The sequence below is a fragment of the Streptococcus sp. Marseille-Q6488 genome, assembly GCF_946902925.1.
Classification (GTDB): Bacteria; Bacillota; Bacilli; order Lactobacillales; family Streptococcaceae; genus Streptococcus.
Genome location: NZ_CAMPPZ010000018.1, coordinates 1 through 57,671 on the forward strand (window position 1 = coordinate 1; position 57,671 = coordinate 57,671).

General features: G+C 40.5%; 50 protein-coding genes, 3 tRNA genes, 1 other RNA gene and 2 pseudogenes (1 of these 56 running past the window's edge). 7 read left to right on the forward strand and 49 right to left on the reverse strand.

The annotated features are described in order from the left end of the window. Positions 1-94: 94 nt before the first annotated feature. From OVN23_RS08435 to OVN23_RS08470, 8 genes are all read right to left on the reverse strand, one after another. Positions 95-658, reverse strand: coding sequence for a restriction endonuclease subunit S (locus tag OVN23_RS08435; protein WP_173214260.1), 564 nt, complete (start codon positions 656-658; stop codon positions 95-97). Next, on the reverse strand, positions 655-1,197 hold the full coding sequence (locus OVN23_RS08440) for a restriction endonuclease subunit S (RefSeq protein WP_164225977.1): 543 nt from the start codon (positions 1,195-1,197) through the stop codon (positions 655-657). The genes OVN23_RS08435 and OVN23_RS08440 overlap by 4 nt, the downstream gene beginning before the upstream one ends. A gap of 12 nt (positions 1,198-1,209) precedes the next feature. Next, on the reverse strand, positions 1,210-2,703 hold the full coding sequence (locus OVN23_RS08445) for a type I restriction-modification system subunit M (protein ID WP_050079220.1): 1,494 nt from the start codon (positions 2,701-2,703) through the stop codon (positions 1,210-1,212). 354 nt (positions 2,704-3,057) lie between these two features. Continuing rightward, a complete protein-coding gene (locus OVN23_RS08450; RefSeq protein ID WP_173229192.1) occupies positions 3,058-4,224 on the reverse strand; it encodes an ATP-grasp domain-containing protein in 1,167 nt (388 codons plus the stop codon). Between the two features lie 12 nt (positions 4,225-4,236). Next, entirely contained in the window at positions 4,237-4,977 is a 741-nt protein-coding gene (locus OVN23_RS08455; protein ID WP_049522315.1) for an esterase family protein, read from the reverse strand. Positions 4,978-4,995: 18 nt separating this feature from the next. Continuing rightward, on the reverse strand, positions 4,996-5,820 hold the full coding sequence (locus OVN23_RS08460; protein WP_173229194.1) for an alpha/beta hydrolase: 825 nt from the start codon (positions 5,818-5,820) through the stop codon (positions 4,996-4,998). A gap of 136 nt (positions 5,821-5,956) precedes the next feature. Beyond that, positions 5,957-7,171 carry a tRNA uracil 4-sulfurtransferase ThiI gene (thiI, locus tag OVN23_RS08465; RefSeq protein ID WP_173229196.1) on the reverse strand — a complete coding sequence of 405 codons (1,215 nt, stop codon included), beginning with the start codon at positions 7,169-7,171 and terminating at the stop codon, positions 5,957-5,959. A gap of 8 nt (positions 7,172-7,179) precedes the next feature. Continuing rightward, a complete protein-coding gene (locus OVN23_RS08470) occupies positions 7,180-8,322 on the reverse strand; it encodes a cysteine desulfurase family protein (protein WP_267240968.1) in 1,143 nt (380 codons plus the stop codon). Between the two features lie 138 nt (positions 8,323-8,460). Here OVN23_RS08470 and OVN23_RS08475 point away from each other — a divergent pair, with 138 nt between their 5' ends. Next, the gene (locus OVN23_RS08475) at positions 8,461-8,892 is read left to right on the forward strand and encodes a DUF6556 family protein (protein ID WP_267240969.1); all 432 of its coding nucleotides are present in this window, start codon (positions 8,461-8,463) and stop codon (positions 8,890-8,892) included. A gap of 43 nt (positions 8,893-8,935) precedes the next feature. Here OVN23_RS08475 and OVN23_RS08480 read toward each other — a convergent pair whose 3' ends face one another. From OVN23_RS08480 to OVN23_RS08495, 4 genes are all read right to left on the reverse strand, one after another. Beyond that, positions 8,936-11,239 (reverse strand): DNA translocase FtsK, encoded by a 2,304-nt coding sequence (locus OVN23_RS08480; protein ID WP_319946290.1) that lies wholly within the window; start codon positions 11,237-11,239, stop codon positions 8,936-8,938. 88 nt (positions 11,240-11,327) lie between these two features. After that, positions 11,328-13,280 carry a fructose-specific PTS transporter subunit EIIC gene (locus OVN23_RS08485; protein WP_267240970.1) on the reverse strand — a complete coding sequence of 651 codons (1,953 nt, stop codon included), beginning with the start codon at positions 13,278-13,280 and terminating at the stop codon, positions 11,328-11,330. Then, entirely contained in the window at positions 13,277-14,188 is a 912-nt protein-coding gene (pfkB, locus tag OVN23_RS08490) for a 1-phosphofructokinase (RefSeq protein ID WP_267240971.1), read from the reverse strand. The genes OVN23_RS08485 and pfkB overlap by 4 nt, the downstream gene beginning before the upstream one ends. After that, positions 14,185-14,925: a DeoR/GlpR family DNA-binding transcription regulator gene (locus tag OVN23_RS08495; RefSeq protein ID WP_267240972.1), complete on the reverse strand. Its 741-nt coding sequence runs from the start codon at positions 14,923-14,925 to the stop codon at positions 14,185-14,187. Before OVN23_RS08495 ends, pfkB begins: the two co-directional genes overlap by 4 nt. 161 nt (positions 14,926-15,086) lie before the next feature. Here OVN23_RS08495 and OVN23_RS08500 point away from each other — a divergent pair. Then, positions 15,087-15,174: transfer RNA gene (locus OVN23_RS08500), tRNA-Ser, on the forward strand. A 78-nt stretch (positions 15,175-15,252) separates the two neighbouring features. Here the strand turns inward: OVN23_RS08500 and OVN23_RS08505 are convergent. The 3 genes from OVN23_RS08505 to cozE form a co-directional block, all read right to left on the reverse strand. After that, complete coding sequence (locus OVN23_RS08505; RefSeq protein ID WP_000094595.1) at positions 15,253-16,587, reverse strand: Nramp family divalent metal transporter; 1,335 nt, start codon at positions 16,585-16,587, stop codon at positions 15,253-15,255. A 420-nt stretch (positions 16,588-17,007) separates the two neighbouring features. Next, positions 17,008-17,355, reverse strand: a transfer-messenger RNA (tmRNA) gene (ssrA, locus tag OVN23_RS08510). 540 nt (positions 17,356-17,895) lie between these two features. Continuing rightward, positions 17,896-19,005 carry a cell elongation protein CozE gene (gene cozE, locus OVN23_RS08515; protein WP_050079225.1) on the reverse strand — a complete coding sequence of 370 codons (1,110 nt, stop codon included), beginning with the start codon at positions 19,003-19,005 and terminating at the stop codon, positions 17,896-17,898. A gap of 102 nt (positions 19,006-19,107) precedes the next feature. Here cozE and pbp3 point away from each other — a divergent pair, with 102 nt between their 5' ends. Next, entirely contained in the window at positions 19,108-20,349 is a 1,242-nt protein-coding gene (gene pbp3 / locus OVN23_RS08520; RefSeq protein ID WP_267240973.1) for a D-alanyl-D-alanine carboxypeptidase PBP3, read from the forward strand. 84 nt (positions 20,350-20,433) lie between these two features. Here the strand turns inward: pbp3 and sufB are convergent, their stop codons facing one another. From sufB to parE, 21 genes are all read right to left on the reverse strand, one after another. Further along, positions 20,434-21,846, reverse strand: a complete 1,413-nt coding sequence (sufB, locus tag OVN23_RS08525; protein ID WP_000797050.1) for a Fe-S cluster assembly protein SufB — start codon at positions 21,844-21,846, stop codon at positions 20,434-20,436. Between the two features lie 57 nt (positions 21,847-21,903). Further along, the gene (gene sufU / locus OVN23_RS08530; protein WP_173214244.1) at positions 21,904-22,344 is read right to left on the reverse strand and encodes a Fe-S cluster assembly sulfur transfer protein SufU; all 441 of its coding nucleotides are present in this window, start codon (positions 22,342-22,344) and stop codon (positions 21,904-21,906) included. Continuing rightward, positions 22,331-23,557: a cysteine desulfurase gene (locus OVN23_RS08535; protein WP_173214242.1), complete on the reverse strand. Its 1,227-nt coding sequence runs from the start codon at positions 23,555-23,557 to the stop codon at positions 22,331-22,333. The genes sufU and OVN23_RS08535 overlap by 14 nt, the downstream gene beginning before the upstream one ends. Before the next feature lie 10 nt (positions 23,558-23,567). After that, positions 23,568-24,830: a Fe-S cluster assembly protein SufD gene (sufD, locus tag OVN23_RS08540; RefSeq protein ID WP_000159658.1), complete on the reverse strand. Its 1,263-nt coding sequence runs from the start codon at positions 24,828-24,830 to the stop codon at positions 23,568-23,570. Between the two features lie 27 nt (positions 24,831-24,857). Next, a complete protein-coding gene (gene sufC / locus OVN23_RS08545) occupies positions 24,858-25,628 on the reverse strand; it encodes a Fe-S cluster assembly ATPase SufC (RefSeq protein ID WP_000114489.1) in 771 nt (256 codons plus the stop codon). A 149-nt stretch (positions 25,629-25,777) separates the two neighbouring features. Then, positions 25,778-25,972 carry a DUF3272 domain-containing protein gene (locus tag OVN23_RS08550; protein ID WP_001041547.1) on the reverse strand — a complete coding sequence of 65 codons (195 nt, stop codon included), beginning with the start codon at positions 25,970-25,972 and terminating at the stop codon, positions 25,778-25,780. A gap of 27 nt (positions 25,973-25,999) precedes the next feature. After that, positions 26,000-27,655: a DNA polymerase III subunit gamma/tau gene (dnaX, locus tag OVN23_RS08555; protein ID WP_000283774.1), complete on the reverse strand. Its 1,656-nt coding sequence runs from the start codon at positions 27,653-27,655 to the stop codon at positions 26,000-26,002. Then, entirely contained in the window at positions 27,655-28,152 is a 498-nt protein-coding gene (locus OVN23_RS08560) for a GAF domain-containing protein (protein ID WP_000920161.1), read from the reverse strand. Before OVN23_RS08560 ends, dnaX begins: the two co-directional genes overlap by 1 nt. 85 nt (positions 28,153-28,237) lie before the next feature. After that, positions 28,238-29,440, reverse strand: coding sequence for a 30S ribosomal protein S1 (gene rpsA, locus OVN23_RS08565; RefSeq protein ID WP_001001633.1), 1,203 nt, complete (start codon positions 29,438-29,440; stop codon positions 28,238-28,240). A gap of 161 nt (positions 29,441-29,601) precedes the next feature. Then, a tRNA-Gln gene (locus OVN23_RS08570) sits at positions 29,602-29,673 on the reverse strand. A 9-nt stretch (positions 29,674-29,682) separates the two neighbouring features. After that, positions 29,683-29,763: transfer RNA gene (locus OVN23_RS08575), tRNA-Tyr, on the reverse strand. A gap of 49 nt (positions 29,764-29,812) precedes the next feature. Beyond that, the gene (locus OVN23_RS08580; protein WP_000037115.1) at positions 29,813-30,043 is read right to left on the reverse strand and encodes a DUF2969 domain-containing protein; all 231 of its coding nucleotides are present in this window, start codon (positions 30,041-30,043) and stop codon (positions 29,813-29,815) included. Between the two features lie 167 nt (positions 30,044-30,210). Then, positions 30,211-30,855: a pyroglutamyl-peptidase I gene (pcp, locus tag OVN23_RS08585; RefSeq protein ID WP_000699369.1), complete on the reverse strand. Its 645-nt coding sequence runs from the start codon at positions 30,853-30,855 to the stop codon at positions 30,211-30,213. Positions 30,856-30,869: 14 nt separating this feature from the next. Then, entirely contained in the window at positions 30,870-31,793 is a 924-nt protein-coding gene (locus OVN23_RS08590) for a DUF979 domain-containing protein (RefSeq protein WP_000137263.1), read from the reverse strand. After that, positions 31,790-32,479 (reverse strand): DUF969 domain-containing protein, encoded by a 690-nt coding sequence (locus OVN23_RS08595; protein WP_000454773.1) that lies wholly within the window; start codon positions 32,477-32,479, stop codon positions 31,790-31,792. Before OVN23_RS08595 ends, OVN23_RS08590 begins: the two co-directional genes overlap by 4 nt. A 64-nt stretch (positions 32,480-32,543) precedes the next feature. Next, positions 32,544-34,511 carry a peptide ABC transporter substrate-binding protein gene (locus OVN23_RS08600; protein ID WP_000837384.1) on the reverse strand — a complete coding sequence of 656 codons (1,968 nt, stop codon included), beginning with the start codon at positions 34,509-34,511 and terminating at the stop codon, positions 32,544-32,546. A gap of 22 nt (positions 34,512-34,533) precedes the next feature. After that, positions 34,534-35,556, reverse strand: a complete 1,023-nt coding sequence (locus OVN23_RS08605; RefSeq protein WP_000219004.1) for a branched-chain amino acid aminotransferase — start codon at positions 35,554-35,556, stop codon at positions 34,534-34,536. A gap of 134 nt (positions 35,557-35,690) precedes the next feature. Continuing rightward, the gene (gene parC / locus OVN23_RS08610) at positions 35,691-38,162 is read right to left on the reverse strand and encodes a DNA topoisomerase IV subunit A (RefSeq protein ID WP_267240975.1); all 2,472 of its coding nucleotides are present in this window, start codon (positions 38,160-38,162) and stop codon (positions 35,691-35,693) included. Between the two features lie 52 nt (positions 38,163-38,214). Next, complete coding sequence (locus OVN23_RS08615; RefSeq protein WP_033677411.1) at positions 38,215-38,949, reverse strand: CPBP family intramembrane glutamic endopeptidase; 735 nt, start codon at positions 38,947-38,949, stop codon at positions 38,215-38,217. Then, a complete protein-coding gene (locus tag OVN23_RS08620) occupies positions 38,930-39,763 on the reverse strand; it encodes an aminoglycoside 6-adenylyltransferase (protein WP_267240976.1) in 834 nt (277 codons plus the stop codon). The genes OVN23_RS08615 and OVN23_RS08620 overlap by 20 nt, the downstream gene beginning before the upstream one ends. A 27-nt stretch (positions 39,764-39,790) precedes the next feature. Next, positions 39,791-41,734, reverse strand: coding sequence for a DNA topoisomerase IV subunit B (gene parE / locus OVN23_RS08625; protein WP_267240977.1), 1,944 nt, complete (start codon positions 41,732-41,734; stop codon positions 39,791-39,793). Positions 41,735-41,869: 135 nt separating this feature from the next. Here parE and plsY point away from each other — a divergent pair, with 135 nt between their 5' ends. Beyond that, the gene (gene plsY, locus OVN23_RS08630; RefSeq protein ID WP_267240978.1) at positions 41,870-42,511 is read left to right on the forward strand and encodes a glycerol-3-phosphate 1-O-acyltransferase PlsY; all 642 of its coding nucleotides are present in this window, start codon (positions 41,870-41,872) and stop codon (positions 42,509-42,511) included. 34 nt (positions 42,512-42,545) lie between these two features. Here plsY and OVN23_RS08635 read toward each other — a convergent pair whose 3' ends face one another. From OVN23_RS08635 to OVN23_RS08675, 9 genes are all read right to left on the reverse strand, one after another. Beyond that, a complete protein-coding gene (locus OVN23_RS08635) occupies positions 42,546-43,502 on the reverse strand; it encodes an ABC transporter permease (protein WP_000029124.1) in 957 nt (318 codons plus the stop codon). Positions 43,503-43,504: 2 nt separating this feature from the next. After that, the gene (locus tag OVN23_RS08640; RefSeq protein ID WP_023942990.1) at positions 43,505-44,563 is read right to left on the reverse strand and encodes an ABC transporter permease; all 1,059 of its coding nucleotides are present in this window, start codon (positions 44,561-44,563) and stop codon (positions 43,505-43,507) included. Continuing rightward, positions 44,556-46,091 carry an ABC transporter ATP-binding protein gene (locus OVN23_RS08645; RefSeq protein WP_173217581.1) on the reverse strand — a complete coding sequence of 512 codons (1,536 nt, stop codon included), beginning with the start codon at positions 46,089-46,091 and terminating at the stop codon, positions 44,556-44,558. Before OVN23_RS08645 ends, OVN23_RS08640 begins: the two co-directional genes overlap by 8 nt. Before the next feature lie 142 nt (positions 46,092-46,233). Then, complete coding sequence (locus OVN23_RS08650; protein ID WP_049524889.1) at positions 46,234-47,286, reverse strand: BMP family lipoprotein; 1,053 nt, start codon at positions 47,284-47,286, stop codon at positions 46,234-46,236. An 89-nt stretch (positions 47,287-47,375) separates the two neighbouring features. Then, positions 47,376-47,765 carry a cytidine deaminase gene (locus tag OVN23_RS08655; protein WP_000246098.1) on the reverse strand — a complete coding sequence of 130 codons (390 nt, stop codon included), beginning with the start codon at positions 47,763-47,765 and terminating at the stop codon, positions 47,376-47,378. Next, entirely contained in the window at positions 47,752-48,414 is a 663-nt protein-coding gene (gene deoC, locus OVN23_RS08660; RefSeq protein WP_054392738.1) for a deoxyribose-phosphate aldolase, read from the reverse strand. The genes OVN23_RS08655 and deoC overlap by 14 nt, the downstream gene beginning before the upstream one ends. A gap of 19 nt (positions 48,415-48,433) precedes the next feature. Beyond that, a complete protein-coding gene (locus tag OVN23_RS08665) occupies positions 48,434-49,711 on the reverse strand; it encodes a pyrimidine-nucleoside phosphorylase (protein WP_173217583.1) in 1,278 nt (425 codons plus the stop codon). After that, positions 49,708-50,298 (reverse strand): class I SAM-dependent methyltransferase, encoded by a 591-nt coding sequence (locus OVN23_RS08670; protein WP_319946291.1) that lies wholly within the window; start codon positions 50,296-50,298, stop codon positions 49,708-49,710. The genes OVN23_RS08665 and OVN23_RS08670 overlap by 4 nt, the downstream gene beginning before the upstream one ends. A gap of 215 nt (positions 50,299-50,513) precedes the next feature. Then, positions 50,514-50,918: a hypothetical protein gene (locus OVN23_RS08675; RefSeq protein ID WP_173217585.1), complete on the reverse strand. Its 405-nt coding sequence runs from the start codon at positions 50,916-50,918 to the stop codon at positions 50,514-50,516. Positions 50,919-51,118: 200 nt separating this feature from the next. Here OVN23_RS08675 and coaA point away from each other — a divergent pair, with 200 nt between their 5' ends. The 3 genes from coaA to OVN23_RS08690 all read left to right on the forward strand — a co-directional run bounded on the left by coaA (position 51,119) and on the right by OVN23_RS08690 (position 52,920). Continuing rightward, complete coding sequence (gene coaA / locus OVN23_RS08680) at positions 51,119-52,039, forward strand: type I pantothenate kinase (protein ID WP_173217587.1); 921 nt, start codon at positions 51,119-51,121, stop codon at positions 52,037-52,039. Positions 52,040-52,106: 67 nt separating this feature from the next. Then, entirely contained in the window at positions 52,107-52,343 is a 237-nt protein-coding gene (gene rpsT, locus OVN23_RS08685; RefSeq protein WP_001274000.1) for a 30S ribosomal protein S20, read from the forward strand. 52 nt (positions 52,344-52,395) lie between these two features. Beyond that, complete coding sequence (locus OVN23_RS08690; protein WP_173217589.1) at positions 52,396-52,920, forward strand: DNA topology modulation protein; 525 nt, start codon at positions 52,396-52,398, stop codon at positions 52,918-52,920. 26 nt (positions 52,921-52,946) lie between these two features. On the opposite strand, the gene deoD is transcribed toward OVN23_RS08690, so the two are convergent. The 4 genes and pseudogenes from deoD to OVN23_RS10360 form a co-directional block, all read right to left on the reverse strand. Next, on the reverse strand, positions 52,947-53,657 hold the full coding sequence (gene deoD / locus OVN23_RS08695) for a purine-nucleoside phosphorylase (protein ID WP_173217591.1): 711 nt from the start codon (positions 53,655-53,657) through the stop codon (positions 52,947-52,949). A 562-nt stretch (positions 53,658-54,219) separates the two neighbouring features. Continuing rightward, positions 54,220-55,430, reverse strand: a pseudogene (locus tag OVN23_RS08700) (chloride channel protein). Further along, a pseudogene (locus OVN23_RS08705) lies at positions 55,415-55,660 on the reverse strand (purine-nucleoside phosphorylase); the annotation flags it as partial. The pseudogenes OVN23_RS08700 and OVN23_RS08705, both read right to left, overlap by 16 nt. A 128-nt stretch (positions 55,661-55,788) precedes the next feature. Continuing rightward, positions 55,789-57,671, reverse strand: partial view of a thiol-activated cytolysin C-terminal domain-containing protein gene (locus OVN23_RS10360; RefSeq protein WP_319946292.1) — the 3' portion only. The gene runs 865 nt beyond the window's last position; only the last 1,883 of its 2,748 coding nucleotides appear in the window; the start codon falls outside the window, past its right edge — the gene reads right to left on this strand; it ends in the stop codon at positions 55,789-55,791.

Below are 57,671 nucleotides of genomic sequence, written 5' to 3' on the forward strand. Positions count from 1 at the left end.
CTAATTACTGCTGTCGCCTCTCCTTTGCCACTATCTTCATTACCCCATTCACCATTTATAGATTTTTCAAATATATTCTGTAAAAAAATGATTGTCATGCAACCACCTCCTCGGAATATCGGGATTTTACGAGATATTCAAACTCAATCAATTGTTCTTTTCTAGTATAAATAAGTTTATCAATTTTTTTTAGAACTTTAACTTGTTTCCTCTGTATATCATACGTTGGCAAAAAAATCTCAATATCAGATACTATACTTTTAGATATTTCCTTGAATGTTGCTCCTCGCCCCAAAATATTCAAATAATTTTTTCTTGCTTTAAAAAAATAATATAAATACTCATTATTGATTTTATTTGAGCAGATAAAATTTTTAAAACCTTGATTACAATACATCTCACATCCTGAAATTGCAACTTTACCAATCGGAGCACGAGATGATAACAAAACTGTTCCCGTAGGAAATGATTTCAAGCCCGTTTCTTCAATTCCTAACTTAGTAATTTTCCGTTGTGTGTCAAAAACGATAAAATCATCATCACTAATTTCTGCAGGAGTAATCCATTTGTATTCTCCATTCCAATAATTTGGATTACTACTCTTTGGAGTTGAACCTGTAACTATTTCACAAATTTCCCCTAATTTCACTTTCTTCATGCAACCACCTCCTCGGAATATCGGGATTTGACGAACAAGTTTAGTTCATCTAACTGCAATTTTCTTTTAGTAGTAAGCCTTTTAATCGTATTAAGAATACAAATAATGTTCTCTTGTTCTTCGATACCTAGCAATTCTAATTGTAAATCAAGTAATATATTCTTGTTTAAATGAGGAATTGTTGCACCTGTTGAATGATCTCGTAAATACTGCGATTTACTTTCCAAAAAGACTCCCAAGTAATCTGATATAATTTTTTCTTTGTATCGCTCATTCTTTTTTAAGACCGTAATTGTACTACCAACAGCTCCCGATAACCCATAGCCAACTGTTCCTGCATTAGCACCATCCCATGCTATCAGAATATCATCTGGAAGTGCTTCAGTCATATTTAAACTTTCAGTGAATTTTAAATTATTATTATTTCTTAAATCATCTATTTGAATATAACGTTGGCTTAGGGTTGTTTGTTCAGCAAGTACAGTGGCTTTCTTGCCTTTTTTTAGAGATAAGACTTCCCCCAACTTCACTTTTTGCATACAGCCACCTCCCTACTTGAGTAATTTTTCTAATTCAGCCAAGCCAGCTTGAATTTCTTTTTCTAAATCATTGATTTTCTTCAAGATGACCTCTGTTGGTTCATACTCAACTTTTTCATACTCAATCTCTTTATATTTATTGATAGACAAATCATAATCATTTTCCTTTATCTCATCAACTGGAACAAAGAAAGATTGATCCGTTCTCTGACGTTCTGCTTCTTTTTCAAGATGATGAAAGCGTTCGATAATATCTGGAATATCATTGTCGCTAATCGGTTGTCGCTTATCATCCAAACTTAAACCATCCGCTTTCATATCGTAAAACCAGACCTTGTCAGTACCACCATTGCCAGTTTTTGTAAAGATGAGAATGGCAGTTGAAACTCCAGCATAAGGCTTGAAAACACCACTAGGCATTGAGATTACAGCATCAAGCTTATGGTTCTCTACAATTTCCTGACGAATTCCTTTATGAGCTTTCGACGAACCAAAAAGGACACCATCAGGTACGATAACTGCTGCTCGTCCACCTGGTTTTAAAGTTCGCAAGAAAAGAGAAAGAAAGAGTAATTCTGTTTTTTTGGTTTTTACGGTTGCAAGAAGGTCATTAGAGGTTGAATTGTAGTCAAGTGAGCCTTTAAAAGGAGGATTTGCTAAAACCAAAGTATATTTATCGGCTTCTTCATTATCTTGAGACAGCGAGTCAAGGTAACTGATTTGTGGATTTTCTACTCCATGTAGCATCATGTTCATCGCCCCAAGTCTCAACATAGTCGTATCCGTATCATTTCCATGAAACATCTGATTATGAAAATGATTGATATTATCTGTATTGGTTTCCCATTCATCTTTCTTACGCTTTAAGTAACGGCTAGCAGATACTAAGAAGCCAGCAGAACCCATAGCGGGATCTGAGATGATATCTTTGATGGTCGGTTGCATCAACTCAACCATCATATCGATGATGTGACGAGGTGTACGGAACTGTCCATTTTTACCTGCGGTCGACAATTTTGATAACAGATATTCATAGATATCTCCGATATCAGTAATACTTTGTTTGTCATTATCAAAATCTACATCTAATCCCCTAGTTGGAAAAACATCTAAGATAGAAATTGCCTTTTGAAGCGTAGCAGGTTTATTTATTTGAAAAATAGCTTCTCGCATATATCGTGAAAAGGCTGTATCATCTGTATCCCCCTTGAGATTTTTAATAAACGGAAAAATCTCCTGAGTCATTAAACGATAAACTTCCTGAGCATCTCCTATATTTTTAAAAGTTGACCAACGGTATTCAGGTTTATCTTTTGGAAAAACTCCCTCATAAGGAATCCCTAAAAATTCAGCATCACTTTCACGTCCAAGCTCGACACTATCCAAATCTTTCATAAATAAGAGATAAGTCAACTGTTCAATATTTGTTAAAGGATTTGCATTTCCTTCTGTCCAAAGAATTTCCCACAGCTGATCGATTTTATTTTTTAATTCGCCTGTAATCATATCTTCCCTTTTCTTTAGTTTTTAAAACTTAGTAATATCATTATTTTATCAGATTTCAAACAAAGCTTCAATTAACTATATCTATGCGTCACCTGAATATTTTAATAGACTTGTTTAGTATCTTGAAAACTATATCGTATAGGTGTCGTCATGGATCCTTTTAGCTGATTTAAGGATACGAAAACACAATACTATGACTCAATTGAAATGTTAAAATTCAATTTCTGACCACCTAATCCTGCTTCAAATAGTTATCAAACAAGTTTTATGATAGCTATCTTGTTAGGATGCTCTTATTTTTTATCAGACAAAACAAAAGGATTAAGGGAGTGAATTTCCTTAATCCGATAGTTCTTATTCTTGACGTTTTCCGAAATCAGCAATCATCTGCTCCATTTCTTGTCGACTCGGAGTTGTCAGCATATAAAGGTAATCTCCTTGAAGTTCCGCAAAGGCTGCTGGCATGATTTTTTTAACCTTGAACCGCTGGCTATATTTGGCAAGCAAGTCCTCCTCAGAATAGACATAATGAGCATTTGCACGGCGAGATGTAGCCAAACAATACTGCGGCTCAAACTCTGACACTGGGAACTCTTCTCCTGCGACAATGGCTGCATATCCACGATAGAGATCCAAAGAGTGAGCAAAGTTATAAACATCAATAGTGAAACCACCTGCAGGACGGTTATTGTACTCAATGGCAATGTAGTCGTCCCCTTCACGGAAGAACTCAATATGGAAGAACCGTTCTTTCATACCAAATTCCTTGACAATCGCTTCACCATACTTGCGAAGTTTAGGATCCATGTCCTTAAGAACATAGTAGGAATTGTCCATCTTGTAAATCATGAGATCCAGCGGTGTATAGGCGTAGTCGAAGGTCGTTGAAAAGACAATCTTTCCATCCTTATCCACTAGACCATCAAAGGTGCAAATTTCGCTAGAGGTGACAAATTTTTCAAAGAAATAAACGGTCAAATGGTCCCATTCTTGCTTGAAGTGATTTATATCGTCTTCTGTCTCAAGTTTAAAGGTTGCGGCTGCTCCCACTCCATTATCAGGTTTGGCAATCATTGGAAGACCGATTTCTTTCACTGCTTGATCAACATCTGCTTCCGTCTTGATAACAGCTCCAGGGACCACAGGAACACCTGCTTTTTTGAAAAGTTTCTTCATTTCAGACTTAAATTTCGTCTTTTTGAGATCCTCTGGTTTGGCACCAAAAACATTGAATTGCTCTCTGAGTGCTGCGTCTAGCTCAAGCCAGTATTCATTGTGAGACTCGATGCGGTCAATTGGACCATGTTTATAAAAGAGAAAAGCAACTGCACGTTTGACTTCGTCTATGTTCTCAAGATTATCAACACGAAAATACTCGGTCAAGCTATTGCGCAAGGGCTCATCCAATTGCTCGTAAGGCTCTTGACCAATTCCCAAGACGGTTATGCCTTTATTGGCTAGTTCTATGGTAAACTGTTGAAAGTTTTGTGGATAGTAGGGAGAAATAACAAGGTAATTCATAGGTAACTCCTTTTATAAATAGAGATTGCCAAGGAAATAAGGCATTTGTTTGCGCCACCATTCCCAATCGTGGGCGACATCGTGTCCCCATTCAGCAAACCAGGCTGGAATTTGTTTCTGGTCAAAGGCTTCTTTGAGCTTGTAGAAAGACGGTAGACCGTCTTGTTCCCAGGCACCAAGACCCGTACAAAGCACAATCTCTGCCTGACGATAACGGTCAATAAACCAGCCGTCGTTCTGATTCCAGATATAATCTACTGGCGAGTTTTGGTAAATAGCATCATCGTTGTAGTAATCACCGACAAAGAAACGTGCATCGTAAACACCACTGAGAGCAATCACTTTTGTAAAGACATCTGGATGCTGGAGGAAGAAATTGACAGCATGGTAGGCGCCCATTGAGCAACCTGTCGTCATCATTCCATCAAACCAACCTGTCTTGTGCTTGATAAAAGGAATGGCCTCCTCAATCACATAACGTTCGTAGGCACGGTGCATCTCTGCTTGGTCGTGACCGTTTTTCCAAGTGGCCAACCAGCTCTCACTGTCTACACTGGATAGGGTAAAGAACTGAACACGGCCTTCCTCGATAAAAGAGGCACAGGCATCAATCATGCCAAAATCATAGTATTCATTGTGACTACCACCTGATGAAGCAAAGACCACAACTGGAATACCAGCATGTCCATAACGGTTGAGGTACATTTCACGGTTGAGATGGCCACTCCAGTGGCTAAGATGTTCAATATGCATATTTTCTCCTTTCTTACTTTACCAGTTTTCTGCAAAAAATCTCAGACAGTCTGGCAAATTCTCCGACCAAGGGATTTCACTATGGATGGCACCAGACTGAACTTTCAAAACAAGATTGCCCAAGTGTACTCCCCCTGCTATCAAATCATGGTAATAGCGAAGCGACGAGTCGATATAGGCTTGTTTGATATTACCAGCCATCAGGGTCTTGTCTGTATCATCCGCTTCTTCCGTTCCCACATAGATGAAGATGCGCTGGTCAGGCGATAGTTGCTGACGCTCGATGTAGCGATTAAAGGCTTCTTGGTGGAGCCAGTTTGCAGAAGAAAAGACCCCTAGACAACCAATTCGGTCTTGGTATTCCAAACCGATAAACTGGGTAATATTGCCTCCTAGTGAGGACCCAATCATAGCCGTATGCTGGCGGTCTGCTTTTGTACGATAGGTCTCATCGATAAAAGGCTTGACCACCTCCATGACAAACTCAGCATACTCCACACCCTTACCACCAAACTGCTGGCCTGGGATAGGAGATTCTTGGAACTTCCAAGCCGCATACTCATTCATCCGCCCCATACCATCATTGTCAATAGCAACGACAATCATGCGACTGATATCCGGATTTCGTTTGATGGCTGGGATAATCTTCCATGAGTGTCCAATGAAAGACTCTTTGCTATAAAAAACATTTTGCCCGTCATGAAAGTATACAACAGGATAGGAGCGGTCCGTGTCTTTCTCATAATCTTTAGGTAGAAGAACACGCACACGGCGCTCCTTACCTGTATAAGGAACCTTGAGTTTGTGTTCTTTCATTTTTAGATAAAAGTAGGATTGATTCATTGTCAGAAAACTCTCTATATTCAAAATTTTATTTTATTATATCACAATTATAGAAAAAAAGTTAGTTTTGCTTCCATTTTTGGAATTAAAAACTAACTTTTTCATTTAATTTTCTAAATTCTTTTGGATTTTCTGATTAGAGCAGATTGTCAATCAAGTCATCAACTTCATCTTTTTCAACCTGCGGTGTAATCTCAGTAATCATAATTCCAGCCACTGCTCGCTCAACTAAACCTTCAACATCCATACGTGCTTCATACTGCTCTGCATTCTTAATCTTAGGATTGGTCTTTGGACGATCTGGTGCAAAAATGGTACAACAGTCTTCAAACGGTTGGATTGAAATGTCAAAGGTATCGATTTCTTGGGCGATGTCAATGATTTCCAACTTATCCATGGTCACAACTGGACGGATGATGGGAGTGTTGGTCACAGCGTTAATAGCCTGCATGCTTTCCAAGGTCTGGCTAGCTACTTGACCAAGACTTTCCCCATTGATAATAACCAAACCATTTCGTACCTCACGAATACGGTCGGTAATCCGCATCATAAAGCGACGAGTCAAGGTCATGAGATAGGCTTCTGGCGCCTTGGCCTTGATTTCCTCTTGAATCTCTGTGAAAGGCACCTCGATAAACTGGATATTTCCCCCAAACTTGGTCAATTTACGAGTCAAGTCCTGCGCTTTCTTGAGGGCACCGGGACTAGTATATGGTGGACTAGCAAAGTGAACTGCCTCGATATCCACCCCACGTTTCAAAGCAAGATAACCTGCTACAGGTGAGTCAATCCCTCCCGACAACATGAGCATGCCTTTACCTGAAGTTCCAACTGGCAAACCACCAGCCCCACGAATGGTTTCATAAGAAAGATAGGCAGCTTCTTCACGGATCTCCACCTGAAGATTGATGTCAGGACTTTTCATTTGAGCTTGCACATTTGGAATGGCTTCAAAAACAGCTCCTCCAAGTGTTTGGTTGAGTTCACGACTATCCAACTCAAAGTTGTGGTCGCTACGCTTGCTAGAAATCTTAAAGGTCATGCCTTCCTTGTAGATATCCTGCATAATCTCTTGCACAGCAGACTTCAGAACTTCTACAGATTTTTCAACCTTATATACTGGAGAAAAATTTTGAATCCCGAAGACTTGCTTGAGTGATTCTGCTACGGCTGTATAATCTGCTCCATTGAGGTAAGCGTGGGCACGGTCACGATCTGCCGTTACCTTAACTTGAGGATAGATGGACAAAACGTCTGAAATATTATTGCGAAGTTTATTGATGAAACGCATACGGTTTTTGCCCTTGGTTGACAGCTCACCGTAGCGAATCATAATTTCTGAATACTGCATGAATGCTCCTATCTTACTTTTCTAGTTTGGTTGTAAATTAATTTTAACTTGGTCAAAAACTGCTCGATCTGACTCATATCATTTTCAAGGTCTAGGCTAAGACGCACAGCTGACTGGGCCTTATCTTTGTCCACTCCCATGGCAATCAGGGTTCCTGCAGGTTTCCCAGCCTTGGACGAACAAGCCGAGGTCGTTGAGATGAAAATATCATAGTCTTCAAAAGCGTGAACGATGACTTCACCACGAACACCCTTGATTCCAAAAGTCAGGATATGAGGGGCAAAGTCTTCCTCATCTGAAAAGACAAAAATATCCGGATAGTCCAGAAGTGCTTGACGAATCACTGCCTTCATCTGTCCAGTCTTGCTTGTAAAGAAATCTAGCTTCTCCATAGACAAACGAAGGGCCTTGGCTGTCGCTGCAATTCCTGCCACATTTTCAGTTGTCGAACGATAATCACGCTCCTGACCACCACCTGTTAAAAGAGGCGTAATCTTCTTGCCAGACTTGATATAGACAAAACCAACACCACGAACCCCGTGGAACTTGTGACTAGAGAAAGTCGCAAAATCCACTCGTTCTGTCAGATACTTTTCAGTCGGAATCTTGGCAAGCGCCTGAACCGCATCAACGTGGAAGGAAATAGTCGGCTTGTCTGCTAACAGTTCTGAAATAGCTTGAATAGGTTGAATCGAGCCAATTTCATTGTTCACAGCCATGATAGAAACAAGGGTCGTATCAGGTCGTATCAAATCTGCCAGCGCCTCAACATCCACAAATCCTTTCTCATCTACCGGAGCAAAATCCACTTCAAATTCTTGACTTTTCAACCAAAGAGCTGATTCCTTGACTGCCGGATGTTCAATGGCTGATACAATGATGTGCTTTCCAAACTGAGCCTTTTCAAAGGCCACACCCTTGATGACCCAGTTATCTCCTTCTGTCCCACCAGAAGTAAAGAAGATTTCATCGCTTTTCTTACCGATTAAATCTGCAATCTGTTGCCGAGAAGCATCTAAGATTCGTGTTGCCTGGTCTCCCAAACGATGGAGACTAGATGGATTTCCTAAAATTTTTGAAGCGACCTGCATATAGGTTTCAAGTGCTTCAGGATAGGGCTTGGTCGTCGCCGAATTATCAAAGTAAATCATGTTTTCTCACGCTTTCTAAAATAACTCCTTCTATTGTATCATGAAACGGAGCCTGCGACAAGAAAGGGCAATTCCTCTTTTTTTAAGATTTTTTTAAAGAAATGCGGTATAATAAATTTTAATTAAAGGAGAGAATGCATGTCTAATTATCGTAGAACTTCAAAACCAAAAACAGAACACATCAAAAAAGGCTTTACAGTCTTTCAAAAAATCGTTGCGACTATCGCTAGTATCCTTGGCTTAATTACCGCAAGTATCACTATCATGAACGCCTTGGATAATAACAAAAATACTAAAAAAGAACCTACGACAACCCAGACGACAACCATTGTCAAAGAAATTCAAAAAGAATCCCCTAAGGAAAACACTAGTCCCAATAAAGAAACTAACACCACTCAAGAAAAAACACAGCAAGAGGAAACACCAAAAGCCAGCGTCAAGGAAGAGAAAAAAGAAGAGCAGAAAGCAGCAACTCAGGATTCTTCTGCTCCTGCTCCAAGTAAACCTGCTACTGAAAATGAAAAACAGTCCAATAATACACCAACTTCGGAAAATAAAACTAATCAATAATCACTAAAATAGCTTCCCTCCAAACTTGGAAAGAAGCTATTTTTTATTGTTGCAATACTTTTCTTGGTTTGGTACCTTCAGCTGGACCGATGACACCTGCCATCTCAAGCTCTTCCATGAGGCGGGTCGCACGGTTAAATCCAACTGATAAACGACGCTGAATCATAGATGCGCTAGCTTTCTGGGTTTCGATCACCAAAGCCTTGGCTTCTTCAAAGAGCGGATCACCACCAGATTCACCATCTGAAAATTCTCCTTCATTTTCAGAAACCTCACCGGGATCAAAACTCTCATCGTAGTCCGCATCTGCTTGAGCCTTAATGAAGTTTACGATGCGCTCGACATCATCATCCGAGATAAAGGAGCCTTGGAGACGAACTGGATGATTTTCATCAATTGGTTTAAAAAGCATATCTCCACGTCCAAGCAGTTTTTCCGCTCCATTTTCATCCAAGATGGTGCGCGAGTCTGTACCTGATGATACCGCAAAAGCCACTCGAGATGGGACATTAGCCTTGATCAGACCAGAGATGACATCAACTGATGGACGCTGGGTTGCAAGAATCATGTGGATACCTGCAGCCCGCGCCTTCTGCCCAAGACGAATGATGGCATCTTCCACTTCCTTGCTGGCAACCATCATGAGGTCAGCCAACTCATCCACAATCACGACAATGAGCGGTAGCGGAATTTGCTTGTACTCAGACTGGACATTGAACTCTTCTACCTTGGCATTAAAACCTGCAATATTCCGAACTCCCACCTTGGCAAAGAGTTCATAACGATTTTCCATTTCATCCACGACCTTTTGCAAAGCCTTGCTGGCCTTACGTGGATTGGTCACGACTGGAATCAAGAGGTGGGGAATATCATTGTAAACAGACAACTCAACCATCTTGGGATCGACCATCATAAATTTAACTTGGTCAGGTCTCGCCTTCATGAGGATGCTAGCGATAATGCCGTTAACAGCTACTGACTTCCCTGAACCCGTTGAACCTGCAACTAGCAAGTGGGGCATTTTAGAAAGGTCAAAAGCTCTTGCAGTGCCATTAACCGCCTTTCCTAGAGGAATTTCCAAGAGATTTTCTGCTTTCGTTTGAGATTGTTCCCATAGTTCGCGGAAAGAAACTGTCGCAATTTCAGAGTTGGGTACTTCGATTCCGACTAGAGATTTCCCTGGGATAGGTGCTTCGATTCGGACATCCTTGGCCGCCAAGGCTAGAGCGAGGTCATCTGCTAGATTGGAAATGCGGTTGACCCGTACTCCAACTGCTGGCTTGACTTCATACTTGGTCACTGATGGCCCAATTTCAGCCCGTTCAACTGTTACCTTGATACCAAAGCTAGCAAAGGTTTCTTCTAGGATTTTGATATTTTCCCGGACGATTTTCTTCTCTTTAGACTGATCCTTGGGTTTATCTGGGGCAAAGAGTTGTAAGCTTGGAAGTTTGTATTCGAGGGCTTCCTTGGCTGAAAAATCGACCTGAACATCTTCGTCATCAGAGCCATCTTCCTGCTCAGGGAATTCAAGTTCGGCTTGAGGCAGGATGATTTCTGGTTCCACCCAGTCTTCTTCTGGAACAGGAGGAACGTCAAGCACAACATCTGCTGTCAGAATTTCACCCGTTTCCATATCAATAGGAGGCAAATCGAGTAAGGCCTTTTCGGTCTCTTCTTGTTCTAATCTAGCCTCTTCCTCAGCCTTTTGGCGAGCTTTTTCTTCTTGTTTGACAAAGCGTTCCTCTTTTCGACGCTCATGTCCTTCCCACCATTTAGCAAAGCCTCTACTGAAAAATTCAGCAATATCGTAAACAGACCAAGGACTGACTAGGAGGGCACCCACTAAAATCAAGATAGAACCAATAAAGTAAGTGCCGATATTTGAAAAGAGAAAGGAGGTTGGAATATAAAGAGCGACACCAATCAAGCCCCCTCCAGCAAAACTGGTCGTTCGAAAACCAGTTAAATCCGTCACAACCTGCGCCATGGTTCCTTTTAGGACCGACTTGTCCAAACCATATTTCCAAACTAAATAGGTTTCAAAAATCAAGAGCAAACCTGCAAATATGGTAAAAAATCCTGATAAGAGTCCTTCCTGTTTTCGTATCCACTTGAAAAAGAAGAGGTAGAGCAGAATACCAAATATTGCTAGATAAGCTAGGCTACCCACCAGCAAGCGAATTAAATTGTAAAGAGTGATACCTGCAGCCCCTAATTTGAAGGCTGCGAAAATCAATAAAAGGGCGATTCCCAACGAAATCAACATTCGTTGAATCGCTTCTTTTCTTTCGAGTTCTGCTTTAGACGGTCTCCGTCTTGTTTTACTTGTATTCTTGTTTGCCATTCTTCTATTATACCATATTTCACAGGCATTTCGGAAAGAGAAAAAGACTGCACCAAACGGTCCAATCTTTTCATTTTCTATCTAAGTTTCATGCTTGTGGTTTGCGTAGGTAACCATAGACCACACCACTTACGATTGCTCCTACCAAGACAGCAACAAGGTAAAGGAGAGCATTTGAAGTAAGGGCGATAACGAAAATTCCTCCGTGTGGTGCCATGAGTTTGATCCCAGCAAGACCAACGAGTCCGCCTGCTACTGCTGAACCAAGAATGAAGCTTGGGATTGCACGAGCTGGGTCAGCGGCACCAAATGGAATTGCTCCCTCAGTGATGAATGACAAGCCCATGATGATGTTTGTCAAACCAGAGTTGCGTTCTTCTTTAGTAAATTTATCTTTGAAAAGAAGAGTTGCGACAAAGATTGCAAGTGGTGGCACCATTCCTCCAGCCATAACTGCTGCCATGGCTACAGAACCACCTGAAGAAACAGACGCTGCAAGCGTACCTGTACCAAAGACATAAGCTGCTTTGTTAACTGGTCCACCCATGTCAACAGCCATCATTCCACCAAGGACGATACCAAGAAAGACAGCCGAACCTCCTCCAAGACCACCTAGGAAGTCATTCATAGCAGTGTTGATTGCTGCCATTAGGATGTTCACAGCTAGCATGACAAATCCAGTCAAGATTGTTCCAAGAAGTGGCAAGAGAAGAATTGATTTAGCACCTTCAAGTGAACGAGGAACTTTAACGTATTTCTTGATAGCAAGAACCAAAGCACCTGCGATAAATCCACCCACAAGGGCACCTAGGAAACCAGATGAGACACCTGCAAGAGTTGATGTTGCTTCACCACCTGCTGCATAAGGGATTTTACCAAAGGCAAAACCTTCTTTGGCAATAGCACCAGCCACGAAACCTGCTACCAAACCTGGTTTTTCAGCGATAGAGTAGGCAACATAACCTGCAAAGACTGGAAGCATCAAACCAAAGGCAGCTCCACCAATTTTCATGAACATAGAAGCTAGCTCATGGTAGGAACCAAGATTACCAAGATTTTCATTTGGAACTCCCAAAGCACCGTCAATCAAGAAGGCAAGGGCAATCATGATACCACCGCCAATAACAAATGGCAACATTTGGGATACACCACTCATCAAGTGTTTGTAGAAGGCACCACCAAGGTTTTGTTTTTCGTTAGAGGCTGTTGCAGCTTTTGCACCATTAGCGGCACGGTAGACTTCAGCATCTCCTGAAAGAGCCAAGTTAATCAATTCTTCCGTCTTACGAATACCGTCTGCAACTGGACGATTGATCAATGGTTTTCCATCGAAACGATCCATTTCAACGGCCTTATCTGCTGCGATGATAACAGCTTTAGCCTTACGGATGTCTTCCGCAGTTAGTTGGTTTCCAACACCGCTAGCACCGTTGGTTTCGACCTTAATGCCAACACCCATTTCAGCAGCCACTTTTTGAAGGGCTTCTTGGGCCATGTAAGTGTGGGCAATACCTGTCGTACAAGCTGTAACAGCCACGATAAAGTCACCAGAGTTATTGGCAGGTACTTGAACAGGTTCCTCAGTTTTTTCTGAAGCTTGGTCAAAAAGTTCGATGACTTGGTCAGCTGATGTTGCTTGACGAAGTTTGTCTGCAAATCCGTCTTTCATCAAGTATTGAGACAATTCTGCCAAGGCTGCTAGGTGAGTATCATTGGCACCTTCTGGAGCTGCAATCATGAAGAATAGATCAGTTGCTTGTCCATCCAAACTCTCATAGTCAACACCCTTGTTTGACTTAGCAAAGAGAACTGTCGCTTCTTTGACAGCAGCGTTTTTGCTGTGAGGCATTGCGATACCGTCTCCTAAACCAGTAGAAGTCAAGGCTTCACGCGCCAAAATACCTTCTTTAAATGTTTCAAAATCTGTCACATAACCGTGGTCTGTCAAACTTTTAATCATCTCTTCAATGACAGCAGTTTTTTCAGTTGCCTGCAAATCCAGCAACATAACATCTTTTCTCAATAGGTCTTGAATTTTCATCGTTTTTCTACCTCAACTTTTTCATATGTTTCTTTAATAAATTCTGCCGTTGCCAAGTCATCTGAGAATGTCGTTGCTGTTCCACAAGCCACTCCCCATTTGAAGGCTTCTACTGCGTCTTTTGATTTGACAAATTCACCTGTGAACCCGGCAACCATAGAATCACCAGCTCCAACTGAATTTTTGACTGTTCCCTTGATAGGTTTTGCGAAGTAAGCTCCCTCAGATGTGACAAGAAGAGCACCGTCACCAGCCATAGAAATAATGACGTTTTGAGCACCTTTAGCCAGTAACTCACGAGCGTATTTCTCAATTTCATCTAAACTTTCGAGTTTCACTCCAAAAATCGCTCCAAGTTCATGATTGTTTGGTTTGACCAAAAGTGGCTGGTAGTCCAAACTATCAATCAAGGTCTGTCCTTCAAAATCACAAACGACTTGCGCACCAGTCTTGCGTGTCAAGGCAATCAAATCCTTGTAGATAACATTTCCTAAGTTTTTAGCACTCGAACCCGCAAACACAACCGTATCTTCTACTGTCAGACTCGATAAGATAGCTTTCAATTCTTCTAGCTGAGCTGGTTCAACATTTGGACCAGTCCCGTTGATTTCTGTTTCTTGGTCCGCTTTAATCTTGACATTGATACGAGTATCTTCTGCCACTTGGACAAATCGTGTCTCGATTGCTTCATCAGCCAAAGTATCTGTGATAAATTTACCAGTAAAGCCACCAATAAATCCCGTCGCTGTATTTGATATATCCAAGCGTTTCAAGACACGACTGACATTGATTCCTTTCCCACCAGCAAACTTATCATCACTGTCCATACGATTGACACTACCGACTTGGACTTGGTCCAAACGCACGATATAATCAATGGATGGATTGAGTGTGACTGTATAAATCATACTTCTATTACCTCCGTTTTCTCCTTAATAGCCTGCAAGAGATCATGCCCTTGACTTGTGATAACAATAGCTCGTTTGAGTGGTGCTACCTTGGCAAAGCAAGTTTGTCCAATTTTAGACGAATCCACCAAGACATAGGTCTGTTTGGCATTCTCTAAAATAGCACGCTTCACAGCCCCCTCCTCCATATCAGGAGTCGTATAATAGCCATCGTCCACACCATTCATCCCGATAAAGGCACGGTCAAAGTGCAATTGGTTAATCTGGTTAAGAGCAACGCCCCCAATGCTAGCATCTGTCGCCATCTTGACACTTCCTCCAACCATGACAGTTGGAATCTGCTTTTCAACCAACTGAGCAGCATGGTGAATCGAGTTGGTCACGACTGTGACATTTTTATTGACCAATTCATGAATTAAAAAGGCTGTCGTTGTTCCAGCATCGATAAAGATGACATCTTGTTCCTTGATAAGAGAGGCTGCTTTCTGAGCCAGCAACTTCTTCTCTTGAAGGTTTTTGACAGATTTTTCTTGAATGGTTTCTTCTTCCTGCAAGGAGTGGGGCAATTCTGCTCCACCATGCACGCGACGAAGCTTGTTTTCTACCTCCAACTCATCCAAGTCTCTTCGAACCGTTGATTCTGACGTTTCTAGCAAACTAACTAATTTTTCTAGAGAAACTACACGATGTTGATTTAACTCCTCTAAAATCAGTTGCTTCCGCTCTGTTTTTAACACCGAATCACCTCCTGTTATTGTTTACACTATTCATTCTATCATACTTTATTTCAAAGTCAAGCATTTTTTATCATTTTCTTTCAAATTCTATCATTTTTCTTATTTCCAGAATTTTTATTGCAAGATAAGAGCCTTTATGGTAGACTATTGGAGTAAGTATTGGAAGATTACTCAAGAGGCTTAAGAGGCCGTGTTGGAAACGCGGTAGGCGTGTAACAGCGTGCGTGGGTTCGAATCCCATGTCTTCCGTTTATTTTAAAAAAGATACCCAAGAAATCTTGGGTATCTTTTTTCTTATATGCTTGTTTTATAACTCGGGTGAATTTCTTAGAAAATATCAAATAACAATTTCACATTGAGAATTGTTAAGATAATGGAAACAATATAACCAAGGATGGTATTCCATTTAGCATTGGTAAATTCGCCCATCAGTGATTTCTTAGAAGTTAAATAAATCAAAGGGAAGATTGAAAACGGAAGAGCGATTGAAAGAAAGACCTGTGAATAGACCAATAACTGATCCAAGGTTTTTTCCTGATGACCAAACAGAACTGCAACTATCATGACAGGTAGCAAGGCAAAGAGGCGAGTCGCCAAACGAATGAACCATTGAGGCAATCTCATATGCAAGAAACCTTCCATAACGATTTGTCCAGTCAAGGTACCCGTAATTGTCGAATTCTGACCACTGGCTAATAAAGCCAAGGCAAACAAGGTTGATAAGGTCGAGCTAGCTATAGCTCCTGCAATAGTAGAATCCTGCAAGGCATTATACATTTGAGAGAAGGCAGAAATCTCGGATGCATGGCCGAAAAAGAGAGCCGCTCCTAAGATCAAAAGAAGGGAGTTAACGACAAAGGCCAAGGATAACTCGAGATTAGAATCCCAGGTCATAAAGCGTACGGCTTTTCGAACATCATTTTTGTCCTTGTGATTGATTTTACGAGTCTGTGACAAGGATGAATGCAAATAGAGGTTATGAGGCATAACAGTTGCTCCCACGATCCCTAGTGCCAAGGTTAATTGACTTTCATGCCCTGGCAAAGGACTTTCAAATAAGGTTGCATTCGGTAGATAACCCTCAACGATTCCTTGGAAGCTTGGATGTGACAAGGCTACAAGATAGGTAAAAATTGCTAGAATGGTTAAAATCAGTGTTGTCACAATAGCTTCAATCTTCTTAAAGCCAAATTTCATCAGAAGCAATAAGAGAAAAACATCCAACACGGTCAAGAGGATGGCTATCATAATCGGAATCTTAAAGAGAAGATTGAGAGCAATCGCTGAACCTAGAACTTCTGCCAGATCTGTCGCCATCAAGGCTAATTCTAAAATCACCCATAGACTATAACGAAGCCATTTAGGTGAATGATGAGCCGTTGCTTGAGCCAGGTCCATCTGGGTTACAATACCAAGCTTTCCTGCCATCTGCTGAAGTTGCATGGCAATGAGAGATGAAATCAAGATAACAAACAAGAGACTATACTTATAGGAAGCACCACCGACTACACTGGTAATCCAGTTTCCTGGATCCATATAACCAACTGCGACAAGAGCACCCGGACCTAAAAAGGCCTTTAAATTTTGCCAGAAATGATTGTTATTTGGAGTATCGATAGATTGATTAATCTCAGAGAGTGACACTTTTTTATGAGAAGACATAGATACTTACCTCTTTCTAAACCTACTTTTTCATTATTTTCTATTAGAGAAAAATAAGATTGACTTTAAACTATTAAAACAATGAAAACTATATGAAAAACATTTAGTTTTTTCATTATTTTTCTTAAGGCACATTAATATTTTTCTTAAGGCACATTAATATTTTTCTTAAGGCACCTTAATTATAACACAAAAAATGAAAACTATATGAAAAACATTTAGTTTTTTCATTATTTTTCTTAAGGCACCTTAATTATAACAGAAAATATGATAAAAACTTAAGAAAATTCAGGACTTGATTTAATATTTAGGATACAACAAAATGTTGTATTCTTTTTTTGCAAAAGAATACCAAAGAATAAAATAAAAAACGTTGTAAAAACAACGTTTTAGAAAGATTTACAAAACAATGTAAATTATCAATGGAGCCGGTGGGAGTCGAACCCACGTCCAAACACCTGCCAACATATTTGTCTACAACCATAGGTTATGTATTAGTTTAACAGTCCCTCGACACATAACTCAAGCCTAGAAACTGCGAGTCTATCAATCTCTTATCAAGCCGCTAGACGAGACTTGATCGTATCTCGCTAATAATAAGACCTGTCATTGAACACGAGCAATCCAAATCGGGTCACGCCTGCTGGTTTTTAGGCAGCTAGAGCGTAAGAAGTGTTATTTTTTGCAGTTATATTTAACTGAGCGTTTACGTCGCCACACGAGTCGCAAAATATGCCTCATAATGCCTGTCGAATCCGTAACGACCCCAAAAGACAATAAAACCATTATACCTTATCTAACACAAAAATGCAAAAAGGAAATCACGTACCTAAAAAAGATACTATTCGAGAAATTTAGCAAACTGGGAGACTAACTACAACTTTCTCAGTGCATAACTTTACGATTGTGAATAGAGTTTACAAAATCCAATTAACACATACCTAAGATAAAGCTATCTGTTTTGAAGAAATTCACTAAGAAAATTATTCTAAAATACTTTCAGATGAGAATTTTCCTACTCTCTTTGTTTCAATTCATTTGAGTTTAAAAACTATAAAATAAATCCTTATATTATTCGGAATAATTTTCACTTATTAAACTAAAATAAATAGGTTCCATTCAAACTTTAATAGACTATGAAAACCAGTGGAACTTATCCTGACACGGAATTCCACTGGTTTTTCGATTTTTATCAGATTAACTTCTACTATTCTTAGCTGTGAAAATTAGTTTAGGACTTTAACTTATTTTCAATCTTCTAATCTAAAGGCCACTTCCAGTAAAGAAAAATCAGGGTTCTCCTGAGTTTTACTTAGCTAATTCTCTTTCTCGTTCTTTCATTATTTTATGATTTTCATACAAACGGGATAAGAACTTAGAAATTTCTTTTAAGATAGAATAGGTCGGCACTGCGACAATCATTCCAACTACACCATAGATATTGCTTGACAACAAAAGTAAAACCAAAATCGTGATTGGATGAACCTTCATAACACTTCCTACGATTCGAGGATATAAGATATTACCATCTACCTGCTGAACAACAAGCATATAAATCACTGCAATCAGCATTCTATGGGGATCAGTGAATATATTTGCGATGATCATAGGAATCAAACCAATACTTGGCCCCACATAAGGAATTAAATTGGCTACACCAGAAAAAATAGCAAAAACTAAAGCATATTTTAAACCAATAATACTATAGCCAATATAAGCCAAACAACCTATAATGATTGCGTCAATCGAAACTCCACTAATATAGCGAGCAATCGTCGCATTTAAATTCTTTAAGAGACCTGCAATATGCAAGCGATCCCTCTTTAGAATCGTTCTTTCAAGCATGGGCAAGAATTTATGTCCATCTAATAGGAAATAAACCAAAAAAACCGGAGTCATAATCAAAATCAAAACAGTACTGATAAGAGCTGACAAGACGCTCCCCACACTATTTGATACGCTATTTAGGATATTCTGAAGAATATCAACATAGGATAAGTTTAACTGCTGAATTGTAGCTTCTACATCCAAATTCTGGAGCGCAGGATAATTAGATAAGTCTATGATTAAGTCTTGTACTCGACTATAAATAGTTTGACTAGATATAATCAAGCTAGATAACTGATTAATCAAAATAGGTAAGAGATAGACAACACCTATGACCATTCCCCAGACCAAAGCACACAAGGTAATTAAAATACCAAGCAAACGATTGAGTTTACAGACTTTATTTAAGAAAGTAACAATAGGGTTTGTCAAATAATAAAGAAAGCCCCCTAATAAAAATGGAATCATAATTGTATTAAGCACGCTAACAAAAGGGTTAATCAAAGACCCCATCTGTCTCCATAGGTAAAAGATGATTGTTAAGAGTAAAATTTCTGTGGTCCAAAAAAATAATTTATTTCTACGAAACATGAGTTACCTCCCTCACTCTATTTTACCATATTTTCAAAAAGCTTAACGGATGAATTATTAAAGCAAGAATATTTTTTTTCTTTATGATAGAATAAGACTACTATGAAAAAAATATTTTTAACTTTATTAACTGTCTCCCTTTTAGGAGGTGCTTCTACTGTTGCTGCTCAAGATTTTAATATTGCTGCAAAACATGCCATTGCTGTTGAGGCAAATACTGGTAAAATTCTCTATGAGAAGGATGCAACGCAACCTGTCGAAATTGCTTCCATAACAAAATTGATTACTGTTTATCTAGTCTATGAAGCTCTGGAAAATGGAAGTATCACACTATCCACCCCAGTAGATATTTCTGATTATCCTTATCAATTGACGACAAATTCTGAAGCCAGTAATGTTCCTATGGAGGCCCGTAATTATACTGTCGAAGAGTTGCTTGAAGCAACTCTGGTATCTAGTGCCAACAGTGCCGCTATTGCCCTAGCTGAGAAAATTGCTGGCTCAGAGAAAGACTTCGTCGATATGATGCGTGCCAAACTCCTGGAATGGGGAATCAATGATGCCACGGTTGTCAATACAACTGGTCTTAACAATGAGACTCTAGGGGATAACATTTACCCAGAATCTAATAAAGATGATGAAAATAAGCTCAGTGCTTATGATGTTGCCATCGTTGCCCGCAACCTCATCAAAAAATACCCACAAGTCTTAGAAATCACCAAAAAACCTTCTTCTACTTTTGCTGGGATGACAATCACTTCAACCAACTACATGTTAGAAGGTATGCCTGCTTACCGTGGTGGTTTTGATGGGCTAAAAACAGGAACAACAGATAAGGCTGGAGAGTCTTTTGTTGGTACTACTGTCGAAAAAGGCATGAGAGTCATCACAGTTGTTTTAAATGCAGATCATCAAGACAATAATCCTTACGCTCGATTTACAGCTACATCTTCACTAATGGATTATATTTCTTCTACATTTACACTTCGCAAAATCGTTCAGCAAGGCGATGCCTATCAAGATAGCAAAGCCCCTGTACAAGATGGAAAAGAAGATACGGTCACTGCAGTGGCCCCAGAGGATATCTATCTAATTGAACGTGTTGGGAACCAATCTTCCCAATCTGTTCAATTCACTCCCGATTCTAAAACAATCCCAGCACCACTTGAAGCTGGAACAGTGGTTGGCCATCTGACTTACGAAGACAAGGACTTGATCGGTCAAGGTTACATCACCACAGAGCGCCCTAGTTTCGAAATGGTAGCAGAAAAGAATGTTGAAAAAGCCTTCTTCTTAAAAGTTTGGTGGAATCAGTTTATCCGATTTGTTAATGAGAAATTATAAAAAAATCGCGGTTTAAAATCGCGATTTTTTTATTACAAATTCATCTTCAAAGTCCTTGATTTTGAGTATATCTAAAATCAAATTTTACCCAACTGATCCTTCCATCTCATAGCTAATCAAGCGGTTTAGCTCAACAGCATATTCCATTGGAAGCTCTTTTGTGAAGGGTTCTACAAATCCCATAACAATCATCTCAGTTGCCTCAGATTCTGACAATCCACGGCTCATGAGATAATAGAGTTGTTCTTCAGAAATCTTAGATACCTTAGCTTCGTGTTCCAAAGCTACTTGCGAGTTGTGAATTTCATTAAACGGAATGGTATCTGATGCTGACAAGTCATCCATGATAATGGTATCACACTCGATGTGAGAAACAGACTTCTTAGAGTTTTTGTTAAAGGTTACCTGTCCACGGTAGTCAACCTTTCCTCCGCCTTTAGCGATGGATTTAGACACAATAGACGAGCTAGTATGTGGAGCATTGTGGATCATCTTAGCACCCGTATCTTGGTGTTGCCCAGCATTGGCAAAGGCAATCGAAAGCATGGTACCACGCGCCCCTTCTCCATCAAGGTAAACAGATGGATATTTCATGGTTGTTTTAGCACCCAAGTTACCATCAATCCACTCAACAGTGGCATCCTTTTGAGCTTTAGCACGTTTGGTTACCAAGTTATAGACGTTATCAGACCAGTTTTGGATAGTCGTATAACGCATATAAGCTCCATCCAAGGCAAAGATTTCTACGATGGCCGCATGCAAGCTGTTACTTGAATAAGTTGGCGCTGTACATCCTTCTACGTAATGGACACTTGCTCCCTCATCAACGATAATCAAGGTACGTTCAAACTGACCAGTATTTTCGTTGTTGATACGGAAGTAAGTTTGAAGTGGAATATCTACCTTGACACCTTTTGGTACGTAGATAAAGGTTCCACCAGACCATACTGCTGAGTTGAGGGCAGCTAATTTGTTATCTGTTGGCGGTACCAACTTGGCAAAGTATTGTTTAAACAAGTCTGGGTATTCCTTGAGGGCAGAATCTGTATCTGTAAAGATAATCCCCAATTTCTGGAACTCTTCCTTCATGTTGTGGTAAACCACTTCTGACTCATACTGGGCAGAGGCACCTGCTAGATAGGCACGCTCAGCTTCCGGAATCCCAATACGTTCAAAGGTTTCTTTGATTTTTTCAGGAACGTCATCCCAAGAACGGGCTGGCTTATCAGATGGTTTTTGGTAGTAGATCAAGTCATCAAAGTCAATCTCTGACAAGTCTGCTCCCCAAGTTTGCATAGGCATTTTTTTGAAGGTTTCATAAGACTTCAAACGGAATTCTAACATCCACTCAGGTTCTCCCTTAGCAGCTGATAGTTCACGAATGACATCTTCATTCAATCCTTTTCCTGTCGATAGGACAGGCTCTACATCATCATGGAAACCAAATTTATATTCACCAAGGTCAATTGGTTTTGGTTCTACTCTTTCTTCAGCCATAATATCCTTTCTTTCATTCTTCATTTCTACTAATTCATAAGACAAAAGAAACTTGTCTTAGTTGTTTTCTTGATTTTCGATTGTTTTCTTAAGGGCGTTCCAAGCTAGGGTTGCACATTTGATTCGTTGCGGAAATTTGGCAACACCTGACAAAAAAGCTGCATCGCCTAGTTGGTCTTGGCGTTCATCTTTTTGTCCTTGAACCATTTCAGAAAAAATAGTCGCAAGTTCTAAAATTTCTTGCTTGGTCTTGCCCAAAACAGCATCTGTCATCATGCTTGCAGAGGCAGTTGAGATGGTACAACCTGAGTTTAGAAAAGCGATATTTTCCAAACAGTCATCTGCATCAAACTTGACAGAGAGATTGATGACATCGCCACAGGTCGGATTGTTGAGACTGATTTGTTCAGCATCTTCCAACTTTCCTTGATGATGTGGATTTTTCGAATGGTCCGCTACCACTGCCATATAAAGGCTATCTAGTTTAGAAAGTGCCATTGAAAAACTCCTTTGTCTTTTGTAAGGCATCGACTAGCTTGTCGCAATCTTCCTTGGTATTGTAGATATAAAAACTTGCACGAGCTGTTGCTGGAACATCCAAATACTGGAGCAAGGGTTGCGCACAGTGGTGACCCGCACGAACTGCCACACCTTCATAATCCAAAGCCGTTGCAAGGTCGTGAGGATGAAGGTCGCCTAGGTTAAAAGCAATGACACCTGAACGTTGAGCCAAGTCCTGTGAACCATAAATGGTCAGTCCTTCAATTGCCTGCAATTTTGGAAATACGTAGGCGATCAATTCCTGTTCATGGGCTTCAATGACATCCATACCAATCTTTTCCAGATAATCCACTGCGGCAGCAAGTCCGATTGCACCAGCCATGTTAGGAGTTCCAGCCTCGAATTTCCAAGGCAATTCCTTCCAACTAGCAGATTGTTCATAAACGAAATCAATCATCTCACCACCAAATTCAAGGGGTGACATTTGCTCCAGATACTTTTCTTTGCCGTAAAGAACACCGATACCAGTTGGACCAGCCATCTTGTGACCTGAAAAGGCAAAGAAGTCCACACCCAAGTCCTGAACATCAATCTTCATATGAGGCGTAGATTGAGCACCATCCACCACCATGATAGCTCCAACTTGGTGGGCCATTTTAGTGATTTCTTTAATCGGATTGACCACACCAAGGACATTTGATGCATGAGCTAGGGAGACAAACTTGACTCTATCAGTCAATTTAGCTCGCAAATCATCCATATCCAGAGCTCCATCCTTGAGATAGACATAGACAAGCTCCGCTCCAGTCTTACGGCAGGCTTCCTGCCAAGGAATGATATTGGAATGGTGTTCCATGACGGAAATCAAAACCTGGTCTCCCTCAGTCAAGACTTCCTCTGCAAAGCGCGCTACCCAATTAAGACTGGTTGTCGTTCCTCTAGTAAAGAGAACTTCCTTTGTAGACCCTGCATTGATAAACTTACGAATGGTTTCACGAGCAGCTTCATAGGAAGCAGTCGCCCGCTCCGCCAAGGTATGAACCCCACGATGAACATTGGCATTGTCCTGCTCATAATAGCGGTTAATCGTTTCCAGAACTGCTAGTGGTTTTTGTGTCGTCGCAGCATTGTCCAAATAAACCAATGGTTCATCATTAACAATCTGGTCTAAAATTGGAAAATCCTTGCGAATCACTTCTACATCTAACATAGGCTACCCCTTAGCGTTTTGACAATTTTTCTTCGATAGTTGCAATCATTTCATCACGAACTTCCTTGACTGGAATCTCAACGATAACGGATCCAAGGAAACCACGGACAACCAAGCGTTCTGCAGTTGCCTTGTCCAAACCACGACTCATGAGGTAGTACATATCTTCTGGGTCTACCTGACCGATAGAAGCCGCGTGTCCTGCAGTTACGTCATTTTCATCAATCAAAAGAATTGGGTTAGCATCTGAACGCGCTTGGTCTGAAAGCATGAGAACACGACTTTCTTGTTGGGCATCTGCTCCCTTGGCACCCTTGATAATGTGGCCAATACCATTGAAGGTTAAGGTTGCTTTTTCAAGAATAACTCCATGTTGTAGGATATTTCCGATTGAGTTGCAACCATAGTTAGTCACTCGAGTATCAATACCTTGTACCTGACGGCCACTTGAAAGAGCTACGACCTTAAGGTCTGCATGGCTACCGTTACCAATTAAGTCACTATCAAAGTCAGCAACGACGTTCCCTTCGTTCATGACACCGATTGCCCAGTCAATGCTTGCATCGTTACCTAATTTACCACGACGGCTAATGTAAGCAGTGACGTTTTCACCTAGACGGTCGATCGCAGCAAACTTCACTTGAGCTCCAGAACGTGCAATCACTTCTACTGTGATATTAGCAGTTGCTTTGGCACTTCCTTCACCGCGTGACTCTAAACGTTCCAGATAACTAATCTTAGAATTTTTACCAGCGATAATCATAATATGCTTGTTAAACGGCACATCGCTATCGCTGTCTTGATAGAAAATCCCTTCGATTGGTTCAGCAATTTCCACGTTATCAGGAATATAGAGAACAGCTCCACTGTTAAAGTAAGCTGTGTGGTAGGCCGCCAACTTATCATCGTCATACTTAACAGATGACATGAAGAATTCTTCGATCAGCTCTGGAATTTCTTCTAAAGCTGAATGGAAGTCTGTAAAGACAACACCCTGTTCAGCCAACTCAACTGGAGTTTGCTCAAAAACAGTTTGAGTTCCTACTTGCACCAACTTCAAGTGGTTATCTAGTGCAGTGAAATCTGGAACATTTGCTGATGGCTCACTTTCTGTAATCGTTCCATCTCCCAGATTCCAACGGTGGAATTTGACACGCTCAATGACTGGTAATTCCAAACTCTCGATTTTATCAAAAGCTTTTTGACGGAGGTCAGCCAACCAGCTTGGTTCAGCGTGCATTTCTGAAAAAAGTTTAATATTTTCTTTAGTCATTTACTTCTCCTAAAAGATACGAGGGAATTACAATTCTTCCTTGTAGTCATAGCCAAGTTCTTCAGCTAGTTTTGCGTATCCTTCACGTTCCAAACGCGCAGCCAATTCTGGACCACCAGAAAGGACAACACGACCTTCCATCATGACGTGTACCACGTCTGGTGTGATGTAGTTCAAAAGACGTTGGTAGTGAGTGATAATCATAGCACCAAAGCCTTCACCACGCATAGCATTCACACCTTTAGAAACAACTTTAAGAGCATCAATATCAAGACCAGAGTCAATCTCATCCAAAAGGGCAAATGTTGGCTCCAACATCAAAAGTTGAAGAATTTCATTACGTTTTTTCTCACCACCAGAGAAACCTTCGTTGAGGTAACGCTCTGCCATTTCTTCTTTCATGTTGAGCAATTCCATTTTTTCATCTAGCTTAGTGATAAACTCGCGAACTGAAATCTTTTCATCATCTTCTTTACCAGCATTCATAGCTGCACGAAGAAACTCAGCGTTAGTAATACCAGGAATTTCTGATGGGTATTGCATAGCAAGGAAAAGTCCCATACGCGCACGCTCGTCAACTTCCAACTCAAGGATGTTTACGCCATCAAACAAGACCTCACCTTTGGTCACTTCATAGTTTGGATTTCCCATGATAGCGGCAGAAAGAGTCGATTTACCAGTACCATTTGGTCCCATGATAGCGGCGATTTCTCCTGTTTTCAGGGTCAGGTTAACCCCTTTTAAAATTTCTTTTCCTTCAATCTCAACGTGAAGATCTTTGATCTCTAATACTGACATGATAGTTCCTTTCTTTTTCAAGACTTTTACAGTACTTACTAGAAAAACGTCTGATTTCCCCAGAAATAGAGTAAAAGGTCTATAAATATACTTTTCTAGTATAACAAAAAAAAGCCTAAAAGGCTTTGATTTTGTCTGGAAGCTGAGGGCTAGTCTTTCCTATTAAAATGCTGATCGATGACATCAACGATTTTGCCCATCACATAACTGACGCGAAAATTTCTGAAGAGTAAAATTGCCCAAAAGGCTGCCATAATATAGCGGCCAGTCATCCAGGCTTCGTTGAAAAAATAGGTCTCAGCAGCTGTAAACAGCGCCATAATAATAAATTGTTGTTTATTCATAAACTTATTGTATCATGAAATCTTTCTTTAGTCTTCCTCTACCTTCACTTTATCAGCCAAAAATTCAAATCCTTCTGGAATCAGGCTTTCTTCTGCTTCTTTTTCAGTTTGAGAAGATTTGGCTTTGGCTGAAAAGGCTGCGCGAACTTCTTTCCATTCCTCCATGGAAATGGCTAAAATCTCAGGTGAAAAACCTGCTGCCTGACTAAGGATGTTACCAAACATGGTGTTGAGATTGTCTCGTTTCATGGTTTGACCAGCATTGAAGTTAGATTCAAAAGCAAGAATGGCATGGTGTTCATTGGCTGCAACCGGTTGAGAACCAACTAGCAGAGCCTTATCAGGGCCTCCTAGACTTTCAATCACCTCTCCCCAGGCATTCTGCAAACGAATCAGGTTTTGACGTGCTAAATCAGGATTTTCAACGGCCTCTTGTAAGATAGATTGAACTTTATTGCGATCCACACGATAGACTGTCTTGCCTGTTGCTGGGCGACTAGGAGCTGAACTCGTTGGCTTGGGTACAGTTCCCACATTGGCGAGTTCTTGTTTGAGACGTATCACTTCTTGTCTCAGCGTAGCAATTTCATGTTCAACCGCCCCTGAAAGAGCTGGTTCAGGCTTAATTTCCGCTAAACGAATGGTCATCATTTCAGCATAAATCTTGGGCTGCAAACTAGACTTAATATCTGCTAAACTCACTGTCGCTAAGCGAATCATTTCAAACAGATTTTCCTGAGGAAGTGCCAAATTTTCTACAAAGACTGGACTATGATGAGTGTTTTCTCCCCCTGTTTGAACAATTAACAAGTCTCTTAAATAGTGCAAAAGGTCGGTCACAAAACGAGTCATGCTCTTACCATTATCAAAAAGAAGATTTAAGCAAGACAAGGCCTTGGTAACATCCTGTTGAGACAAGGCAGCCACATAATCATCCAAGGCTGATAGGCTAATGGTGCCAGTAATTTCTTCAGAGATGGCAGTCGTCAATTCATTTCCCTGTGTCAAACTCAGAGCTTGATCCAAAATAGACAAGGCATCCCGCATTCCACCTTCCGCCTGTCTGGCAATGATTTCCACAGCCTCTGGTTCAGAACTAATATTTTCTTTTTCTAAGATATAGTGGATATGTTCCTTAATATCCTGTGTCTTAATTGATTTAAATTCAAAACGTTGCACACGGGATAGAATAGTCGCAGGAATCTTGTGCAATTCAGTAGTGGCCAAAATAAAGACTACATTCTGTGTTGGCTCTTCCAGCGTCTTTAGGAGAGCATTAAAAGCCCCTGTAGACAGCATGTGAACCTCGTCTATGATATAAACCTTATAACGAGCAAGACTAGGGGCATAGGTAGATTTATCACGAATTTCACGGATTTCATCCACCCCATTATTAGAGGCTGCATCCATTTCAATGACATCTTCTAAACTACCGTCCGTCACTGCCTGACAAATATAGCAGTTATTGCAAGGTTCGCCACCCACTTGATTGGGACAGTTCATAGCTTTGGCAAAAATCTTAGCTACACTGGTTTTTCCTGTTCCACGTGGACCAGAAAAAAGATAGGCATGACTTATTTTCTCTTGTTCTACTGCTTGTTTAAGAGTCTTAGCCACAACTTCTTGACCAACCAACTGGGAGAAGTTTTGACTTCTATATTTTCGATAAAGTGCTTGATACATTAAGATTTTTCCCCAAACATTGTAAAGTCCCATTCCGTCTTTTCAAGCAAAATAGCGACAAATTGTTCCAAATAATCTCGATCCATAGCATCGTAATCCTCAATCTCTGAAGAATCCAGATCCAGAACTCCAAGTAACTGACCATTCTTCATCATCGGCATCACAATTTCACTTTTAGCTAGACTGTCACAAGAAATATAGTTTGGATAGGTACTTACATCACCAACCAGGACTGTTTCCTGAAAATGAGCTGCCTCCCCACAAACACCTTTTCCCAGTGCAATACGGATACAGGAAACACCTCCTTGGAAGGGACCTAAAACCAATTCCTTTCCATCGAACAAATAAAAACCTGCAAATACAGTATTAGGAAAACGTGATTTTATGAGAGCACTGGCGTTGGAAAGATTAGCCAAAACATTGGTCTCGCCTTCCAATAGGAAGGACAATTCTTCATTTAACATTTGATAACGTGATTGTTTTTCTGATTTTAACATAGAACTATTATATCAAAAAAGGAGCAGAGACAAAAGAAAAATCCCTTGTTTAGTAAACAAAGGATTTTGTGAATTTTCAATTTGATTAAAGTTCGATATCACCAAACAAATCAGCCATTGAGAATCCTGTTTGTGTTTCTGGAAGTTCGAAATCACGTTTTTCTTGACGTTTTGGACGACGTGGACGAGCAGCACGTTTTTCTTCTTTTTGTCCTTCTTCTTGAGATGGACGCTCTTCAAGAGCTTTGATAGAAAGTGATACGCGCTCTGCATCTGCGTTAACTTCAAGAACTTTAACTTGAACTTCTTGACCAACTTTAAGAGCTTCTTTGGGATTTTCAATACGTTTGTGTGAAATTTGTGATACGTGAACAAGTCCATCGATACCTGGCAATACTTCAACAAATGCACCGAAGTCAGTCAAACGTTTAACTGTTCCTTCTACTACATCACCTTTAGCCAATTTTTGCTCAACGCCATCCCATGGTCCAGGTGTTGTTGCTTTAAGTGAAAGTGATACACGCCCTTCTTCTTCGTTAAGATCAAGGATTTTAACTTCAATTTCTTCACCAACAGTTACAACTGATTTTGGTGATACGTTACGTTCGTGTGACAATTCAGTCAAGTGAACCAATCCGTCAACACCACCAAGGTCGATGAAGGCACCGAAGCTTGTGATACGCGCAACTTTACCAGTTACAACATCACCAACAGCCAATTTACCGAATACTTCAGCGCGAGCTGCTGCTGTAGCTGCTTCAACAACTTCACGACGTGAAAGGATGAAGCGGTTTTCTTTAGCGTCAACTTCTTTGATTTTAGCATCAAATTCTTGACCTACAAAACGCTCAGTGTTACGTACGAAACGAGTATCCAACATTGAAGCTGGGATAAATCCACGAACACCTTCAAATTCTACTGAAAGTCCACCTTTAACGGCACGAGTTCCTTTAACAGTAACAACTTCTTCTTCGCGACCAACAAGTTTGTCCCATGCTTTGCGAGCTTCAAGGCGTTTTTTAGATACAAGGTATGTAACTGTATCAGTATCTTTACCAACTACTTGACGAAGTACAAGAACATCCAATACTTCTCCTACTTTAACAAAGTCATTGATATCTGCATCGCGATCGTTTGTCAATTCGCGAAGAGTCAAGACACCTTCAACACCAGTTCCAGAGATTGCAACGTTAGCTTGAGTCGCATCAACTGTCAATACTTCAGCACTAACAACATCACCAGTCTCAACTTGGCTAACGCTATTTAGCAAATCTTCAAATTCGTTCATCTAAAAAATCCTCCAACAATCAAGTTTTTCTTAAACTTGACATACTTATAATTTTTTTCCTAAGCACCCGCAAGGACATGTTCATATCATTCACGTCTTTCAATTATAAAAATAAAATACCCTAAGATATTTTGCTTTTTATCTTGATTATTACCTAAGAACTGGGGTAGCTGGATTCGAACCAACGCATGAGGGAGTCAAAGTCCCTTGCCTTACCGCTTGGCTATACCCCATTGATGAAATGGAGAGAGAGGGATTCGAACCCCCGAACCCGAAGGAGCGGATTTACAGTCCGCCGCGTTTAGCCTCTTCGCTATCTCTCCTACAATCAACATGGACTATTATATCATGAAAATTTCAAAAAAACAAGACTTATTTTGCTAAATTATAATTTTCAATCAAAATTTCCACAGCTTTTTCCAATTTTTTATAAAAACTATCGACATTCCCATTCTTTATGATGGCCAATTGTCCATCTAATTCGGCAATTTCTCCGATAACTTTTTTACCAATGGTCAAGGTATAGCCTTCAAAACTGTCTTTTCCTACATTAACTTTGGCATCTGCTACTTGAATTTCGATTTTTTTATCTTTCTTGCTCATTTCATACCTCTCTTCACTTTTTCTATTTTACAAGAAAATCCTAAAACTAGCAAGAAAAAACTCTATATCAGGCTTGTCTGACATAGAGTTTTATGTAAACAACATCAATCGATTTAGTATAGCTAATAGTTAGTAAACAAGCATAATTGACTATCCTTTTTAGGTTATCAGTGAGTCTCACCACCTACTAACTGCAAATCCTTATCTTTGTAGTCTACAATAGCTTCAATAGCTACCTCTATGCCTCTTACAATATCACATAGACTCATTCCTGCAGTATTCGGCTTATTTACTACTTGTTCCATCATATATGGAATATGCATGAAACCTGCTCTCATATTAGGGAATTTTTTATCCACTAAATAAAGAGCTTGGTACATCAAATGATTGCAAACAAAGGTTCCTGCACTATTGGACACAACTGCTGGAAGTCCCTGTTTTTTAATAGCTTGTACCATCGCTTTGATAGGTAAACTACTAAAATAGGCCGATGCTCCATCAATACGAATCGGTGTATCAATTGGTTGATTGCCTTCGTTATCAGGTATGCGAGCATCATCTTGATTAATAGCCACTCGTTCAGGTGTTAAACCTGTCCTGCCGCCTGCTTGTCCAATACAAAGTACAGCATCTGGTTGATATCGTAATATTTCTGCCTCTAAAACTTCTGACGACTTATAAAAAACCGTTGGAATTTCTACCCAGCGAACTTCGGCCCCATTAATCTCAGATGGTAATAATTTTACAGCCTCCAAAGCTGGATTAATCTTTTCACCTCCAAAAGGATTAAAACCTGTAACCAATATTTTCATTTTATTTTCCTTTACTAAAATGCGAGAAAGTACATTAAGAATATGTGAATAACAATCATTACTAGAGCAACACCTGCTTGAGCCTTTATAACACCATTCTGATCTTTCATATCCATCAGTGCTGCTGGTAGAGCGTTAAAATTAGCAGCCATTGGGGTCAATAAGGTCCCACAATAACCTGCTGTCATGGCAAGAGCACCAGCCACAATTGGATTAGCTCCCAGAGCAAATACAAAGGGAACTCCAACACCTGCTGTAATAACGGTGAATGCTGCAAAAGCATTTCCCATAATCATTGTGAATAGAACCATTCCAAGAACATAGGCCAAAACTCCTATAAAGCGACTATCTGAAGGAACAATACCGCTAATCAGATGAGAGATAACATCACCAACACCTGCTACAGTAAAAATAGCCCCCAAAGCCCCTAATAATTGGGGAACAATCCCACTTGTTGAAACTTGCTGAGTCATTCGATTATTTTCTGATAACAGACTCTTAGGGTGACTATTGGTAATCACAAGAACAGAAATTGTAGCAAACAAGGCGGCAAGGCTAATCGAAATCTTGCTAAATTCTGGAATCATTTGCGCTAAGACCAACGCAAGTATTGCCATCAGCATAACTGGAATAAAAATTTTATTTTTCAATCTGTTAGATTCAATATTGGCTTTCATTTCATCTAAGGATGGCAAGGTTCCGATACGGACTTGCTTAAACAATGTTAACAGCGATAATAGGATTACAATAATACCAATACTCATATTTGGCATATAGGAACCACCTATAAACGTAATAGCCAATAGAGTCCAAAATGCAGATGTTCCAAATCGGACTGGGTTTGTTTTATCTTTATAACTACAATAGGCTGTATGGAGAAATTGACAACCAATCACAATATAGGTCAACTCTAATAGTTGCTTTGCCAACTCTGTCATTTTTGTTCTCCCCCCCTAGTCTTTTCTGATGTCAATTTTTTATCAAATAAATAATTATAAATCCCCACTACAATAAGTGTTATAACAGCAACAATAATAGATGCAGAAGCAATCCCTGCATAATTGCTTTCATAGCCTAACTGATCTAATGTTCCCCCTATCAAGAGGACTCCCCCAGCACCTACAAACGTATTTTGAGCAAAGAAATTTCCAAAATTTTCATTCGCAGCCGCACGCGCTTTTATTGTCTCATCTTCAACCTCTGTTAACTTTCTACCTAATTGAGACTCTGCTGCTGCTTCTCCCATAGGTTGAACCAAAGGTCTGACAAACTGAGGGTGTCCTCCTAGACGAATTGAAAAGAAACCAGCTAACTCTCGAATAAAGAAATAAACTGTATAGAAGTTTCCAACTGTCAGACCTTTAATCTTTCGAATCAAATCAATTGATCGTTGCTTGAGTCCAAAGGTTTCTGACAGTCCCACAAGAGGCAAGGTAACCATAAAAATCGTGAGCACTCGCTGATTGCTAAATTCTTTTCCCAAAATCTCCAAAAATTCAACGAGAGAAACACCTGAAACTAAAGCTGTAACCAAACCAGCTAAGACTACTGTTGCAATTGTATCAAATTTTAAAATAAAACCCACAACAATGATTGCTATTCCTATTAGTTTAATCCACTCCATATCAAACTCCTCTATATTCAAAATGACAGTATTTTTTAAATTTTCTCAAGAGCAATACCATTCCTTATTTAATGTGCTTTTCTAGTTCTTTTTGGTATTTGCTATTGGATTCCAATTTTTCTTTTTGCCATTTTTTAAGAGCTTCGTCATATTCTTTTGTTGTAACAATATCTTTTTGCAATCTCATTCCTTTAAAGATATATGGATCCCCCTTAATACCAACTTGTGAGTATGGTTTTGAGAATGGTACTACGTTACTTACAACTGGAGAACCGCCAGATGAAGCTGTTGGCATCAATAATGAACTATCTGTCAACCAAGCTTGAGCTTTGGCATATTTTTCATATCTCTTCTCTAGGTCAGTGGTCTCAGAAACAGCATCTTCTAACAATTTCTTATATTGATCCAAACCAAGTTTAGCGACAACATCCTTATCTTTTCCTTTCGTAATACCAAGGTGTTTCATGGCAGAACCAGATTTTGGATCCATAATATTCAAGTAAGACGCTGGATCTTGATAGCTTGGAGCCCATCCTGTACTGTTCAAATCATAGTCTTTTTGAGAAGGAACACGCGCTTGTGATGTAATAGTTTCTTTTTCATTATCTGTCATTTGAAGTACATCGATGACAACATTTTCAGCACCAAGAGTTGATTCAATAGACTGTTTGAAAGAGTTGCTTTGTTGAACGGCGATAGTATCTGTTTGTTCAACCGGGACATCCAAGTGAATTGGGAAGGTTACCCCTTTAGATTCCAAGTCTTTCTTAGCTTTTTCGAAAGCAGCTTTAGCCTTGTCAGGGTTGTAGATAGAATCCTTACCGTCAACTAGCTCAACACCTTTCCATTGGTCACCATAGTTCACCAACTCTGCTTGAGCGATTTGACCAAAGTTCTTACCACCTGCTTGTACGAAGTTATCTGGAACAAGGCTGTTACGAATAATCTTGTCCGCACCATCTTCACCGTTTAGCTGGGCAGCATAAGAATGACGATTAAAGGCAAAGTTGATAGCCTGACGGAAATCCTTATTGAGCATCGCTTCTTTTGTAGAAGTCTTTTGCTCCTCACTTGTTTTCGCAGTTTTATTGTATGACTGACGATTTACGTTAAAAGTAAAGTAATAACTACTTGAGTCCTGTGGGCTATAAGTGATTTTATCTCCGTATTGTTCCAAAGTTGAAGCAAAGTTTGAGCTGCTTGGGAAGAGACGGGCTGTCGTATAAGCACCAGAGGAGAAGCTACGGATCAAAGACTCCTGATCTGAACCATCGTAGTAGGTCAATTTAATCTTCTCGATTTTAACATTTTCTTTATCCCAGTAATTTGGATTTTTTTCATATTCAATCAAAGATTTAGAAGTCAATGTTTTTAAGAAATAAGGACCATTGTAGAGAATCCCTGCTGGGCTAACCTCTCCGTAATTCTTTCCTGATGCCTTCAAAAACTCTTCATTTACAGGCAACATCGTCGCTGTTGTAACTTTTGAATTCCAGAAACTTTCTGGCGCATTCAATGTATACTCAACTGTGTAGTCATCCAAAGCTTTAACACCAACTGTAGAGAAATCATTGGTTTCACCAGTCATATAGGCGTCCAAGCCTTTGATTGAATTTTGGATGAGAGAGACACCGTCTGACTTACCATCAGCGACGTGTTTTAGTCCTGTCACAAAGTCATGGGCTGTCACTTCTGCGTATTCTTCGCCTTCTGATGTGTACCATTTCACTCCCTTACGAAGTTTATAGGTATAAGTCAATCCATCTTTTGAGACAGACCAATCCTCAGCCAAGGAAGGAATAACATTACCATATTTATCATTTTCCATCAAACCATCAACGACATTCCCGATAATATCTGTTGTGGATGTACGCGTTGCTATGCTGTAGTCCAAGGATGCTGGATCCACTGCATAAACATAAGAAAATGTTGTCGGAGCATCTGCTTCTTTATCAGCTTTTCCACAGGCTGCTAAAAGAGCTGTTGTGCTTAGGATAAGTCCTGTTGTTAAAATCCACTTTTTCGATTTCATAAAAATCTCCTTTAATATATTTTTAATCTACTTTTACAATCCAACCTTCTGGCGCTGGAATATCACCAAACTGAATTCCTGTCAATTCATCATAGAGCTTACGAGTCACAGGTCCTACTTCTGTTTCACTATAGAATACATGGAAATCATCACCGTGCTGAATACCTCCAATTGGAGAAATAACCGCTGCTGTACCACAGGCACCTGCCTCTACAAAACGGTCAAGGTTATCAATTGGAACATCACCCTCAATAGGAGTTAATCCCAAACGATGTTCTGCCAAATAAAGCAAGGAATACTTGGTAATAGATGGCAAGATAGATGGACTCAATGGCGTTACAAATTCATTATCAGCTGTGATTCCAAAGAAGTTAGCTGATCCGACTTCTTCAATCTTTGTATGAGTTGAAGGGTCTAGGTAGATAACATCTGAGAAATGGCGCGATTTAGCCAATTTCCCTGGCAAAAGACTGGCAGCATAGTTTCCACCAACCTTTGCCGCACCTGTACCATTTGGAGCTGCACGGTCGTATTCATCCTGAATCAAGAAGTTGGTTGGGACCAAACCACCCTTAAAGTAATTTCCAACTGGCATAGTAAAGATAATAAAAATATACTCCTCTGCTGGTTTTACCCCGATAATATCTCCGACACCAATCAAAAGAGGGCGAAGATAGAGGGTTCCACCTGTTCCGTATGGTGGTACGTATTCTTCATTCGCACGGACAACTGCTTTACAAGCTTCTACAAACATGTCTGTCGGAACTTGTGGCATCAAGAGACGGTCACATGTCCGTTGCAGGCGTTTGGCATTTTCATCAGGACGGAACAGTTGAACACTGCCATCTTTAGTACGATAAGCTTTCAAACCTTCAAATGCTTGTTGTCCATAGTGGAGACTTGGAGAAGACTCTGAAATATGCAAAGTTGCATCCTCTGTAAGCTCTCCTTGATTCCATTGTCCATTTTTAAAATGAGCAATATAGCGATAAGGTAATTTCATATAGGAGAAACCAAGGTTTTCCCAATCAATCGTTACTGTCATATTCCACTCCTTATTCTAAAAACCTATTTCTTATATTCTACACTTTTTTTCTAAAATAGCAAGTATATTTTGTAATTTTCAGAAAATTTCTTCAATAAAAAGAACCAGCTCTTAGAACTGATTCTTCATTTCACTTATTTAGCTTCAGTAAATACTTCTTTAAGATAAGCGTCAAAAACTTCTTCATCTGAAATCGTGTCAGAAATGAAGCTTCCATTGCTAGTGCGTTCTGACAAGTTCAAGTCTTGCAATCGGCTTTCATAGATTGTTCCTTTATTAGATTGGATAAGCAAAGTTTGATCGTTCCCGTCCACTTCCGTACTGAAGAGATCACCAACAAAGCCTTGTTCTGCAACTGCACCAGCCAAGAAGACACGGTGCGGTTTGTTTTTCAACTCACGCAAGACTTGTAGTCCTCGTTTGGCACGGCTGGTTGCCGGAATTTCGTCAATAGAAACACGTTTCAAACTTCCACGCTGAGTCAAGAGGTAGAAAGATGATGTATTACAGATAAAGGCAGACTGGAGAACATCATCTTCTTTCAAGTTCATAGCCTTGACCCCTGCAGCCTTGGCACCGACAACCGGAACCTCTTCGATATTGAAACGTAGGGCATAACCATTTTGGCTAATCAAAAGAACATCATCTAGTTTAATCGGAGCCACTGCTACAATCTGGTCTGTATCGTCTTTGAGCTTAGCATACTTGACAGACTTAGACTTGTAGGTCCGCCATGGAGTGAATTCTTTGCGTTCTACACGCTTGATTTGACCGAGACGAGTAGCTGCAAAATAAGTTGTCGCATCATCAAACTGATCCACGACTTCCACATAAAGGATTTCTTCGTTAGTTTCAAAGTTTGTAATGGTCTGGCTCAGATGCTCTCCGATGTCCTTCCAACGAATATCTGCCAATTCATGGATTGGTCGATAAATGACATTTCCAAGCGTCGTGAACATCAAGAGATGTTGAGTTGTCTTGGCAGATTGAACAAAAATCAAACGATCGTCATCACGTTTGCCAATTTCTTCCAGAGTGGATGCCGCAAAGGAACGTGGGCTGGTACGCTTGATATAACCTGCCTTGGTCACGCTGACATAGGTATCTTCCTCAGCGATAAGACTAGCTGTATCAATCTCAATTGCTTTTGCTGTGTCTTCTAAAGTACTCAAACGTGGAGTCGCAAATTTCTTCTTGACCTCACGAAGTTCTTTCTTCATGAGATTGTACATGGTCCGTTCATCACCGATAATCGCCGCCAGCATGGCAATCTTTTCACGAAGTTCTGCTTCTTCTTCCTGCAAGACAACTACGTCTGTATTGGTCAAACGGTACAGTTGCAAGGTTACGATGGCCTCAGCCTGCTCTTCTGTAAAGTCATAGCTGACCTTAAGGTTTTCCTTGGCGTCCGCCTTATTCTCAGAAGCGCGGATAAGTGCAATGACTTCGTCCAAAATCGAAATCACGCGAATCAAACCTTCGACGATATGGAGACGTTTCTCAGCCTTTTCCTTGTCAAAGCGGGAACGCGCCAAAATCACTTCACGACGGTGGACGATATAGCTAGACAAGATTGGGACGATCCCAACCTGACGAGGCGTGAAATTGTCAATCGCCACCATGTTAAAGTTGTAATTTATTTGTAGGTCGGTGTATTTGAAGAGATAGTTAAGAACGAGCTCAGTATTAGCGTCTTTTTTGAGCTCAATAGCGATTCGAAGACCGTCACGGTCAGACTCATCACGAACCTCAGCAATTCCAGCCACCTTATTATTGACACGAACATCATCAATCTTCTTGACTAGATTGGCCTTGTTGATTTCATAAGGAATCTCAGTGATAACGATTTGTTCCTTACCACCTTTTAACTTTTCAATCTCAGTCTTGGAACGAACAACCACGCGCCCTTTCCCAGTTTCATAGGCCTTCTTGATTTCATCACGACCCTGGATAATCCCTCCAGTCGGGAAGTCTGGTCCAGGCAAGAATTCCATGAGTTTATCAATCTTTGCAGTTGGGTGGTCAATCATGTAAACCGCCGCATCGATGACCTCAGCTAAATTATGAGGTGGAATATCTGTGGCATAACCAGCCGAAATACCAGTCGATCCATTTACCAAGAGATTTGGAAAGGCTGCTGGCAAAACAGTAGGTTCTTTCTCGGTATCGTCAAAATTCCAAGCAAAAGGAACTGTCTTTTTATCGATATCCTGAAGAAGATAGCCTGCAATCTCAGACAAACGCGCCTCAGTATAACGCATAGCCGCAGGCGGATCTCCGTCCATAGAACCGTTGTTACCGTGCATTTCGACTAGAATCTCACGATTCTTCCAGTCCTGTGACATACGAACCATGGCATCATAGATAGAAGAATCACCGTGTGGGTGGAAATTCCCCATGATGTTACCAACAGACTTGGCTGACTTACGGTAGCTCTTGTCAAAAGTATTTCCATCTTTATTCATCGAATAAAGAATGCGGCGTTGAACCGGCTTCAAACCATCACGAATGTCTGGCAAAGCCCGATCTTGAATAATGTACTTGGAGTAGCGACCAAAGCGCTCTCCCATGATGTCCTCCAGGGACATATTTTGAATGTTAGACATAATAATTCTCTTTTTAGTGTTTTATTGTAAAGTAAATCTATATTTTATAAATTTAACTGTTTCTTTGTAGGTAGTAAGAAAAGAAGAGCAATCCTACTAATCCTAGAATGAATAAAAGATTAATTTTAATAACAAATAAGCTAAGTAAGGTATTAATTAGACCGTGAAAAATGGCGCAAAAAAGGACCGACTTTGTCTTTTTGAAAACAGCTGCTAGAAGAATACTGAGATAAATTGCAAATAGACTGAATAATATAAAAGGCATCCCACTTTGGGAACTTCCAATCACAAACCATAAAGGTACATGCCATATTGCCCAAATACAACCTGTTATCAAACCGGAAATCCAAAAGGAGAATCTAGTTTCCAAAGTTGGTTGCAAGATGCCTCGCCATCCCAATTCTTCTTCGCCACCATAAACACAGACTGCACTCAAAAAAACAACTAACAAATTTCCTAGTGGAAAAGCCGGATTAAGCTCCTTAGAGGAGAAAGCAATGACACCTGTCTGCACGAAAATTAGTAAAAGAAATAACAAAATATATTTCTTTGAGTCCCCTAAGATAAAAGAGACTATGCTTTTAATGGATTTTTGAGGCAAACAAGAAATGGCTGCAATGGTTGGACCGAAACCTCCTAGTAAATGGAGAAAAATTCCTAGTGGACTTGTTAGACTTAAGAGGCTCATTTGCGTCAGAAAAGCGAGCAATCCCCAACCAAATCCCCAAGAAATGAGAAAACTAATCAGTAAAAATTTTGTTATCTTATTATTTTGTAAATGTTTCATTTGTTTCGAGTCTCTCCTTAGCATACTCAATCATCTTCTCAGCTACCTCCATATCATAGTCAAATCCCAGCTTTTTAGCAAGGTACTGAGCCTCTCGGTGGAAAAATTCCATCGTAGCAAACAAAGACTGAGTGATTTTATCTAAACTTGAGAAATCAAGCAGATTTGAAAATTCCTTCTTTTGCTCAGCAGGTAAATAGTTGAAGAGATACTTGTAGTTCTTGCCGATATCGACTTTCCCCCTATCACTTGCAACCTGCCAAGCCAAAATTTTCAAGAATTCTTGTTGACAAATGCCGTAGAGATGGTCAGTCGCGTAGATGACTTGCTTACGACAGATTCCTTTGACCACGTAGGCTGACACCCACCAAAATTCATTGCAGGCTTTTTCAAAATCTATCGCACTAGCTGGGCTTGTCCAGTAACGCTCTAGATTTTGAGAATAGGGTTCAAATAAATGTTCTGGATCTTCTAAAACAGTGAATCCTGCCTCACTATCCACCCACTCTTGGATGTGGTCTTTGGGGCAGAGAGTCAAATCAATACGATTACCATCTTCAAAGAGCATGAGATAAAGACGACGATGGTCAAGAACAACCTCTTGCTCTATAATTCGTTTTCCGAAATAGTCCAACCAAGAAAGGTCACTCGTCAGATTATCAAAATCATCCACGACATAGACCACATCGTAGTCTTGAAATTCATCTTTTGGTGCTTTTGTATCAGTTCGTGAACCAGATAGAGCGACAGCTTTAACTTTCAAGTTTTTAGCTATCTTTATAAGAAGAGATAGCATTTCTGTTTCAGTCCTCATGTTAATACCCATTCATTAAAAAGTGACTTAAAACACTGTAGCTTCTTCCAACGTAAACTTGACATTATCTTCAATCCACTTACGTCGTGGTTCGACCTTGTCGCCCATGAGGACATTGACGCGGCGTTCGGCGCGGGCTAGGTCTTCGATTGTGACACGGATGAGGGTACGGGTTTCAGGATTCATAGTTGTTTCCCAGAGCTGGTCCGCATTCATCTCACCAAGTCCCTTGTAGCGTTGGAGGGTAGCGCCTTTACCGAACTGTTTGCGGAGTTCTTCTAGTTCTACGTCTGTCCATGCGTAGGCTACTTCTTCTTTTTTGCCTTTACCTTTTGACATCTTGTAAAGAGGTGGAAGAGCGATGTAGACATGGCCTGCCTCAACTAGCGGACGCATGTAGCGGTAGAAAAATGTCAAGAGCAAGGTCTGGATATGGGCACCGTCGGTATCCGCATCGGTCATGATAATAATCTTGTCATAGTTGGCATCTTCAAGGGAGAAGTCTGCTCCGACACCCGCACCGATAGTATATATCATGGTATTGATTTCTTCATTTTTGAGAATATCCGCCATCTTGGCCTTGGCTGTATTGATAACCTTACCACGAAGGGGCAAAATTGCCTGGAACTTGCGGTCACGGCCTTGTTTAGCAGAACCACCGGCAGAGTCCCCCTCTACCAAATAGAGCTCGTTCTTAGCAGGATTCTTAGATTGGGCTGGGGTCAATTTCCCAGACAGCAAGCCCTTGTCTTTCTTATTTTTCTTACCATTTCGGCTTTCATCACGCGCCTTACGTGCCGCTTCACGAGCGTCACGGGCCTTGATAGCCTTGCGAATGAGATTGGAAGCTAGTTCTCCATTTTCCATGAGGAAGAAGGTCAACTTATCCGCCACAATGCCATCCACAACGGGACGAGCTAGTGGACTGCCTAATTTGTCCTTGGTCTGACCTTCAAACTGGAGGTGTTCTTCAGGAACCAAGATAGAAAGAACAGCTGCTAACCCTTCACGGTAATCTGACCCTTCAAGGTTTTTATCTTTTTCCTTGAGAAGCCCCGTCTTACGCGCATAGTCATTCATAACCTTGGTAATGGCAGACTTGAGTCCTGTCTCGTGCGTTCCACCGTCCTTGGTGCGAACATTATTAACAAAGGACAAGATGTTATCTGAAAATCCATCATTGTACTGGAGGGCTACTTCCACTTGGAAACCATTGTCTTCCCCTTCAAAGTAAAGAACCGGCGTCAAGGTTTCCTTGTCTTCGTTTAAATAAGAAACAAAGTCCTGTACCCCATTTTCATAGTGAAACTCAACAGACTCATCTGTTCGCTTGTCTGTCAGAGACAAGGTCACATTTTTCAAGAGAAAGGCTGATTCATTAAGACGCTCTGAGATGGTATTGTACTTGAAGTCTGTCGTAGAGAAGATAGTCGCATCAGGCATAAACGTAACCTTTGTACCTGTCTTAGACTTAGGCGCTGTACCGATTTTCTTCAAAGTCGTAACAGGTTTGCCACCATTTTCAAAACGTTGCTTGTAGATTGCACCGTCACGAGTGATTTCTACCTCTAACCAACTAGATAGAGCATTTACAACAGAAGAACCAACCCCGTGGAGACCACCTGATGTCTTGTAGCCTCCTTGACCAAATTTTCCTCCTGCGTGAAGAATGGTAAAAATAACCTCAACGGTCGGAATTCCCATAGCGTGCATACCTGTCGGCATCCCACGTCCGTGGTCTTGAACCGTTAAACTGCCATCTTTATTGATTGTCACATCAATACGGTCACCAAATCCAGACAAGGCCTCATCGACCGCATTATCGACGATTTCCCAGACTAGGTGGTGGAGACCTGCCCCATCAGTCGATCCGATATACATCCCTGGACGTTTACGGACCGCATCCAACCCTTCTAGCACCTGAATGGCATCATCATTATAATTGTTAATATTGATTTCCTTTTTTGACACAAGGAACCTCCTATTCGTTCATCTTTACTATTCTACAGGTTTTCCAAGGATTTTGCAAAATTTTTCTTTCTCCGCTGTGACAATTTCAGAAGAGATTCTCTGCCTTTCTTCTCCATTTCATGATATAATAGGAGTATGATTACAATAGTTTTATTAATCCTAGCCTATCTGCTGGGTTCAATTCCGTCTGGTCTCTGGATTGGACAAATTTTCTTTCAGACAAATCTGCGTGAACACGGTTCTGGAAATACTGGAACGACCAATACTTTCCGCATTTTAGGCAAGAAAGCTGGTATGGCTACCTTTGTGATTGACTTTTTCAAAGGAACCCTAGCAACGCTTCTTCCAATTATTTTCCATCTTCAAGGGATTTCACCTCTCATCTTTGGATTTTTGGCTGTTATTGGCCATACCTTTCCTATCTTTGCAGGATTTAAGGGTGGCAAGGCTGTCGCAACTAGCGCTGGAGTGATTTTCGGATTTGCGCCTGTCTTCTGTCTCTACCTTGCAGTTATTTTCTTTGGAACCCTCTATCTTGGTAGCATGATTTCACTCTCTAGTGTCACATCATCTATCGCGGCTGTTATCGGGATTCTACTCTTTCCACTTTTTGGTTTTATTTTGACTCATTATGATCCTATCTTTATTGCAATCATTCTAGCTCTTGCTGGTTTGATTATCATTCGTCATAAGGACAATATCACTCGTATCAAAAACAAGACTGAAAATCTTGTCCCTTGGGGACTGAACTTAACTCATCAAAATCCTAAAAAATAAAACGCCAGTTTTGAACTGACGTTTTTTTGTATGCTTATTTTGATTTGATATAGTTGATACCATCTGCTTTTGGTGCAACTGCTTTTCCAAAGAAGGCTGCCAAGACAAGAATTGTCAAAACATAAGGTGCGATTTGAAGGTAAACCGCTGGCACTCCTTGTAGGAATGGCAATTGAGAACCGATAACAGCCAAACTTTGTGAAAGTCCAAAGAAAAGACTAGAAAGCATGGCTCCGATTGGATTCCATTTCCCAAAGATCATCGCAGCAAGGGCGATAAATCCAGGTCCAACAATAGTTGTCACTGAGAAGTTAACTGAGATTGATTGAGCATAAATCGCTCCGCCAATTCCACCTAGGAAACCTGAAATAATAACCCCTAAATATCTCATCTTGTAGACATTGATTCCCAACGTGTCCGCTGCTTGAGGATGTTCACCAACAGAGCGGAGACGAAGACCAAAGCGAGTTTTGAAGAGAATAAACCAAGCAAGGAACGAGAAGGCAATCGCCAAGTAACCAAGAAGGCTAGTTGACTTGAAGAAGATATCACCGATTACTGGGATATTTGCCAAGACTGGGAAATCAAAGCGTCCAAAAGTCTGACTTAGGTTGTCGGTTTGTCCTTTATTATAAAGAACTTTCACCAAGAAAACAGCCAAGGCAGGCGCCATCAAGTTCAATACCGTACCGCTGACAACATGGTCTGCACGGAAATGAACCGTCGCTGCTGCGTGGATGATAGAGAAGAGACCACCAACCAATCCTGCTACAAGCAAGGATAGCCATGGAGTTGCTGCTCCAAATTGTTCTGCAAATTCAAGGTTAAAGACAACTCCAGAAAAGGCACCCATAACCATAATTCCTTCAAGGCCGACGTTGACGACACCACCACGTTCAGAGAAAACACCACCAATACTTGTAAAGATGAGGGGCGCTGAGTAAATCAGCATAGAAGACACCAAGAGGGTGAGCAAGGTTGTAATAGACATCTTTACTTACCTCCTTTAACTTGTTTTTTCGGTTTGACAAAGCGTTCGATAAGGTAATGAACACTGACAAAGAAGATAATAGACGCTGTTACAATGCTGACAAGCTCAGACGGTACCTGCGCCGCATTCATACCAGGGGCTCCAACTTGGAGAACACCAAATAGGAAGGCTGCAAAGAGAATACCAATTGGTGAGTTGGCCGCAAGCAGACTAACCGCCATCCCGTTAAATCCGACAGCTAATGATGCCCCTTGAACATAGACGTTCTGGAAGGTTCCCAGTCCTTCAACAGCTCCACCAAGACCTGCCAAGGCACCTGAGATAATCATTGATAGGATAATAGTCCGTTTGGCAGAAATACCAGCGTATTCTGAAGCATGTGGATTAAGACCAACCGCACGGATTTCAAAACCAAGAGTCGTTTTCTTGAGCATGAACCAAATAACTGCAACAGCAATGATGGCAAAGAAAATACCAATATTCATCCGTGAGTTACCAGTCAACTCAGCCAACCAAGGTGTCTGGTAGGTTGCATTAGCACCAACACGAATGGTCGAATCTGTACTTTGCATAAAGTCTTTAGGGAAGGCATGGATAAAGGCATTCCCTACATACAAGACAATGTAGTTCATCATGATGGTTACAATAACCTCTGACGTCCCTAGATAGGCTCTCAGAATACCTGGAATCGCGCCAACAATTCCACCAGCAATCAAGGCAATCACGATGGTTGCTAGAATCATCAAGGGACGCGGCATATCTGGATGCGACAGGGCAAACCAACCACTGAGAATCCAACCTGCCAAAGCCTGACCAGGAAGTCCGACGTTAAAGAAACCTGCACGACTGGCAACAGCAAAACCAAGACCAATCAAGACCAAAGGACCCATAGCACGGAAGATTTCTCCAATCCCACGCAGACTACCAAAGGCTGTATAGAACAATTCTTCGTAGCCCCAAATAGCATCATAACCGAATATCCACATGACAATGGCTCCAAGTAAAATTCCTAGGAAGACAGAAATCAAGGGAACCGAAATTTGTTGTAATTTTTTAGACATCACTCTTCTCCTTTCCCAAGTTTCCACCAGCCATCAAGACACCAAGTTCTTGTTTATTGGTTGTTTCTGGTGATACAATACCTTGAATCTTACCATCGTGTATAACGGCAATACGGTCTGAGACGTTTAAAATCTCATCCAATTCAAAGCTGACAACTAGAACAGCCTTACCATTATCACGCTCTTCAATCAAGCGCTTGTGGATATATTCAATGGCACCGACATCCAAACCACGAGTTGGCTGACTGACGATAAGGAGATCAGGATCTCGATCAATTTCACGAGCAATAATTGCTTTTTGTTGATTTCCTCCTGAGAGTGCAGCTGCAGGCACAAATTCACTGGCAGCACGAACATCAAATTCTTCCATTAGCTTTTTAGCATAAGAAGTAATATTTGAATAGTTCAAAATTCCATTTTTACTATGTGGTTCTTTGTAGTAGGTTTGAAGGGCAATATTTTCAGAGATCATCATTTCCAAAATCAAACCATCACGATGACGGTCTTCTGGAACGTGCCCAACACTTAGCTCTGTAATTTGTCGTGGATGCAAGCCTACAATTGAATCTCCTTTTAGCTCAATGCTACCAGATTCAACCTTGCGAAGACCTGTGATGGCTTGAATCAGTTCAGACTGACCATTTCCATCAATCCCTGCAATACCAACAATCTCTCCAGCACGAACATCCAAGGACAGATTTTTAACAGCTGGGACACCGCGGTTTTCATTGACCACCAAGTCTTTAATAGACAAGACTACTTCTTTTGGTTGAGAGGCTTGTTTCTCTGTTTTAAAGGAAACAGAACGTCCCACCATCATTTCTGCTAAATCAGCATTGGTAGCCCCTGCAATTTCGACAGTTTCAATTGATTTCCCACGACGGATAACTGTAACTCGGTCAGAAACTGCACGAATCTCATCCAACTTGTGGGTAATCAAGATAATTGATTTTCCTTCTTTAACAAGATTTTTCATGATAGCCATCAACTCATCAATTTCTGATGGAGTCAAAACAGCCGTTGGTTCGTCAAAGATAAGGATATCAGCCCCCCGATAAAGGGTTTTTAAAATTTCTACACGTTGTTGGGCTCCAACTGAGATATCTGCCACTTTGGCAGAAGGATCAACAGCTAAGCCATAACGTTCAGAAAGAGCCTTGATTTCTTTGCTAGCTCCAGCGATATCTAATACACCATTTTTAGTTAATTCACTACCTAAAATGATGTTTTCAGCCACTGTGAAGGCTTCTACCAACATAAAGTGCTGGTGAACCATTCCGATTCCCAAGCTAGCCGCTTTAGATGGTGAGTCGAGGTTGACAACTTGACCGTTGACCACAATTTCACCACTAGTTGGTTCAAGAAGACCCGCTAACATGTTCATTAGCGTGGACTTACCAGCCCCATTTTCTCCTAAAAGTGCATGAATTTCACCTTTTCGTAGGTGCAGGTTGATGTTGTCGTTGGCAACAAATTCACCAAACACCTTGGTAATATCACGCATCTCAATGACATTTTCGTGTGCCATGTGCTCTTCCTTTCAGAGTCTTATTTTATTTCAATAAAACTTGCTAGTTTCTCTAGTAGCAAGCTTTACTGAGACAAAATGACTTTGTCTCAACTCTTAAAAAGCGGCCGATGGCCGCTTCCTAAGAAATAACTTCCATCCATTATTTTGCAGGAACTTTTACGCTTCCATCAAGGATTTTAGCTTTAGCATCTTCGACAGCTTTTTTACCTTCTTCTGAAAGGTTTGTTACTGCCAAGTCAACCCCTTTATCTTTCAATGAGTAAACGATCACTTGACCGCCAGGGAATTCACCTTTTTCTGCCTTGTTAGAAATATCTTTTACAGTTGTACCAACTTGTTTCAAAGTAGATGCAAGAACAAAGTTTGATTCTTTGCCATCTTTAGAAGTGTATTTACCTTCTGCTTCTTGGTCACGGTCAACACCGATAACCCAAACTTTTTCATTTTCAGGACGGCTTTCGTTGAGTGATTTTGCTTCTGCAAAGACACCAGCACCTGTACCACCAGCTACTTGGTAAACAATATCTGCACCAGCTGCGTATTGTGCTGCTGCAATTGTTTTACCTTTAGCAGCATCACCAAATGAACCAGCATAGTCAACTTGTACTTTGATAGATGGGTCTACTGAGGCAACACCTGCCTTGAAACCAGCTTCAAAACGAGAGATAACTTCTGACTCCTGCCCACCTACAAAACCAACTTGTTTTGTTTTAGTTGTTTTTGCTGCAGCTACACCTGCAAGGTAACCTGACTCATTATCAGCGAAAGTTACGCTCGCAACATTCTTTTGATCTTTAATCACATCATCAATCAAGACATAGTTCAAGTCAGAATGTTCTTTAGCTGCTTCTTCAACCGCATTGTGAAGGGCAAAACCAACACCGAAGATTAGGTTGTAACTTCCAGCCGCTTGTTGCAAGTTGTTAGCGTAGTCAGCTTCACTTGTTGATTGGAAGTAAGTGAAACCGTTATCTTTTGAAAGATTGTGTTCTTTACCCCAAGCCTGCAAACCTTCCCAAGCTGATTGGTTGAATGATTTATCATCAACACCACCAGTATCAGTGACGATTGCTGCTTTTGTCTTCACATCAGAAGATGAATCTGCCTTACGAGAAGAGCGGTTACCACATGCAGCAAGTCCAACTGCTGCCACTGCTACTAGGCCAAGACCTAGCCATTGTTTCTTGTTCATTACTGAACCTCCTAAATAAGATGTGCAACGATGTTGCAAGTATGGATTGGTTGGCCACAAGGACCGTGCCACTCAAAGAGCGACTCAGACTAATTTAAGTCTGTAAAAGAATATGGAAGTAATTCCCCGACCGTCATCTCGACCGTCGATTTATCTTTTGCGACTAAGGTCACTTTTAGATCTTGTTCAAAAAATTCGACCATTACTTGGCGACAAGCACCACATGGTGAGATTGGTTTTTCAGTTTGACCATAAACAATCAGCTCTGAAAATTCTCTTTGCCCTTCAGAAACTGCTTTAAAAATCGCTGTACGCTCTCCGCAGTTTGTCAAAGGATAGCTAGCATTTTCGATATTCACTCCCGTGTAAACACTGCCGTCTTTGGCTACTAAAACTGCTCCGATAGGAAAGTGAGAATAAGGGACATAGGCTTTCTTGCTGGTTTCAATTGCCAGTTCAATCAACTCAGTAGTCGCCATCTGCCAATTCTCCTTTTAGAATTGCTACTCCAGCTGACGTTCCGATACGGGTCGCACCTGCTTCGACAAAGGCAAGAGCATCCTCATAAGAACGAGCTCCACCAGCAGCCTTGACACCCATATCAGGCCCAACTGTTTCACGCATCAATTGAACATCTGCTATCGTAGCGCCACCAGTTGAAAAGCCAGTAGATGTTTTAACAAAATCAGCTCCTGCTTTTTGGGCTAATTGACAAGCCACAACTTTTTCTTGATCTGTCAGAAGGCAAGCTTCAATAATGACTTTCACTAACTTGTCACCACTTGCTTCTACAACAGCACGGATGTCCGATTCAACCAAGGCTAAATTACCTGATTTGAGAGCCCCAACATTGATCACCATATCAATCTCATCTGCACCATTTTGGATAGCTTCTTTTGTCTCAAAAGCTTTCACAGTTGAAGTTGTTGCCCCCAAAGGGAAACCTACTACTGTGCAGACCTTGACATCTGTGCCTTCAAGCCCTTTTTTGGCATGTTCAACCCAGGTCGGATTAACGCAAACACTGGCAAAATCATACTCCCTAGCCTCAGACAACAAACAATCAATTTGATTTTCTGTTGCATCTTGTTTTAAAAGCGTATGATCGATATATTTATTTAATTTCATATTCGGATTCTCCTGCTGTTTATGAGATAATTTCTATAATTTCTCGTAAACTTTGCACCCTATCATTTATTTTAACATATTTTTGAAAATCTGTAACTAGCTGAGGAGAAATTTTTCCATTTGTGTATACTTTTGCAACAATTTCTCCCTTTTGAACGGAATCTCCAACTTTCTTTTCAAAAACAATTCCTGTCTCATAGTCCAAGGCATCAGACTTGACTGCACGACCAGCTCCCAGTCTCATAGCATAAAGCCCAAATTCCATAGCCGGAAGAGCAGAAATGACACCCGTTTCCTGAGCAGGGATTTCCACCACATGGGCAACATTGACTGGGCGATAGAGGTCCTCCAAGTCTCCACCTTGGGCTTGGACCATCTCCTCAAACTTAGCCAGCGCTTGACGATTTTCAAGATGTTGGCGAACTTCTTCAACTGTCTTATTTATATTTGCCAGGCCAAGCATAATTTGAGCCAATTCACAGATGAAGTGGGTAATATCCTGACGGCCTTGCCCTTGTAAAATCTCCAATGCTTCAAGAATCTCCAGACGATTTCCAATCGCTCGTCCCAAAGGCTGGCTCATATCCGTAATCACTGCTACTGTCTTCCGTCCAACAGCCTTACCAAGTTCCACCATGGTTTGAGCCAATTCACGCGCCTCATCAACCGTCTTCATGAAGGCACCCTCACCGACAGTCACGTCTAGCAAAATAGCATCCGCCCCTGCCGCAATTTTCTTGCTCATCACCGAACTCGCAATCAAAGGAATCGTGTCGACAGTTGCGGTCACATCACGGAGGGCGTAGAGAAGCTTATCAGCTTTGACCAGCTGGTCTGATTGCCCAATGACAGATACTCCAATATCCTGAACCTGACGAATGAAATCTTCTTGACTGCGCTCGACTTGATAGCCCTTAATGGACTCCAATTTATCAATTGTTCCACCAGTATGGCCGAGACCACGACCACTCATTTTTGCCACAGGCACACCAAAGCTAGCAACAAGAGGAGCCAAAATCAAGGTCACCTTATCACCAACACCACCCGTAGAATGCTTGTCAACTTTCACACCATCAATGACAGACAGGTCAAACTCTTGCCCAGTCTTAACCATATTCATCGTTAAATCAGAAATTTCACGAGTCGTCATTCCTTTGAAATAGACAGCCATAGCAAAGGCAGACATCTGATAATCAGGAACCGTTCCTGACACATAGCCTTCAACTAACCATTCAATTTCACTCGAAGTCAGTTCTTGACCGTCTCGTTTTTTTTGGATTAAATCAACTGCTCTCATTCTTTCACACTTCTAAGGATATAGTATCCCTTGTCTTTTTTAAGGATTTCACAATTTCCAAACACATCTTCCATCTTAGACTTAGCACTTGGAGCCCCTTGTTTCTTCTGGATGACGATTGTCAAATCACCACCAATTTCCAAGAAATCTTTACTTTTCTCAATGATTTCATGAACCACTTGCTTTCCTGCACGGATAGGAGGATTAGAAATGACGTGGTCAAAATTCCCTTCAACTTGTTCATAGATGTTGGACTGGAAAATCGTCGCTTCTACTTTATTTCGTTCAGCATTTTGTCGCGCCAAATCCAAGGCACGATTATTGATATCAACCATGGTCGCCTGAACTCCGTAAACCTTGACCAAGGACAATCCTAATGGACCGTAACCACAGCCTACATCTAGGACTGTCTCTCCTTGGTTGACCTCAAGACACTTGAGCAAGAGTTGACTTCCAAAATCAACCATCTTTTTGCTAAAAACACCTGCATCCGTCAAAAAGGTCATTTTTTCTCCCAACAATTCTACTCTCAACTCATGAATATCGTGAGCAGCGTCAGGATTTTCTGCATAATACATTTTACTCATGAAACTATTTTACCATAATTTGACTTAAATTGTAAATCGTTTACATATCCAGAATGAGACAAAAAGATTGAAGGAAGTTGCTTTACAATAGCTCCCCTTCAATCTCTTTCAACTTTTATAAGCAAATTGTATTTCATCTAGGACTACAGTTATCATTGCCACGATAAAACACATAACACAAAGTTTATTGTCTATCATCAGACGCATTGTCAGCGCTATTTCTTTACTTTTAAATATTTCACTATCAATAGGATTCCCAACAAAATGTTTAAATAAAAACCCAACTGATAAGTTTGTGTCAAGATTTCTGAACTTGTCCAAAGTCGTAGCAAATCTTCTATCGACATGCGGAAGAAATAACCCTCTGTCGCAATCCACAAAATCAAAAATAGATAACTTCCAGCAGCAAGTCGTTTCGTCCACCGTTTTTTGAGTAGCCAAGCAATCAAGAGCGAACAGATAAAGACAGTTGTTATAATGGCATGCTCCATCAAAAAAGTAAAACCGTAATAGATTTCCACAAAGCGTCTACCATTATCCGCATTGACTCCTTTTATAAAAGGTAAGGCAAAACTTAAAATAAAACAGAGTTCCAATAGGTAAGGTTTCAAGATTTTCATAGTACACCTCCTATAAGTTATAAACCCCAAAGCCCCCTTTATAGCTGATAAGTCAGCTATAAAGCAGCTCCTACTTCATCAATAAATTGTTCATCCTCTATCTACTTATATTATATACTATTGACTTACCACATTCAAGAAACCGCTTTATTTTTTTAGCTTTTTATGGTATGATAGACAAAATATCTAGGGGAAAACAAATGACCAACGAATTTTTACATTTTGAAAAAATCAGCCGCCAGACTTGGCAATCTTTACATCGAAAGACAACACCTCCTTTGACAGAAGAAGAATTGGAATCTATCAAGAGTTTTAATGACCAAATCAGTCTTCAAGACGTTACAGATATCTATCTCCCCTTGGCTCATCTGATTCAGATTTACAAGCGAACTAAGGAAGATTTAGCCTTTTCAAAAGGAATTTTCCTCCAACGTGAAAGTAAATCTCAGCCTTTTATTATTGGGGTTTCTGGGAGTGTTGCCGTTGGAAAATCCACAACCAGTCGCCTACTTCAAATCCTGCTTTCTAGAACTGTAACTGATGCTAGTGTTGAGTTGGTTACAACTGATGGCTTTCTCTATCCCAACCAGACCTTGATTGAGCAGGGGATTTTAAATCGTAAAGGATTTCCTGAAAGCTATGATATGGAAGCTCTTCTCAACTTCTTGGACCGCATCAAAAATGGACAAGATGTAGATATTCCTGTCTATTCTCATGAAGTCTACGACATCGTACCCGAGGAAAAGCAAAGCGTCAAAGCTGCTGATTTTGTGATTGTTGAAGGAATCAATGTCTTTCAAAATCCACAAAACGAGCGTCTCTACATTACTGACTTCTTTGACTTTTCCATCTATGTTGATGCTGCAGTCGATGACATCGAGAGTTGGTATCTGGACCGTTTCTTGAAAATGCTGAGCCTAGCCCAAAATGACCCTAATAGCTACTATTATCGTTTTACACAAATGCCGATTGGGGAAGTGGAGTCCTTTGCCCATCAGGTCTGGACCAGTATCAATCTCACAAATCTACAAAATTATATTGAACCAACCAGAAATCGTGCGGAAGTGATTCTACATAAAAGTAAGAACCATGAAATCGATGAAATTTACTTAAAAAAGTAATTTTCCCTTGTCAAAACGTAAGTTTTCAGATATAATGGTATAGTTAGTAAATATGGAGGTAAGAACATTGGCAAACATTAAATCAGCTATCAAACGCGCTGAATTGAACGTTAAACAAAACGAAAAGAACTCAGCTCAAAAATCAGCTATGCGTACTGCTATCAAAGCTTTCGAAGCAAACCCATCTGAAGAACTTTTCCGTGCTGCTAGCTCAGCTATCGATAAAGCAGAAACTAAAGGTTTGATTCACAAAAACAAAGCAAGCCGCGATAAAGCTCGTCTTTCAGCTAAACTTGCTAAATAAGAAACAGTCCATAGAGGCTGTTTTTTTGTCTCCAAATAGGAAAGGGTAGAAAATGAAAATCGCAATTATCGGATATTCTGGTGCTGGTAAGTCAACGCTAGCTGAAAAGTTATCTCTCTACTACTCCATCCCAAAACTTCACATGGACACACTCCAATTTCAACCTGGTTGGCAAGACAGTGACCGTGATTGGATGTTAACCGAGATGAAAAATTTTCTCACCAAGCATGAAGCTTGGGTCATCGATGGTAATTATTCTTGGTGTTTCTATGAGGAAAGAATGCAGGAATCTGACCAAATCATCTTTCTCAATTTTTCACCATTTACCTGTCTCTTTCGGGCCTTTAAGCGTTATCTTAAATACCGAGGAAAAGTCAGAGAAAGTATGGCTAAGGGATGCCCCGAGCAATTCAACTGGGAATTTATTCGTTGGATTCTCTGGGATGGGCGGACTAAAGCTCAAAAAGAGAATTACCAAAAACTTTGCCAAGAATACTCACATAAAGTCACTATTCTTCGAAATCAGAAAGAACTAGATCAATTTCTGGATAAGAAAAGGAAGTCCTCCAATTCATAAAGAAGGGCTTCCTTTTTTGGCTATAATTATTCTGCAATCAAGGTTGCCAAACCAACCTTCATCATATCGGTGAAGGTATTTTGGCGTTCTTCTGCAGTTGTGTCTTCGTCTGGATTAACCAAACTATCAGAGATGGTCATGATAGCAAGAGCATCAACATGGTGCTGAGCCGCCAAATAGTAAAGAGCTGCCGCTTCCATTTCCACAGCCTTAACTCCCCATTTACCAAGCTCGATATTCTTTTCAAAGTAGTTTGAGTAAAAGACATCAGATGACAAAACGTTCCCAACGTGGGTTGTCATACCAAGTTCTTTGGCGATATGGTAGGCCTTGTCCAGCAAGTCAAAGCTAGCGATTTGTGGGAAATCATACTGTGGCCAGTCATTACGGACGATGTTTGAATTAGTTGCAGCTGCTTGCGCCAAAACCAATTCACGAACGTGTACATCTTCATTCAAAGAACCCGCAGTTCCAACACGAATCAATTTCTTCACACCGTAGTCAACAATCAACTCACTCGCATAAATCGAAATAGAGGGCATACCCATCCCAGTTCCCATGACAGATACACGGTGACCCTTGTAAGTACCAGTATAACCCAACATGTTACGTACTTCGTTAAAACAAACAGCATCTTCAAGGAAATTCTCCGCAATAAACTTAGCACGAAGAGGATCCCCAGGAAGAAGAATTTTATCAGCAATTTTACCCTGCTGAGCAGCAATATGGATAGACATAGTTAAGATATAAAGGGCGACAGAGAACAAAGTAAAAATAGGAAACTGACGACGCATCGCAGATGCTAGACAGTTTATCTTTTTTACACAGTTCTCCGCCCGTATTCAGTTCAATGAATACAGTTAACCCATCCTTTCTTTATTCTAAAATTTATAATCAGAAAGATACCAAACCCGTCAAAAAGCAAAGGGAAAATAGGAGTTGGGTTCAGTGAGCGATGCTCGTTAGACCAACTATCTTTTTCCCACTGCTTTTAGGGTGGGTTCAATTCCTTTCTTTCTTAATTTTGATGACAAATAGGAGAAGAGCACGGGTTCAATTCAAAACCAAACTACCCTCTCTAAGTTTTTAGAAAAGTTCTCCGCTCGTGTTCAAATCAGAACATCTCGCTCTACCTTTCTTTTTTTATATTTCATAGCTAGGAAAAATCGGATTCAATCATGACTCCGATAAGCCTACTTCTTTTTTATTTCAAACAGTTATTGATAAATTGACAATAGTTTTTAATCTTTTAAGATAAATCTTTGATTAGAAGAAACGATCGTTCTCTATCTTATTACTCTATTCTTTATTCTTTGACTTCTGACACAGTATGTTAGCCCAAGAAAAACGGTCTAATATTTTTGCAAATTCATAGGCTAAAACAGCTGTTACTAAGAGATACGGAAGAGAATCTAAAGCTAGCCCAGTGAACCCTATTACTAATCCAGTTGCAGACCAGGGAGCCCTCAAGGTCACAGACAAAAAGCAAACCGATCCCAAAAGCAAAATGCTTGGCTGGTTATCCCCACCTAGAATCATTCCAAAGAGAGCAGCTCCAGCCATCCCCAAGGCAAAAGATGGCGTAAGAGTACCACCATAGGTCCCTGCCCACAGAGTAATAAGAACGACCAGTGCTTTTAGGATAAACAAGAGGAATACTGTTTTACCATTGCTAGCATTCAATACTTCCTGAGCCATCATACGTCCATTTCCAAGTAGATGTGGAAAATAACTTGCCAACCCAGCAAGAAAAAGAAAAGCTGTAGGCAATGTGAGAAGTACTCGTTTATCTTTTATCCTGTTTGAAGACACTTCTTTACTTAAGCAACCAAAAAACCAAGCTAGTGGGGTTAAGAAAAGAAGTAGCAAGGGAATAATCCACATTTCCTTTAATGACCATGCGATGGCTGGAATCTGGTAGAGAGCCTGATCTGAAATAACCAAGCCTGCTGTATAGGTTGAGACATAGGTAGTCAAACCGACTAAGACAACTCGTTTAATAGATAGAGCAATTCCTAGAGTTTCAAAAACAAAGAAGACACTTGTTAATGGAACCTGATAGACAGCTGCTAAACCAGCACCAGCACCACAAGCAAGGAGAAAAATTTGATCCTTCTTAGAGAGAGAGAACATATTTTTCCAATTGGTCCTGCAAATAGAGTCCCAATCTCTCGTGGCGCAGCTTCTTTACCAATAGGTGCTCCCCCTACAACTGCAATAATCTGCCAAATTGAATGAAATAGCTGTTTTAAAAAATGAAGTTTGTATTGTGAAGTCTCATCCTTCATCTGCGCTTTAATGGAAAAAATCTGTGATTTTTTTTGCAAGAAATACCAGACCAAGGATGAGCTGGCACCCACGATTATTAAACTTAATCCTATCCGCGACGAGGAAACTCCATCTGTCAAGAATACAGTTTGATGCTCTGATTGACCAAAAGCTATCTCCTCTATTATCTTTAAAAGATAATGTAGAAAAATACTCCTCAATTCTTTTAACATAGTAATAATTCAGCAAAAACGGCTTTAAGTAAGCCTTTAAAATCACCTTTAACACACTCAGTCACTTCTATAACCTCTTCGTGGTTAATCTCTTCTTTGAAACCAGTAGTATAGTTAGTAATACATAAAATTCCTAGAAGTTTCAAACCCGAGTAGGCTACAACAATAACTTCAGGAGCAGTTGACATTCCGACCACATCTGTTCCAAGCATCTTATAGGTACGAATTTCTGCTCGTGTTCAAATTAGAACACGCGCTCTACCTTTCTGTTTTATTTTTTTCTTTCACAGAGAGCTACCTGAGTTCCGGACAAACTCAGGTAGTTATATTATAAACTAAATTATCTAACTGTCATTGTATCATCAGATTACAAGACATCGTCATCAGAAATCTTAGAATTCAATGTTGTTCCCCAATGGGTAATTTTACGGTGGGGTTGAGCTAAAATTGGTCTATTTTCATAGATTGTTTGCCATCTATTCCAGATAAGACCTGTTCTCTTTTCAATCTTAATTCGCAGATTTCTCATATTTTCTTTGATTGGGAGGTTGAGGACAAAACCTGCAGTCTGGTTGCGACCGTTTCCTTCCCAAGAACGACTACGAACAACTTGGTTTCCATCTTTGTCTACTGTAACTTCTTCCCAAGTTATAGAGTAGCGAGCAATGTAAGCTCCACTATGTTGAATTGTCAATGTTTTATCTTTCACAGGCGTCTGACTGATTGGTTGAACTGGCTTAGAAACTTGTGTCGCTGTCTCACCATTCGTAGCGATAAAGCGGAAAACTTCTACTTCTGCAAGACTGAGGGCTTGATTGTTCTTACGTAGTTGCACACGAACACGGCGTCCCAATTTCCCATTTAATTGAACATCCAAGCTCGTTCCGTCAAGTTTAGAAACATACTGTCTAGCAACTTCTTTCCCTTTTTCATCATATAAAATCACATCAAAGTCTGACAGACGTTTAGAAAGCTCGCCATCCCCACGGTTATGAAGGCGAACAAGTCCTACCTGTTCTGTACGACCTAAATCAACTTCCCACCAAGGCTGGTTTTCAAATTTTGTATGGGTAATTGATTGCTGGCTATAACTACTATTGGTATTGCCATCCAAGGCTCGACTAGCATCTCCACCAAAATCAGTAGAACTTTGCTTAGCTTGTTTTTTCCAAGCGATATTCTCAGCACGATATACTTGGACTTCTGCAAGACTGAGGGCATTATAGCCTTCTAGCTCAATTCGAACATAGCGCGCTTTTTTATGGTTAATTGCAATTTGTGCTGACACATCTTTAAGAGATGTTATGCGTTTTCTCTCAATTTCTTTACCAAAACTATCTAAAAGAATGACATCAAAGTTTGCCAATCTATCCTGAGCAGTGTCTGTTCGGTTGTAAATATTGATTTGGCGAATGGTTTCTTCTTTAGCCAAATCTACTTGCCACCAAGGCTTGGATTGGAAGTTGGTATGAGTGACAGAATTGTGGCCATAGTTACCATCAACTTTGCCATCCACAGCTCTTCTAGCATCTCCTCCGAAAGCTGTCGAACTTTGAGTAACCTGTTTTCCTAAGGCAATATTTTCCATTGGTTCAGCGCTTGGTTGACTAGAAGATTGAGGCAGAGCCTGTTTCTTAAAGAATCGCACTTTATCCAATTTCGGATCACGATAACCATGTTTATCCAAGGTAGCTCGTTTACCAATATTAAAGTTAGGAATATCATTCATTCGACTTTCAAAATAGCCACGAGAACGGTGTTTAAATCGTGAATTACCTGTAAATGTAACAATATCACGATCATTATGAATCAATGGAGTCACAACATTATCATTATCAACCACATAATGCTTAATTTTTCCGCTAACAGCTAATTTACGGCTTTCCAAACCAACATCCCAGAAACCATTCTTAGCATTCCAAACAGTTCTGGAAGTAATCACTTTAGGAGCACTGAAAGTCGTCACTTTTCTCAATACATGATTATAAAAATCAGGATATTTTTGGTAAGCTTCAACCGCTGCAATCTGAGCTAGGTATCCTCCAAGAGAATGACCTGTCATATACAACTTGGTAATACTTTTATCCTTGGCTAATTCCCCAACAACCTTGCGGATATCATCTGCTTGAGCTGGTTTATTTCCACCTAATAAAACCAAATCTGCACTTAAGTCCTTGGCGTCATTAACTCGCGTTCCACGAATAGCCAACATGTGCACCGTTCCATCTTTGAGATAAGGAAGGTCGCTCT

What these genes read in the sequence shown, in the direction of transcription:
- OVN23_RS08435 (WP_173214260.1), bottom strand. Translation starts at nt 658, where the DNA reads ATGAAGAAAGTGAAATTAGGGGAAATTTGTGAAATAGTTACAGGTTCA.
- OVN23_RS08440 (WP_164225977.1), bottom strand. Translation starts at nt 1,197, where the DNA reads ATGCAAAAAGTGAAGTTGGGGGAAGTCTTATCTCTAAAAAAAGGCAAG.
- OVN23_RS08445 (WP_050079220.1), bottom strand. Translation starts at nt 2,703, where the DNA reads ATGATTACAGGCGAATTAAAAAATAAAATCGATCAGCTGTGGGAAATT.
- OVN23_RS08450 (WP_173229192.1), bottom strand. Translation starts at nt 4,224, where the DNA reads ATGAATTACCTTGTTATTTCTCCCTACTATCCACAAAACTTTCAACAG.
- OVN23_RS08455 (WP_049522315.1), bottom strand. Translation starts at nt 4,977, where the DNA reads ATGCATATTGAACATCTTAGCCACTGGAGTGGCCATCTCAACCGTGAA.
- OVN23_RS08460 (WP_173229194.1), bottom strand. Translation starts at nt 5,820, where the DNA reads ATGAATCAATCCTACTTTTATCTAAAAATGAAAGAACACAAACTCAAG.
- thiI (WP_173229196.1), bottom strand. Translation starts at nt 7,171, where the DNA reads ATGCAGTATTCAGAAATTATGATTCGCTACGGTGAGCTGTCAACCAAG.
- OVN23_RS08470 (WP_267240968.1), bottom strand. Translation starts at nt 8,322, where the DNA reads ATGATTTACTTTGATAATTCGGCGACGACCAAGCCCTATCCTGAAGCA.
- OVN23_RS08475 (WP_267240969.1), top strand. Translation starts at nt 8,461, where the DNA reads ATGTCTAATTATCGTAGAACTTCAAAACCAAAAACAGAACACATCAAA.
- OVN23_RS08480 (WP_319946290.1), bottom strand. Translation starts at nt 11,239, where the DNA reads ATGGCAAACAAGAATACAAGTAAAACAAGACGGAGACCGTCTAAAGCA.
- OVN23_RS08485 (WP_267240970.1), bottom strand. Translation starts at nt 13,280, where the DNA reads ATGAAAATTCAAGACCTATTGAGAAAAGATGTTATGTTGCTGGATTTG.
- pfkB (WP_267240971.1), bottom strand. Translation starts at nt 14,188, where the DNA reads ATGATTTATACAGTCACACTCAATCCATCCATTGATTATATCGTGCGT.
- OVN23_RS08505 (WP_000094595.1), bottom strand. Translation starts at nt 16,587, where the DNA reads ATGTCTTCTCATAAAAAAGTGTCACTCTCTGAGATTAATCAATCTATC.
- cozE (WP_050079225.1), bottom strand. Translation starts at nt 19,005, where the DNA reads ATGTTTCGTAGAAATAAATTATTTTTTTGGACCACAGAAATTTTACTC.
- pbp3 (WP_267240973.1), top strand. Translation starts at nt 19,108, where the DNA reads ATGAAAAAAATATTTTTAACTTTATTAACTGTCTCCCTTTTAGGAGGT.
- sufB (WP_000797050.1), bottom strand. Translation starts at nt 21,846, where the DNA reads ATGGCTGAAGAAAGAGTAGAACCAAAACCAATTGACCTTGGTGAATAT.
- sufU (WP_173214244.1), bottom strand. Translation starts at nt 22,344, where the DNA reads ATGGCACTTTCTAAACTAGATAGCCTTTATATGGCAGTGGTAGCGGAC.
- OVN23_RS08535 (WP_173214242.1), bottom strand. Translation starts at nt 23,557, where the DNA reads ATGTTAGATGTAGAAGTGATTCGCAAGGATTTTCCAATTTTAGACCAG.
- sufD (WP_000159658.1), bottom strand. Translation starts at nt 24,830, where the DNA reads ATGACTAAAGAAAATATTAAACTTTTTTCAGAAATGCACGCTGAACCA.
- sufC (WP_000114489.1), bottom strand. Translation starts at nt 25,628, where the DNA reads ATGTCAGTATTAGAGATCAAAGATCTTCACGTTGAGATTGAAGGAAAA.
- OVN23_RS08550 (WP_001041547.1), bottom strand. Translation starts at nt 25,972, where the DNA reads ATGAATAAACAACAATTTATTATTATGGCGCTGTTTACAGCTGCTGAG.
- dnaX (WP_000283774.1), bottom strand. Translation starts at nt 27,655, where the DNA reads ATGTATCAAGCACTTTATCGAAAATATAGAAGTCAAAACTTCTCCCAG.
- OVN23_RS08560 (WP_000920161.1), bottom strand. Translation starts at nt 28,152, where the DNA reads ATGTTAAAATCAGAAAAACAATCACGTTATCAAATGTTAAATGAAGAA.
- rpsA (WP_001001633.1), bottom strand. Translation starts at nt 29,440, where the DNA reads ATGAACGAATTTGAAGATTTGCTAAATAGCGTTAGCCAAGTTGAGACT.
- OVN23_RS08580 (WP_000037115.1), bottom strand. Translation starts at nt 30,043, where the DNA reads ATGAGCAAGAAAGATAAAAAAATCGAAATTCAAGTAGCAGATGCCAAA.
- pcp (WP_000699369.1), bottom strand. Translation starts at nt 30,855, where the DNA reads ATGAAAATATTGGTTACAGGTTTTAATCCTTTTGGAGGTGAAAAGATT.
- OVN23_RS08590 (WP_000137263.1), bottom strand. Translation starts at nt 31,793, where the DNA reads ATGACAGAGTTGGCAAAGCAACTATTAGAGTTGACCTATATTGTGATT.
- OVN23_RS08595 (WP_000454773.1), bottom strand. Translation starts at nt 32,479, where the DNA reads ATGGAGTGGATTAAACTAATAGGAATAGCAATCATTGTTGTGGGTTTT.
- OVN23_RS08600 (WP_000837384.1), bottom strand. Translation starts at nt 34,511, where the DNA reads ATGAAATCGAAAAAGTGGATTTTAACAACAGGACTTATCCTAAGCACA.
- OVN23_RS08605 (WP_000219004.1), bottom strand. Translation starts at nt 35,556, where the DNA reads ATGACAGTAACGATTGATTGGGAAAACCTTGGTTTCTCCTATATGAAA.
- parC (WP_267240975.1), bottom strand. Translation starts at nt 38,162, where the DNA reads ATGTCTAACATTCAAAATATGTCCCTGGAGGACATCATGGGAGAGCGC.
- OVN23_RS08615 (WP_033677411.1), bottom strand. Translation starts at nt 38,949, where the DNA reads ATGAAACATTTACAAAATAATAAGATAACAAAATTTTTACTGATTAGT.
- OVN23_RS08620 (WP_267240976.1), bottom strand. Translation starts at nt 39,763, where the DNA reads ATGAGGACTGAAACAGAAATGCTATCTCTTCTTATAAAGATAGCTAAA.
- plsY (WP_267240978.1), top strand. Translation starts at nt 41,870, where the DNA reads ATGATTACAATAGTTTTATTAATCCTAGCCTATCTGCTGGGTTCAATT.
- OVN23_RS08635 (WP_000029124.1), bottom strand. Translation starts at nt 43,502, where the DNA reads ATGTCTATTACAACCTTGCTCACCCTCTTGGTGTCTTCTATGCTGATT.
- OVN23_RS08640 (WP_023942990.1), bottom strand. Translation starts at nt 44,563, where the DNA reads ATGTCTAAAAAATTACAACAAATTTCGGTTCCCTTGATTTCTGTCTTC.
- OVN23_RS08645 (WP_173217581.1), bottom strand. Translation starts at nt 46,091, where the DNA reads ATGGCACACGAAAATGTCATTGAGATGCGTGATATTACCAAGGTGTTT.
- OVN23_RS08650 (WP_049524889.1), bottom strand. Translation starts at nt 47,286, where the DNA reads ATGAACAAGAAACAATGGCTAGGTCTTGGCCTAGTAGCAGTGGCAGCA.
- OVN23_RS08655 (WP_000246098.1), bottom strand. Translation starts at nt 47,765, where the DNA reads ATGGCGACTACTGAGTTGATTGAACTGGCAATTGAAACCAGCAAGAAA.
- deoC (WP_054392738.1), bottom strand. Translation starts at nt 48,414, where the DNA reads ATGAAATTAAATAAATATATCGATCATACGCTTTTAAAACAAGATGCA.
- OVN23_RS08665 (WP_173217583.1), bottom strand. Translation starts at nt 49,711, where the DNA reads ATGAGAGCAGTTGATTTAATCCAAAAAAAACGAGACGGTCAAGAACTG.
- OVN23_RS08670 (WP_319946291.1), bottom strand. Translation starts at nt 50,298, where the DNA reads ATGAGTAAAATGTATTATGCAGAAAATCCTGACGCTGCTCACGATATT.
- OVN23_RS08675 (WP_173217585.1), bottom strand. Translation starts at nt 50,918, where the DNA reads ATGAAAATCTTGAAACCTTACCTATTGGAACTCTGTTTTATTTTAAGT.
- coaA (WP_173217587.1), top strand. Translation starts at nt 51,119, where the DNA reads ATGACCAACGAATTTTTACATTTTGAAAAAATCAGCCGCCAGACTTGG.
- OVN23_RS08690 (WP_173217589.1), top strand. Translation starts at nt 52,396, where the DNA reads ATGAAAATCGCAATTATCGGATATTCTGGTGCTGGTAAGTCAACGCTA.
- deoD (WP_173217591.1), bottom strand. Translation starts at nt 53,657, where the DNA reads ATGTCTATCCATATTGCTGCTCAGCAGGGTAAAATTGCTGATAAAATT.